Raw genomic sequence first — 57,424 nt, forward strand, 5'->3', positions numbered from 1 at the left:
GTACTTAGCAAACTGTTGCCTAGCTGACAGCAGGTTGTGAGCTGAGTAATCCAAGCAGCGCAGTTTGTAATGGATGGGGAAGATAAAAGTACGCTGGCAGGGAGCATAATTGAGGCGGTAAGGCTTGGGGCTTGGTGCGCAAGGAAGAGTATTTATGACAATCCGCTAGCACGTCATCAATCTGATGGATTGATGACGTGCACTGTTCATTCTGGCGATGTTGACAACGTTAGCTAATAAATAGGCAGGCAATTAACGACGCTTGGGTTTACGCATCGTCTGTACTGGGCGGCGCTTGTTCTTATCGCGGCTCCAGCGGTTCTTTTCATCAGGTGTAAGCTCAGGCACCTTGCGTGCTTCAAGGTTGGCGAGCGTGGCGAGATCATCGACTTCGTCTTGCGAAAGCTCGACCCACTCGCCTGCTTTAGCGCGCTTATCGATAAAGATATTACCGTAGCGAACACGCTTCAGGCGGCTCACGGTAAGCTCTTGAGATTCCCATAAGCGGCGTACTTCCCGGTTACGACCCTCAAGAATGACGACGTGGAACCAGGTGTTGATGCCTTCACCGCCAAATTCCTGCACATCGGTAAAGCGTGCGGGGCCGTCTTCCAGCATAACGCCATCGACCATCGCCACGATGTGCTCGCGCTTCACCTCGCCCATTACGCGAACCGCATATTCGCGTTCAACCTGGGTAGAGGGATGCATTAACCGATTGGCAAGCTCGCCATCCGTTGTGAAAAGCAGCAAGCCACTGGTGTTGATATCAAGCCGGCCGATCGCTATCCAGCGCTCACCCTTCAAGCGAGGCAACCGCTCAAATACCGTACGGCGGCCTTCTGGGTCTTTGCGGGTGCACAACTCACCTTCTGGCTTGTTGTACATAATGACGCGACGCGGTGCTTCGTTCTCGGGTCTCAGCGTGACAGGGCGATCATCAAAACTTACCTTATCGCGGTTTTCAACGCGGTCACCCAGCTTGGCTACCTGACTGTTGACCTTTACTCGGCCATCAGAAATCGCGGTTTCCATTTCACGCCGTGAGCCTAAGCCAGCTCGGGCAAGCACTTTCTGGAGTTTTTCGCTAACCGGGGGAGTGTTGTTACTCTGAGTCATCGTCTGACCTCATCTCATTGGTCTGCGTGCGCGCACTGTCATCACTGAAGCGCTGCGCACGTGCCGCAAGCCGTGCTTCTAAATCAGCAAAACTTAGCGGCTGGTTTAACGCCGTCTCGGCGTGGTCGTCGGCTCTCTCAGCCGTCTTGGGTGGCGCATCCTGCACGCTTTCAGGCGCCTCGTCCAGTTTTTCTTCAGGCTCGGCTGTCTCATCAGCATCAATTTGAGGTAGCGCATTTTGTAGTGTAGGTGAATCAGACTCGTCATTGTCCTCCCAGTTGGCTAATTCATGCATGGGAGGCAGCGCATCGAGAGTTTTCAGGCCGAAATCGTCCAGAAAACTTCGCGTGGTGGCATAGACGGCAGGCCGCCCCGGTACATCCCTGTGTCCAACAACCCGAATCCAGCCGCGCTCCATCAAGGTACGCATGATTGAGCTACTCACACTCACCCCGCGTACTTCTTCTATATCACCACGAGTAACGGGCTGTCGGTAGGCAATCAATGCCAGCGTTTCAAGCAGCGCACGCGAATAGCGCTGGGGACGCTCATCCCATAACCGCGAAACCCAGTGAGACAGGCGCGGCCGGATACGCAGTTGGAACCCAGACGCCGTTTCGACCAGCTCCAACGCGCCTTCTTTGTGTCGATCACCAAGACGCGCTAGTGCGTCACGCAACTCTCGCCTTGCCGGGCATTCGTCATCAAGGAACAGTGTTTCAAGCCGCTCTACTGGCAAAGGCTCGCCAGCCGCGAGCAGTGCGGCTTCAATAATATCGTCTAAGGTGGTATCCCTCATGGCGACTCCTCATCAGGCTCAAAAGCGGGCTCTTCAAAGGAATCGCTGCCGATCTCTCCAGACTCATGACTATCATTCACGGTTTCTTCGAAAGCAGATTCTTCATCCGCCTGCGTGCCGCTGCGTGCACGAACATGAATCGGCGATAAGGGCGCGTTTTGAACAATTTCAATCATTGCTTCTTTTGCCAGTTCTAGAATCGCCATAAAGGTAACCACCACCCCTGCCCGCCCTTCTTCCAAGGCAAACAGCGCTTCAAAAGGGGTGTAATGCTCTTCTGTCAGCTGCTCCATAATTTTAAGCATGCGCTCACGGGTAGACAGCACTTCACGACTGATTTGGTGGGCTTTAACCAGCTCCGCGCGTTTGAGGATATCGGACAGAGCATCCAAAAGTTCATCCAGCTCAACGTCAGGATGAATCATTCGGGTCTCAAGCGGCGGCAGGCCTGCCTGCACGCTAAACCAGTCGCGCCCCATGCGGGGCAGCGTATCCAATGTTTCCGCCGCGGTTTTTAAGCGCTCATACTCCTGCAGCCGTCGAATCAGCTCTGCACGCGGATCTTCTTCGTCGTCACCCTCAGCTTTAGGAGGACGGGGAAGCAACGTGCGGGATTTAATTTCCGCCAGCATAGCGGCCATCAGCAGATACTCACCGGCAAGTTCGATCTCCATGGCTTTCATCAGCTCTACATACTCAATGTACTGGTGCGTAATAGCGGCCACGTTGATAGTTAAGATATCTAAATTTTGCCGACGAATAAGGTAAAGCAAGAGATCCAAAGGCCCTTCGAATGTCTCCAGGAAAACACGCAGGGCCTCTGGGGGAATGTATAAGTCTTCCGGCAGTTGGGTAATAGGCTCGTCAAATAGCCGCCCGAGCGCCTCCACGACGGGTTCTGCCTCGAGGGTAGCCGTATACTCAGGATCAGCGATAGTGTTGTGTATCTCACTCACGCAGTAGACATCTCTTGGTCAGGGGGCGTTGGCAGGCAGTGTAACAAAGTCGGCACTTGACGTTGCGCCTGATGCGCGGTGCGTTAGCCTGCTTCGGTGGCTTTACGATAGCGTCCTTCATAGTCGAAGAGCTTGTCGCGAATCTGAAAATGTCGGCCTACCTTACGTCCGACCACAAAGTCTGGAGGGCGCAAGCGGCGCTGCTCGCTGATAACGTCTTCTGGCTTAATGGGATGCCAGGGCGTACCCGGAGCGCGCAAATGCCGACGCAAAAAAACAGCATAAAAGGCACGCCGTTGGGCGGGGGTTTCCAGGGCAAACCACTCGGAAAGCGTTGTGCCATCTTCATCGTGATAAGTCACTTTTAGGCGTGGTAAACCCCGCCCATTGATGGCTGACTCCAGCTGCATTCCGCTTACCCGTAATACCCGGGCATCTTTTAATCTGAGTGCGTCTTTAAGCTTGTCATCGGCATCCACCAATAGCTGCTCGCAGCCGTGGCAGCGGCGTGCCGCAATATCATTCTCAGCGCCACAGTTATCGCAAACCTTGAAGCGAAAGCGAAAGTCACATTGATGCTGCTTGCCTTTCTCATCCTCCAGCAGCCCCTGGCAGCGGCGACCAAAATGCTCGATAACCAGCTCACCGTCGCGCTTGCCCCAAAACAGATTAGCGTGGCCGCAGGCCGGGCATTCCACCTGCACCGGCTCGTTATCCCCCGCCGGTTTCGGCTCGCCTACTTCCGGCGCGTAAAGATCCCAGGGGTTACCCGCGTAATCCAAAATCAGACAATCCTGTTTACCCGGCGAAAGCCGAAGCCCGCGGCCAGCAATCTGTTGATACAGGCTTACTGATTCCGTCGGCCGGAGCATTGCAATCAAATCCACATGCGGCGCATCAAAGCCGGTGGTCAGCACCGAGACATTGACTAAGTATTTAAGCTCGCGCGCCTTAAAGGCATTAATCAGCTGGGTACGCTCTGCCGACGGCGTAGCCCCGGTAATCAGCGCCGCCTGATCGGCAGGTAAATATCCCATGATTTCTTCAGCGTGAGCGACGGTTGCTGCAAATATCATCACCCCATGCCGCTCAGCGGCACGCTCAACAATCTGGCTGATAATCATGGGCGTGGCGCGATTGCCTGCCACGACTCGATTTAGCTCTGCTTCGCGATAATAGCCATTTTCAGCAGGCGCTAGCATTGAAAAATCATACCCTTCGATCGCCATATCTAGACGTTTGGGTTCGGCAAGATAGCCTTGCTTTACCATCAAGCGCAGCGGCTGTTCGAACACGCAGTCACGAAAAAAGCTCGCGTCACTGCCGCGTACCATGCCGTGGTAATGACGGTGGTAGATAAATCCCTGGCCCAGCCGGTAAGGCGTCGCGGTCAGCCCTAGCACTTTCAGATTAACGTTTTGTGCCCGTAGGTGATCAATCACCTGACGGTAGCTGGCGTCTTTATCAAGCGATACGCGGTGGCACTCGTCAATCACTAGCAGAGTGAAGCCTTCGTCATTGAACGACTCAAGGTTACGCACGACCGATTGCACCGAGCCAAAAACCACCTGGCGCGACGCTTCCTTGCGCTTCAACCCCGCGCTGAAGATATCGGCCTTTAGACCATAGGCCTGATACTTGGCATGATTCTGCTCCACCAGTTCGCGTACATGCGCCAGTACCAATACGCGGCCTCTCGCCAACCGGGCAAGCTCAGCAATGACCAGCGATTTTCCACTTCCCGTGGGCAACACCACCACCGCGGGTTCGCTAGACGCGCGAAAATGCGTAACGACACGTTTAACCGCATCTGTTTGGTATGGGCGTAAAGCAGGTGGCGGCATGCGACTCCAATGGCCAGAAAATTAATTAGCAGGCTACAGAACTATTTGGTTTATTACCCATCAAAGCTGTTAACACACTTATTAATAGCCATCTTTATTGTCACGACGATGGCGTATCCCCTAACGGAGGAATCCTTATGAAAGCGAATGATCATTTCCGTTCTGAATGCCCAGAATGTAGCAGCCGCTTAAAACGCCTTCCCGCTACACGTCGCGATAAAAGTCATGTGTACTGCATGGACTGTGGACATGACTTTGGTCGCTACGCGTTCTTGATTGAGCGTTATCGCCATGAGCTTGAAACGCTTGAGCTACGTCTTAACACGCCTACAAATACTCAAACGGCATCTGGCCAATAGTACGCCAGACACTGCCACTATACATTTCAGGAAATGAAGAGCAGTTGAGAACAGTTTAAGAGTAGCGTTAGCCATAACGGCGGCCCAAGGGCCGCCGTTATGCGTTGTTAATGGCTTACACGTTATCGGGGATTAACCGACCCAGACACGCGCATTGCGGAACATACGTAGCCACGCACCATCTTCAGTCCACTCTGCCGGGCGCCAGGAGTTGGTTACCGCGCGGGTAACACGCTCCGGGTGGGGCATCATGATAGTGACGCGACCATCCGGTGTGGTTAGCCCGGTGATGCCCGAAGGCGAGCCGTTGGGGTTAGCCGGGTAACGCGTGGTCACCTGGCCGTAGTTATCGATATAGCGCAGGGCAATCTGACTGCTGGACTGCATGCTGCGCAGATGCGCCGTATCGCGGAACTCAGCGCGGCCTTCACCGTGGGCAACGGCAATAGGCAATTGAGAGCCTTCCATACCGGCCAGCAGAATCGACGGCGTTTTCTCAACGCGCAGCATAGCTACCCGTGCTTCAAACTGCTCTGACTCGTTACGCATGAAGCTTGGCCAGTTTTCGGCACCGGGGATCAGAGATTTCAGCTGCGACAGCATCTGGCAACCATTACACACGCCCAGCGAGAAACTGTCATCGCGAGTAAAGAAAGCCTCAAACTGATCGCGTGCGCGTTCGTTGAACAGCACCGATTTAGCCCAGCCGCCACCAGCACCCAACACATCGCCGTAAGAGAAGCCGCCACACGCCACCAGCCCTTTAAACTCATCCAGGGAAACGCGACCTTCCAGGATGTCACTCATGTGAACATCCACGGCGTCAAAGCCTGCTTTATCAAACGCCCAGCCCATCTCGACCTGACCGTTAACCCCCTGCTCGCGCAGTACCGCCACAGCGGGTTTAGCCATGTTGATAAACGGCGCGCTGATATCTTCATTGATATCGAACGTCGGCGTAGCGAAAAGGCCAGGATCACGCGTATCGAGCAGATTATCGAACTCGTTTTTAGCGCACTCAGGGTTATCGCGCAGCGCCTGCAGACGGTAGCTGGTTTCCGACCAGGTGCGCTGAGTCAGTTGCCGCGTCGTTTCTAACAGCGGCTCTTCAAACAGCGTTACCCGCACCTGATCATCGTAACGCGGACGAGCAATGACACCGCACGTTTCAATGCCAGCCACGGCAAACTGGGTCAGCACCTCTTCGGTGTGCTTGCGGTTGACCTGGATCACCGCACCGAGCTCTTCGGAAAACAGCGCGTTAAGCGCCTCAACCGGCTCATCAATCATCCAGTCGAGCTTGATCTCAAGACCAGCGTGCGCGGCAAAGGCCATCTCCAGCAGCGTGACAATCAGACCGCCATCGCTACGGTCGTGATACGCCAGCAGCTTGCCGTCACGGTTAAGCCCTTGGATAACCTCAAAGAAGGCTTTGATATCTTCTGGATCATCCACATCCGGGCAGGTATTGCCCACCTGGCCGTATACCTGCGCCAGCGCAGAACCACCCAGGCGGTTCTGGCCGTTGCCCAGGTCGATCAGAATCAGGTCTGATTCATCCTGATCAAGGTTGATCTGCGGCGTCAGCGTACCCAGTGCGTCGGTGACCGGGGCAAACCCGGTAATCACCACCGACAGCGGCGACGTGATGCTCTTGTCTTCGCGCTCTCCCTGATCATTCTCATCCTGCCAGGAGGTACGCATCGACATGGAGTCTTTGCCCACCGGCACCGCGATGCCCAGCGCCGGGCAAAGCTCCATCCCTACGGCGTGAACCGCGTCATAAAGCGCTTGGTTCTCACCGGGGTGATCGGCAGCGCTCATCCAGTTGGCGGAAAGCTTGATATCCCCCAGCTTGGCAATAGGCGCGGCCGCAAGGTTGGTAATCGTCTCGGCCACCGCCAAGCGTGCGCTGGCCGCGGGGTTAATCAAGGCAACCGGCGGGCGCTCACCCATGGCCATCGCTTCACCGGCATGCGTGTCGTAGCTTGCGGTGGTTACCGCTACATCGGCAACCGGCACCTGCCAAGGGCCCACCATCTGGTCACGGGCCACTTGGCCTGTAATCGAGCGGTCGCCAATGGTAATCAAGAAGCTTTTGGATGCCACGGCGGGCAGACGCAAAACGCGGTCCAACGCTTCGCGAAGGTCCAGGTTATCCAGCATGACGCCGGAAAGCTCGGGCGAGTGACGCTCAAAGCTGCGCTGCATTTTCGGCGCTTTACCGAACAGCACGCTCATCGGCAGATCAATCGGCTTGCTTTGGAAATGGCCATCGCGCACTTCCAAATGGTGATCGGCCTGGGCTTCTCCCACGACGGCATAGGGACAGCGCTCGCGCTTGCACAGCGCATCAAACGTATCCAGGTCTTCCGGCGCAACGGCCAGTACGTAACGCTCCTGGGCTTCGTTACACCAGATTTCCAGCGGGCTCATGCCCGGCTCGGCGTTGGGCACGGCGCGTAAATCGAAAAGCCCACCGCGGTTACCGTCTTTGACCAGTTCAGGCAGCGCGTTGGAAAGCCCGCCTGCACCGACGTCGTGAATAAAGCGAATCGGATTTTTATCGCCCAGCGACCAGCAGCGGTCGATGACTTCCTGAGCACGCCGCTCGATTTCGGGGTTTTCACGCTGCACCGAGGCAAAATCCAGATCAGCGCTTGAAGTGCCGGAAGACATGCTAGAAGCCGCCCCACCGCCCAGACCGATCAACATCGCCGGCCCGCCCATCACGATCAGCTTGCCGCCCACCGGGATATCGCCCTTTTGAACGTGCTGAGCGCGAATGTTGCCGTAACCACCGGCCAGCATGATCGGCTTATGGAAACCGCGCCGCTCAATACCGCCTTCGTTAAGCGTATCCTGCTCATAGGTACGGAAGTAGCCGTTGAGGTTAGGGCGACCAAATTCATTATTAAACGCGGCGCCGCCAATCGGGCCTTCAAGCATGATGGCAAGGGCTGACTGCATGCGCTCGGGCTTGCCGTAATCAAACGCTTCCCACGGCTGCACGAACTCAGGAATTCGCAGGTTGGAAACGGTAAAGCCCGAAAGCCCCGCTTTCGGTTTGCCGCCGATACCGGTAGCACCCTCATCACGAATTTCACCACCAGAACCAGTCGCGGCACCCGGGAACGGCGCAATCGCGGTGGGGTGATTATGCGTTTCCACCTTCATCAAGATGTGGATCGGCTCTTGATGGGTGCCATATAGCGCGCGCTCACCCTCAGCACCGGTCAGCGGCGTCGCATAAAAGCGCCCTGCCTGGCTGCCTTTGATAACCGCCGCATTATCGCTGTACGCCGATAAGACGTTGTCAGGGGAGGTTGCAAAGGTGTTCTTGATCATTTTAAACAGCGAGTGGGACTGCGGCTCGCCGTCAATCACCCAGTCGGCGTTGAAAATTTTATGTCGGCAGTGCTCTGAGTTCGCCTGCGCAAACATCATCAGCTCAACGTCAGTGGGGTTCCGCTGAAGTTCGTTGAAGGCATCTACCAAGTAATCAACTTCATCGTCGGCCAGCGCCAGACCCAACTCGCGGTTAGCGGTCACCAGTGCATCACGGCCACTGTTCAGGATATCCACACTGCCCAGCGGCGCCGGCGCGTGATGGGCAAACAATCTTGCCGCATCAGACGCGTCATCAAGCACCGTCTCCGTCATGCGGTCGTGCAATAACGCCGCCAGGACCGCTAGACTCTCGTCACTGGGCGGAGCACTAAATCCTACCCGGTAATCAATTCCACGCTCTATACGCCGAATTTCTGACAGCCCGCAGTTATGCGCGATATCGGTCGCTTTCGATGACCAGGGTGACTGAGTACCTAAACGCGGCACCACCAGAAAACGCTCACTCTGGGTAGGTGCCTCAGTGCTGGTATGCGTACCGTAATCCAACAGCTGTGTCAGACGCTCTTGGGAGGCGTCACTGAGTTCTTCATGGTGATCGATAAAATGAACATAGTGGGCAGACAGTGCCTCCACCTCGGGAACACGTTCACGCAGCACCGTTAACAGCCGTGTATGACGGAAGGCAGAAAGGGCGGGCGCGCCTCGCAGTTCGAGCATATCCTGAAGCCTCTAGAGCAGAGAAAATTCGTGCAGGGAAATAGCAGGCCGCAACGCGGCCCCCTTAAATGACACTAATTAGCCACTATGATACTGGAAAGCGGCGGCCACACGAAATCAACAAGGTGACAGCATGATCCTGGCTGGGTATCGTGGCAGCCTGTTTCATGCCGACAAGACTCCATGCCGACATTGATCTACCAACATTTCATTGCGCGTTTTCGCCTGTATTTTACCTTAAGCATCATCGTCTTACTGATATTGGCACCGACCATACCCAAGGTACCGACAGGTGAACATTTAACGCAGATTCAAGCCAAAGATTTTATTACGGCCCATACGCGCAACACCCCCACGACCTATTATGAAGGCCGTCAGGGGCCAACCGGCTTTGAGTACGAGCTGATGCACCAGTTCGCCGAATATTTAGGCGTGAGCCTCAACCTCAATGCCAAGCATCATGCTGAGAGCGTTTTGTCAGCGGTACGTGATCAAGGCGACCTTGGCGCAGCGGCGCTGCCTCTTCTCCCCAATACATCAGAGGTATATTACACGCGTCCGATTATTCAAATGCAGCCGCTGGTTGTCTACCGACGGGGCTTGCACGGTATACAGGAGCCCGGCGACCTGGTGGGCCTTGAGCTGGGTACGTTGAGCCAAGCGGGTACCAGCGAAGCCCTGCGCGAACTCCAACGTGAGTATGCTGATTTAAGCTGGAAGGAGTCTCACGAGCTGGAAGTGGCTGAGCTGCTCGCTCAGGTTGAAAGCGGCATGCTGGATGCAGCGGTTATTTTTGATCATCAGTTTCGGCTTAATCGCCTCTTTTTCCCTAACGTTGAGCGGGGCTTTTTACTCGGCGATCCGCTTTCCATGGTCTGGGCCGTACCTAGGGGTCGTGGCTTAGGGTTGCTGGAGGCCGCCAATGATTTCCTGCAAAACCTGCAGGAAAACGGCACGCTCAACCATCTGGTGAACCGCTACTTTGGCCATGACGACTACCTGGAGTACGTCGGCACACGTACTTTCCTGGGCCATTTGGATGTGCGCCTACCCCAGTTTACCGACCTATTTAAGCAGGCCGCCGCCACAACCGGATTTGACTGGAAGCTGCTGGCCGCGGTGGGCTATCAGGAGTCTCACTGGGACGCCGATGCGGTTTCCCCCACCGGTGTACGCGGGCTGATGATGCTGACCCACCCAACCGCGAGCGAAATGGGTGTGGATAACCGACGTGACGCGGCGCAAAGCATTGATGGCGGCGCCCGCTACCTGCGGAGTCTAAAAGACCGCTTGCCTGAAAGCATTACCGGTAATGACCGCATGTACATGGCCATGGCGGCCTACAATATTGGCCTTGGCCATCTTTACGATGCGCGCAAACTGACAGAAGTACGCGGAAAAGATCCCAACCTGTGGAACGATGTACGCGAGACGCTGCCGCTCTTACAGCATCAGGAGTGGTATAGCCAAACGCGCCATGGTTACGCACGCGGCGGCGAACCGGTCATTTATGTGCGCAACATTCGCCGCTATTACGAAATGATCGAGTACGTAGAGCGCAGCCGTCAGCAGTTTTTTCAATTAGAGCAGGCAGGCATTGAAGATCCCTCCCAGCTGCCTTTTGAACTGATTCCCCCGCTCACCCCCTAGTCTTCTTAAAGCGCTTTGCGGCTAACGCTGCTGCTGATTAACGCCCTAACATTGACAATGGTTATGCAAATAACCATTGTTGTACAATACGTGATGGCAGCGGCATGCTTGGTGCACGATACTCATATCGCTGTTTTCAGATATAAATTGTGGGCTTAAATGGCATAAAAAAGGAAATTTACGCCGTTTGAATTACGCTTTGCAGACATACAAGTAAAAACGTTCACCGCCCAGGCAGCTCGCCGTCAACAGAACAGGTTGGCTTATATCATCGCCATGCGCGCTCAATAGCTGCCATATATTGTCATAATGGGAAACCAGGGATCGCTTTGATGAACGCCAACGTCGATACATTTTCAAGCTATGAGAACGAAGTGCAGGCTCTGCGCGAAGCGCTTCAAAATCGCCTGGCGCAACTGCTGCCTGAAAGCCATGAACACGACCTGGTTTGTGAGGCGATGCGCGAAGGCACCCTGGCACCCGGCAAACGTATTCGCCCTCTTCTACTCATGCTTGCGGCACAGGACCTAGGCTGCGAGCCAGATAAGCCAGGCCTTCTGGATCTGGCATGTGCCGTGGAAATGATCCACGCCGCCTCGCTGATCCTTGACGACATTCCCTCAATGGATAACGCCCTTTTACGTCGTGGTAGGCCCACTATTCACCGCCAGTTCGGCGAAAATGTCGCGATCCTTGCCGCCGTAGCGCTTCTCAGCCGGGCCTTTGGCGTGGTGGCAACGGCAGACGGCTTATCGGATACCTGCAAGACGCAGGCGGTGGCAGAGCTTTCCACCGCTGCCGGTTTACAGGGGCTGGTTCAGGGCCAGTTTCGCGACTTAAGCGAAGGCAGTAGTGCCCGCAGCGCCGAGGCCATCATCACGACCAACACGCTTAAAACCGGCGTGCTGTTTGATGCCACGCTGCAAATGGCTGCCATTGCCGCAGGCACCTCGCCCGAGATACGTCACTCGCTGCGCTGCTTTGCCCAGGATCTGGGGCAGGCTTTTCAGCTGCTGGATGACCTTTCCGATGGCCTAAGCGGTACCGGCAAGGACATCAATAAAGACAGCGGAAAATCAACTCTGGTGGCCATGCTGGGCACTCAAGCCGTACGTCAACGCCTTCAGGAGCACCTGCACAGCGCCGACGAGCACTTGTCATCTGCTTGCGCGCAGGGGGCGGCGACCCGGCGTTTCATGCACACCTGGTTCGATAAGCAGTTGGCCATGTTTAGCTGACGTAGCATGTTTCACCGTGCAGGATTCAGATTCAAGGGAGCGGCAATGAAGGACACCGAGCTGACACAGCGTAAAAACGACCATCTGGATATTGTGCTCAACCCGGCGCTGGCTAGAAAAACCATCCGCACGGGGTTTGAGCGCTGGCGCTTTGAGCACTGCGCACTACCCGAGCTCGACCTGGACAGCATTGACCTACGTACCGTGCTGTTTGGGCGCACCCTGCAGGCGCCCCTGCTGATTAGCTCAATGACCGGCGGCGCCAGCCGGGCCACCAACATCAATCGCTATTTGGCCCAAGCGGCCCAAACCCTGGGCCTTGCCATGGGCGTTGGCTCCCAGCGCGTGGCGCTTGAGAGCGAAGCCAACTGGGGGTTAACCAGCGAACTGCGCCAGATTGCCCCCGATATTCCTCTGCTCGCCAACCTCGGCGCTGCGCAACTACTTGGCAAGCACGGCGTTGACTATGCCCGCCAGGCAGTCGACATGATCGAGGCCAATGCACTGATTGTGCACATCAACCCGTTACAAGAAGCGCTGCAAACCGGAGGGGACCGTGACTGGCGCGGTATTCTGCTGGCGATAGAACAGGTGTCGAACGCCCTGGCGGTACCGGTGGTGGTGAAAGAAGTCGGTGCGGGACTTTCAGCATCGGTTGGCCGCCAGCTAGCGGGCGCGGGTGTTGCCATGCTGGATGTTGCCGGTGCCGGTGGCACCAGCTGGGCCGCCGTAGAAGGCGAGCGCGCCAGCACGCCGCAAAAACGCGCCGTGGCCATGGCCTTTGCCGACTGGGGCATTCCAACAGCCCAAGCGCTGTGCGATTTACGTAAAACGCTACCCCATATGCCCTTAATCGCGTCAGGAGGTATTAACGACGGCATTGATGCCGCAAAAGCGCTCTGTCTGGGAGCCCAACTGGTAGGCCAGGCGGCAGCGAGCTTAAACAGCGCCAATACCTCAGCCGAGGCGGTCATCGAACACTTTCAAATCCTGATCGAGCAGCTGCGGGTTGCCTGTTTTTGTACGGGTAGCGCGGATTTAGTCGCGTTAAAGCACGCCACACTGCTGCGCATAGAGAACGACGCATGAGCCACTATGCGGTTGTTGCGCCACCGCTATATAGCCACGTCAAAGCCCTGCAGGCGCTTGCTTTACAGTTGATTGAACGCGGCCATCAGGTAACGTTTGTGCAACAGTTTGAAGCGCGTGGCCTGCTTAGCGACTCACGCATCGGATTTTACCCGCTGGGCGAGCAGCGTCTTCCTGCGGGTAGCTTGGCCAAGACCTTAACGCGGGCGGCGCGCCCCTCGGGCCTAGGGCTTGTTCGGTTAATCAGCGATTTGGCCCGCACCACCGATATGCTGTGCAGCGAATTGCCTGCGGCTCTTGAAGCGCTTGGCGTGGATGGACTGATTGTGGATCAAATGGAAGCGGCCGGCGGGTTGGTCGCCGACGCTCTGGGCCTGCCTTATGTATCGGTGGCATGTGCCCTGCCGGTCAACCGCGAGCCGGGGTTGCCGCTACCCGTAATGCCGTTTGCCTATTCAAACAGCGCCCAGGCCAGGCACCGTTATGAGGTCAGCGAAACCATTTATGACTGGCTGATGCGCCCCCAGGCGCGCGTTATTGCCCGACATGCCCAGCGCCTTGGGTTAACGTCCCGACACTCGCTGCACGAATGTTTATCACCGCTGGCCCAAATCAGCCAAACGCCCTTAGCGCTCGACTTCCCCCGCACCGTTCTACCCGCTTGCTTTCATGCGGTAGGCCCCTTGCGTGAACCTAAACCGGATACGGCTAAATTGAGTGCACACGCCGATATGCCCAGGCAGCCGTTTGTGTTTGCCTCGCTAGGCACGCTCCAGGGCCATCGCTACCGGCTATTTTGCAAAATAGCCCAGGCCTGTCAGCAGCTCAACATGCCGCTTTTGATTGCCCACTGCGGCGGGCTAAATGCTGCCCAGGTTAACCAGCTTAAAACCTACCCGGCCACTTTCGTTACCGATTTTGCCGACCAGCGGGCTGTTTTAGAGCAGGCACGGGCCGTTATTACCCATGGCGGCTTGAATACGGTAATTGATGCAGTCGAAAGCGCTACTCCGATGCTTGCCATTCCTATCGCCTTCGACCAGCCAGGCGTTGCCGCGCGCATCGCCCATCACGGGATCGGCCAACGCGTTTCTCGTTTTTCAAGCGCATCGACGGTGGCCAAGCGGTTGGGCCGCCTGCTCAACAACGATGCTTATCAGCAGCGCCTGCACGCCATGCGCGCACCGCTCGCCCAGGCAGGTGGAGCGAAACAGGCCGCGGATATTACCGAGCAGGCTTTACGCGAACAGCGTCCGGTGTTGGCGAGGGTGGCATGATGAATACCCAGTGGGATGTGATCTTAGTAGGCGCAGGCTTGGCCAACGGGTTGATTGCCTGGAGGCTGAAGCAGCGCCAGCCTGCATTAAAGGTGCTGGTACTGGAAGCCGGGGAACGGCCGGGCGGCAACCATACCTGGTCGTTTCATGAAGGCGACTTGAGCGCAGCGCAACACGCCTGGCTCGCCCCCTTGGTAGCCCATTGCTGGCAGGGCTATGAGGTGCGCTTCCCTGAATTTACCCGCCAGCTGCCCAATGCCTATTTAAGTGTGACCTCTGAGCGCTTTGCGAGCGTCATGGAAGAAGCCCTAGGTGAGCATTTAATAACTCATAGCCAAGTGACCAACGTCACGCCCACCAGCGTCGAGCTTCCCGACGGCACCACGCTTAGCGCAGCGGCGGTGATCGATGGTCGGGGTTATCAGCCAAGCCCGTATTTGACCATTGGCGCTCAGGCGTTTATAGGCCAGCAGTGGCAATTGAGCAGCCCCCACGGCTTAACCCAGCCGCGTCTGATGGATGCCACTGTCGACCAGGCGACAGGCTACCGCTTCGTCTATACGCTGCCACTTTCCGTCGATGAGCTTCTAATCGAAGATACGCACTACATCGATCAGGCCACGCTTGATGAACAGCAGGCACGTACCAATATCAAACATTACGCGGCGGCCCAAGGTTGGCAGCTAAAAACGCTTAAGCGCGAGGAGCGCGGCAACCTGCCGATCACCCTTGCGGGCGATTTCGAGGCGTTCTGGCAGGCGGCGCAGCAGCAACCCATGAGCGGGCTACGCGCCGGACTTTTTCACTCAACGACCGGGTATTCATTGCCCCACGCGGTCGAGCTGGCCGATCTGATCGCTGCACAGCAAACCCTTAATGCCAGCACGCTGTTTGAGCTGATAAAACGCTTTGCCGCGCGGCGCTGGCGGCAGCAGCGCTTTTTCCGCATGCTCAACCGCATGCTGTTTCTGGCCGGGCCTGCGGAGAATCGCTGGCGAGTCATGCAGCGCTTTTATGGCTTGAACGACGCGCTTATCGCGCGCTTTTACGCAGGCCATCCGACCCTGGCCGATAAGGCCCGAATCCTGTCAGGCAAGCCGCCAGTCCCGGTGGGCGAAGCCCTTCAGGCCGTGCTTAAACAAACCCCTCGGCTGCGAGCCTTTAATGATGAGTAAAACAATCGTAATAGGGTCAGGCTTCGGCGGCTTGGCCCTGGCCATTCGACTGCAGGCGGCGGGCGTACCCACGCTGATTCTGGAGCAGCGCGACAAGCCCGGCGGGCGCGCCTATGTCTACAAGGATCAGGGCTTTACCTTTGACGCAGGTCCCACGGTAATCACCGACCCAAGCGCTATTGAAGAACTCTTTACCCTGGCGGGCAAACGCCTGGAAGACTACGTCGAACTAATGCCGGTCACGCCCTTTTATCGCCTGTGCTGGGAATCGGGAAAGGTCTTTAATTACGACAACGATCAGGCAAACCTTGAGGCGCAGATAGCCCGCTTTAATCCTCAGGACGTAGAAGGCTACCGGCGATTTTTAGACTACTCCCAGGCAGTGTTTAAAGAAGGGTATCTAAAGCTTGGCAGCGTTCCTTTCCTGTCGTTTCGCGATATGGTGAAGGCTGGCCCACAGCTGGCGCGTCTTCAGGCCTGGCGCAGCGTTTACAGCATGGTTGCCAAGTTTATTGAAGACGATCACTTGCGCCAGGCGTTCTCGTTTCATTCGCTGCTGGTCGGCGGCAACCCGTTTGCCACCTCCTCCATATACACACTGATTCACGCCCTTGAGCGCGAATGGGGCGTATGGTTTCCGCGCGGCGGCACGGGCGCGATGGTTCAAGGCATGGTTCAGCTGTTTAAAGACCTCGGCGGCGAAATCGAGCTTAACGCAGAAGTCACGCAGCTTGAGGCTGAGGGCAATACTCTACAGGCGGTACAGCTTGCCGATGGGCGGCGTATCGAGGCGAGTGCTGTAGCATCGAATGCCGATGTGGTGCACACCTATGAAAAGCTTTTAGGCCACCATCCGGTAGGTGCCAAGCGCAGCACCTCGCTCAAGCGCAAGCGCATGAGCAACTCGCTGTTCGTGCTCTACTTCGGGCTTAACCATCATCACGATCAGCTAGCTCATCACACCGTCTGCTTTGGGCCGCGCTACAAGGAACTGATTGACGATATCTTCAACAGCGACGCACTGGCCGAGGATTTTTCGCTCTACCTTCACGCGCCGTGCGTTACCGACCCCTCTTTGGCGCCGCCTGGCTGCGGAAGCTACTACGTGCTGGCCCCAGTACCGCATTTAGGCACCGCTAATCTGGATTGGGAAGTAGAAGGACCCCGCTTGCGCGAGCGCATTTTCGACTACCTTGAACAGCACTATATGCCGGGGCTGCGCGAGCAGCTGGTGACTCACCGCATGTTCACGCCGTTTGATTTTCGCGATCAGCTGGGCGCCTATCAGGGCTCGGCGTTTTCCGTCGAGCCGATTCTTACCCAAAGCGCCTGGTTCCGCCCGCATAACCGGGATAGCCGGATTGCTAACCTTTACCTGGTGGGAGCCGGCACGCATCCCGGTGCAGGCGTGCCTGGGGTGATCGGCTCGGCCAAAGCAACGGCCGGGTTAATGTTGGAGCAACTGGCCCCATGAATCAGCCGCTGCTTGATCACGCCACCCAGACCATGGCCGTCGGCTCGAAAAGCTTCGATACTGCGGCCAAGTTGTTCGATGCCCGTACACGGCGCAGTGCGTTGATGCTCTACGCCTGGTGCAGGCACTGCGATGACGTTATTGATGATCAGACGCTGGGCTTTAACGCCATGGTCGATAGCCCGAGCAGCGCCCAGCAGCGCCTGGCTACCCTGCAAGAGCAGACCCAGCAGGCTTACGCTGGCGAACCCATGCAAACGCCTGCCTTTGCGGCATTTCAGGAGGTTGCTCTTGAGCACTCGATTCCGCCCAAACGCGCGTTCGAGCATCTTGAAGGGTTCGCCATGGACGTGCGTGAGGAGCGCTACATTACTTTCGACGATACGCTGCGCTACTGTTATCACGTCGCGGGTGTAGTGGGGTTGATGATGGCGCAGGTAATGGGTGTACGCGATGACGCCGTTCTGGATCGCGCCTGCGACCTGGGGCTGGCCTTTCAGTTAACCAATATTGCCCGGGATATTGTGGAGGATGCCCGCGTGGGGCGCTGCTATCTGCCCGAGAGCTGGCTTATAGAAGAGGGACTTTCACCGACGGCGCTTGCCGACCCTGCCTACCGCCCTCAGGTGGCGCGGCTTGCCAATCGACTGGTCGAAGAAGCCGAGCCCTACTACACCTCTGCAACCGCCGGGCTTGCCGGGCTACCGTTGCGCTCGGCCTGGGCAATTGCCACCGCCCACGGGGTATATCGTAAAATTGGCTTGAAAGTGCAGCGCGCCGGAGAAAACGCCTGGGACAAGCGTCAGGGCACAAGTACCTATGAAAAAGTGGCCCTGCTGATCAAGGGCGCTACACAGGCACTTAGTTCTCGCGTGGTGACACCGGCGCCGCGCCCTTCGGGTCTTTGGCAGCGTCCGGACTAGCCGATTTGGCCTGACGGTTTCTTAATACCGCCTGGAGCTTTTCCACCGGCGGCGAGTATAAAAAACCAAACGATACGCACTCTTCCCGGCTTTTAACGACATGATGCAGGCGGTGCGCTGTGTACAGGCGCTTGAGATAGCCGCGCCGAGGGATATAACGAAACGGCCAACGCTTATGTACTAGCCCATCGTGCACGATGAAGTAGATCGCGCCATAAGCCGTCATGCCCGCGCCAATCCACTGCAGGGGCCAGAGGCCTGCCGTGCCCAGCGCAATGAGAACAATGGCCAGCACGGCAAACACCACGGCGTATAAATCGTTGAGCTCAAACCACCCCGTGCGCGGCCGATGGTGCGAGCGATGCCAGCCCCATCCCCAGCCGTGCATGATGTACTTATGCGCCAGCGTGGCGATAAGCTCCATGCTTGCCACCGTGACCAAAACAATTAACACATTCCACGCCATAAGCGCCGCTTCTCCCTGACACTGCCTCTATAGCTACCGGCCACGTTGGCCGCTGCATCGAACAACGCCCAACTCCCGCCACCGCGACTTTAGCGCACAAGCGTTAGACATAAGACAATCTAGCGCCTGGCTGCAAAAAACGCTTTCAATAACTTTTTGGCCGACGGCGCCAAAACTCCCGCCGTCACTTCAACATGATGATTAAACCACGGCTGGGCCAGCAGATTGGCCTTGGATTCCACCATACCGGTACGCGGCTCGGCGGCACCATACACCAAGCGCTTTAGCCGGGCATGCACAATGGCACCAGCACACATCATGCAGGGCTCCAGCGTGACATACAGCGTACATCCATCCAAGCGGTAGTTGCCGCTCTGCTTTCCAGCCTCACGCAACGCACGGATTTCCGCATGGCCACTCGGGTCACAGCTGGCGACCGGCGCGTTGTGCGCCGCGGCAAGCACTTCTCCTTGCGCATCGACCACCACGGCCCCCACCGGTACTTCGCCTGCCTCAGCAGCCAGGTGCGCCTGTTCAAGGGCACGGTGCATGTAAAATTCATCGCTGCGTATCAAGGCAAACTCCGCTAAGGTAGCAAAACAATTGTAGCAACGGCTGAGCCGCCGTATGTGATATCCGCCACTATGGATCACACTAGATAGCACCAAGGATACCTAGAATGACCGACGCGCTGAATACGCTAGTAAATTTACTTGAGCTTGAAGCCCTCGAAGAGACGCTGTTTCGTGGTCAAAGCCAGGATTTAGGCTTTCCTCAGCTGTATGGCGGGCAGGTATTGGGTCAAGCACTCGCGGCGGCTTCGCGCACAGTGCCAGAGGAGCGTCGCCCCCACTCCCAGCACGGTTATTTTCTGCGCCCCGGCGATCCGCACCGCCCGGTCGTGTATCAGGTCGATAACGTGCGCGATGGCGGAAGCTTTACTACCCGTCGCGTAACGGCAATTCAAAAAGGCCGGCCGATTTTCTTCTGTAGCGCCTCTTTTCACAGTGCTGAAGACGGGTTTCATCATCAGCGCGCGATGCCTCAGGTCGAGTCGCCAGAAGCCCTGATTGAGAGCGGCGCCGCCAAGCATGCTCGCTTTCCTGGCCACCCAATTGAGTTTCTGCATATTAAAGGCAACCCGGATAATGGCGCTCCGGCAGGGCAGTGCTTGTGGTTTCGTTTTTCAGGCACGCTGCCGGACGACCCGGCACTGCACCGAAATCTGCTGTCTTATGCTTCGGACTTCAACCTGCTGACCACGAGCCTGCTGCCCCACGGCATTCAGTTCACTGACCCTAAACTACGTATCGCAAGCCTTGACCATACGCTGTGGCTGCACGAAGACACGCGACTGGATGAGTGGTTGCTGTACGTGATTGATTCGCCCTGGGCGGGCGGTTCAAGAGGCTTGGCTCGCGGGCATATCTATAGCCGCGATGGCCGCCTAATTGCCTCTACGGCCCAGGAAGGGCTAACGCGCATGCATGATGAGCCGATTCGTTAACCCGATAAAACTGGGCCTTCGGCAGGTAATAAGCACTCAATAAAAACATGCATAAACGACAACGCCCGCAGCCAGTGCGGGCGTTGTAAGAGCCATCAGCAGATTTTAGCCGCCGTAAACGTCATTAATCGTTTTCAGCGGGTAGTGCGCCGGGTAAGGCTTGCGCGCAACGCCTGAGTCTACCGCCGCCTGGGCGACCGCTGATGAGACGCGCTCAAGCAGACGAACATCGACCGGCGTAGGGATAATGTACTCGCGGCCAAAGCTCATTTCCGTGCGCTCATAAGCGCTAAGCACTTCCTCCGGCACCGGCTCACGGGCCAGATCTTTCAGGGCGTGCACAGCGGCAAGCTTCATGGCTTCGTTAATACGCGTGGCACGGACGTCCAGTGCACCCCGGAAAATAAACGGGAAACCCAGTACGTTGTTCACCTGATTGGGGAAGTCTGAGCGACCGGTGGCCATAATGACGTCCGGGCGCGCTTCGCGGGCAACATCCGGATGAATTTCAGGATCGGGGTTGGTGCAGGCAAAAATAACCGGATCTGCGGCCATCTTTTTAACCTGCTCAGCCGACAGCAGGCCCGGGCCGGAAAGACCGATAAACACATCGGCGCCGTCGATAGCGTCATTTAGCGTACGCATCTCGGTATCCTGGGCAAACTCGGCCTTGTACTCATTGATTCCATCACGCCCGGCATGAATAACGCCACGGCGATCCAGCATGACCAGATTTTCTTTTTTGGCACCACAGGAAACCAGCAAACGCATACAGGCAATGGCAGCGGCACCGGCGCCCATGCAAACGATCTTAACGTTCTCGATGGTCTTACCGGCAATGTCCAGCGCATTCAGCATGCCAGCGGCCGTGACGATAGCGGTACCGTGCTGGTCATCGTGAAATACAGGAATGCTGCAGCGTTCAGACAACGCCTTTTCAATTTCAAAACACTCGGGCGCCTTGATATCTTCAAGGTTAATGCCACCCCAGGTGTCGGCAATGCGGGCGACGGTATCGATAAATGCCTGTGGGCTTTCGGCGTCCACCTCGATATCCACCGAGTTGATGCCCGCAAAGCACTTGAACAGTACGCCCTTGCCTTCCATGACGGGTTTACTTGCCAGCGGACCAAGATTCCCCAGGCCCAGGATGGCGCTTCCATCGGTAATAACCGCGACTAAATTTCCCTTACCCGTATAACGGTAAGCATTTTCTGGGTCGCGGGCGATTTCGCGAACCGGCTCGGCAACGCCTGGGCTATAGGCCATTGCCAAGTCGCGAGCCGTTGCGGTGGGTTTGGTTAATTCTACTGAAAGCTTACCGGGAATCGGTTTTGCATGATAATCCAGCGCTGCCTGCTTATTTGCATCCGTCATAGTCAGGGTCCAATTAGCCTAAAGTAGATATAAGTGCATTCAGAATATAGAAAAATTCAAGTCGCCTCAAGCTAGCGGTCAACTCAAAAAGAAAACGCCAGTTTTAGCGAATATTCCTTCACGTTAAATACTTTTATCAGCCATTTGCTGAATCTTATACAACCCCACGTTAGCCATAACGGTTTACTTATTGCTGTATTGCAGCATTTTTGAAAATTCATTCCATTTTAAGAACCAACAAAAAACCCACGCCGAGGCGTGGGTTTTGTGCAGCGTACAATGTACGTGCAGAGTGGTTGATCCGTTAGGATTAACCGCGCTTGACAGCAGCGCCAAAACGCTTGTTGAAGCGCTCTACACGGCCACCAGTGGTCGCTTGCTTCTGCTTACCAGTGTAGAACGGGTGGCAGTTGGAGCATACGTCCAGCGAGAAATCCTGGCCAGAAGTAGTACCAACCTGGAAGCTAGCACCGCAAGAGCAGTTAGCGGTGACCGTGTTGTAATTCGGGTGGATACCTTGTCTCATCGTGATGACCTCATAAGCTGTATGCCGCCACCTGATCCGTTGCCAGGCACCGCATACGGGTTTGGAATAAACTGCTAACCGGTTACCCGCTTGATCGTTTAGATTCACAGCGGCCGCATATTTTAGCAAAACTTATCGCCGGAGGCCAATTGCCTGACACTGTTTCTTTGCAGGTGCTGAAAGTTGCCCTGCCTTCTCCACTGCGTCGCCTGTTTGATTACTTACCGGCGAGCCACCCTCCTCCCTGTGGCTGGCAGTTGGGGCTTCGTGTGCGCGTGCCGTTTGGCCGCCGCGAAGTGGTAGGCGTGATTGTCGAGCTAGCCGATACCAGTGAGCTACCGCGCAGCCAGCTGCGGGCGGTGAGCGAAGCGCTGGATGACGCGCCGCTTCCCGATGACTGGCTGTGGCTGTGCCGATTTGCTGCACGCTACTACCAGCACAGTTTGGGCGATACGCTGCAACACGCAATGCCCGCCAGGCTGCGCCAGGGCCACCCGATGGCCGGGCGCACGCAAACGCTTTGGCTTGCCAATATGCAAACGCAACCGGCGTTAAGTCGTGCCCCCAAACAGGCCGAGCTTTACGCCCTCCTCAGCCAGCATCCCCACGGCTTGCCCACCCGCGCCGTCAGCGCGCATGGTTTTACTCGCGATCAATTGCTGGCACTGACCAAAAAAGGCCTGGCCACCCAGCAGGAAATTGTTCTGACCGCCCCCGAGCCGCCTAGTGGCAATCTGCTTGCGACACCCGCCCTACCGCTTAATCGCGAACAGGCGGCGGCACTGGCTGCCCTGCATGAAAAGCTGGATGGCTATCACCCGTGCCTGCTTGAAGGGGTAACCGGCAGCGGTAAGACCGAAATTTATCTACAGCTCATTGAGTCAGTGGCGGCTAAAGGCAAGCAGTCGCTGGTACTCGTACCCGAAATCGGCCTGACGCCGCAAACCCTGGCACGCTTTAGAAGCCGCTTTCGGGTACCGGTAGTTGCCCTGCATTCAGGGCTAACCGACCCTGAACGTTTAGATGTTTGGGAGGCCGCAGCAAGCGGCCGTGCCTTGGTTATTATCGGCACGCGTTCGGCGATTTTCACCCCGCTTGCCAACCCGGGGGCGATTATTGTCGATGAAGAGCACGACGGCTCTTATAAGCAGCACGACGGGCTTCGCTACCATGCTCGGGATCTTGCCGTAGCACGCGCACACTATCACGGCATCCCACTGCTTCTGGGCAGCGCCACACCATCGCTTGAAAGCTTGCAGCAGGCGCTTTCAGGCAGCTATCGCCACTTGCGCCTTACTCAGCGCCCCAGCCGCCACCAGCCCGCCAAGCTGGAGCTGATTGACTTACGCCATCAGCGGCGCCAAGGCGGGCTATTACCCAATGCGATCAAAGCGATTAAAAGCACGCTGAGCGCGGGCAAGCAGGTGCTGATTTTTATCAATCGGCGCGGCTTTGCGCCCACGCTTGCCTGTCACGCCTGCGGCTGGATGGCGGAGTGTGGCCAGTGCGATTCGCGCATGACGCTGCACCGCCAACCGCCGCTACTCGCCTGCCATCATTGCGATAGCCGCCGCGCCTTGCCAGACGCCTGCCCCGAGTGCGGCAGCGGCGACCTGCGTGCCCTGGGAAGCGGCACCGAGCGCACTGAAGAGACGCTCCAAGGGCTTTTTCCCAAGGTGGCCGTTCACCGTATTGATCGCGACAGCACGCGTAAAAAAGACAGTTTCGAGCAGATACTCAAAGAGATTCATCGCGGCGAGCCCTGCCTGCTGGTGGGTACCCAAATGCTCGCCAAAGGGCACCATCTGCCTCACGTCACCCTAGTGGTGGTGGTGAATGCCGATGGCGGCCTTTATGCCGCTGATTTTCGAGCGCTGGAGCATAGCGCGCAGCTACTTGAGCAGGTGGCCGGCCGTGCCGGTCGGGCGGCTGACCCGGGCCGGGTGCTGGTGCAGACCTTACATCCCGATGATCCGCATCTAGGCCAGCTGGCCGAACACGGCTACGGAGCACTGGCCAGAAACCTTCTGGAAGAACGACGCCTGGCGCAGCTGCCGCCCTTCACCTTTATGGCGTTGTTAAGGGTGGAAAGCCCTCAGGAGGAAGCGGCTCTCACGCTTGCCCAGCAGGCGGGCCAGGCGCTACGTGAGTGGCTTAAGACCTCAGGCCTTGCCACTAACTGCCTGGGCCCGGTGCCTGCGCCCATGGAGCGTCGCCAAAACCGTTACCATATTCACCTTATGCTGGCAGCTAGCAAGCGTAGCCAACTGCATACAGCGGCCAGTTGGCTGGTGCAATGGATGGAAGCCAATCGCGAGGCCCGCAAGGTCCGCTGGTCGATTGATATTGACCCGCAAACGCTGGCTTAACTTGAGCTTTTCGCTGCAAAAAAGCCGCCCGCAGGCGCGGGCACTTAAGCATGGATAGCATCAACACCTTTGAAACTGCGCGCCAAATGCTGATAATGACCGCTTTGCTGCTGCACCTAGGCCTGGTTGATACATCTACGTTGATGTACTTATGTTGATGCACCTAGTTCAGTGCGCGCCTGCACACGCCGCCACCGACGTTATCCGGATACCCAAATGAAAGACACGATTATTTCTCTGCTCAACGGCGCCGTAGACGCGCTCAAGCTCCAAGGCGTGCTGCCTGATGATCTTCAGCCCACCATCAAAGTCGATCCGACCAAAGATAAGGCCCACGGCGACTACGCCACTAACCTGGCGCTGATGCTGGCCAAACCGGCAGGCAAAAATCCCCGAGAGCTGGCCGAGACACTGATTGCCGCGCTGCCCGAAAGCGACGCTATCCAAAAAACCGAGATCGCCGGGCCTGGATTCATCAACTTTTTTGCCGCCGCCGACGCCGCCGCACAAATTGTCGCTCAGGTACTGGATAGCGGCGACGCGTTTGGCCGCAGCATGGTTGGTCAGGCGGAAAAAGTGCAGGTCGAGTTTGTATCAGCCAACCCGACGGGCCCTTTGCACGTGGGCCATGGCCGCGGTGCCGCCATTGGCGACTGCCTGTGCCGCCTGCTGGAAGCCACGGGCTACGACGTCACGCGTGAATTTTATTACAACGATGCGGGCGCGCAGATTGCCAACCTGGCCCGCTCGGTACAAGCACGTGCCAAAAATCTGGGTCCTGATGATGAAAGCTGGCCGGAAGACGGCTATCGCGGCGAATATATTAGCGATGTCGCCAACGACTACCTGGCAGGTAAAACCGTCACCGCTGATGATCGCGAAGTCACCGCCAAGGCGGATGCTGATGACCTGGACGCCATTCAGGAATTTGCCGTTGCCTGGCTACGCCGTGAGCAGGATCTGGATCTCAAAGCCTTTGGCGTTGAGTTTGACGTCTACTTCCTCGAATCCTCGCTCTATCAGGATGGCAAGGTGAACGAAGCGGTTGAAAAGCTTGTCGCCAACGGCCACACCTACGAAGACGATGGCGCTATGTGGCTGCGCACTACCGACTTTGGTGATGACAAAGACCGCGTGATGCGCAAGCGCGAAGGCGGCTATACCTACTTCCTGCCTGACGTGGCCTACCACCTGGATAAATGGCAGCGCGGTTTCACCACCGTGATTAACGAACAGGGGGCCGATCACCACTCGACCGTTACCCGGGTGCGTGCCGGTCTGCAGGCGTTGGAAGTAGGCATTCCCAAGGGCTGGCCCGATTACGTGCTGCACCAGATGGTCATGGTGACGCGCTCAGGCGTTGAGGTAAAACTCTCCAAACGGGCCGGCAGCTACGTCACGGTACGTGATTTGATCGACGAAGTCGGCCGCGATGCCACGCGTTTTTTCCTGGCTGCACGCCGCGCCGACTCGCAGCTCACTTTCGACATTGACCTGGCGCGCTCGCAGTCCAACGACAACCCGGTGTACTACATCCAATACGCCCATGCCCGGGTATGCAGCATGCTGCGCAAAACTGAGGCGGCAGATCAACCGTTTGATCATACGCAGGCCATGGCCAACCTGGCCCTGCTGGATAGCGACCAGGAGAAGGCCGTGCTTAACCGCTTGGCCCGCTATCCAGAGGTTGTTCAAACCGCCGCCAGAAACCGTGAACCGCAGCAAGTCGCTCAGTACCTGCTGGATCTAGCGGGTGATTTCCACACCTGCTACAACGCGGTTAAAGTCATGGTCGAGGACGATACGTTACGCAACGTTCGCCTGGCGCTGGGCCTGGCAACCCGGCAGGTGCTGCGCAATGGTCTGGATCTGATGGGCGTCAGCGCCCCAGAGGAGATGTAAACCATGGCCAGCCCGCGCAAAAAGCCCTCTCGCCGTGGCGCTACGTCACAGCGCAAGGCCGCCCGCACCTCAGGCAGTTCGGGCGGAGGTTTTCGTCTCCCCGGCTGGCTGTGGGGTCTTGCTGGCATGGCGGCAGGCTTCTTTCTGGCTCAACACCAGCACGGCACAGCACCCTGGCAGGACAAGCCCAGCGACCAGCCCCAGGCAACGGTGCTCTCCAAGCCAGAAAGCCCAGAGCGGGCCGCCGCACGCGAGACGGAAACTCAACCGTCGATGCCGACGTTTGAGTTTTATACGCTGCTGCCGGAAACCGAGGTTATTGCCCCAGGCGTTACACTGCCCTCCAACGTGACCCGGCCTGAAGTCGCCGAACAGCCCGCAGAAAGCACCACGAGCGACACGTCAGCCGCGGGCGACGATCCTATAGCTCAGGTCATTGCCGCCAATACGCGGCCGGATGAGCAGGCAAGTACCGTACAGCAGCAGCCTGCGCCGACCAATACCAGTGCGGCAAAACGCTACGTGCTGCAAGCCGCCTCGTTTCGTGAGTTAAGCGATGCCGAGCAGCTGCGTGGCCGGTTGCGTAACCTGAGTCTGCTTGCCCAAATCAGCGAGGTGCAGGCCGATGGCAATACGTGGCACCGTGTCCAGGTAGGGCCGTATGACGACACGCGCGAATTGAACCGCGCCCAGGATTTAATGACCACGCAAGGCATCGAGCCCCTGCTGATTCAGCTGCAAAACTAACGAAACCCATAGGTGTTATTCCGCGGGCGGTTGATTTTTTATCAGCCGCCCGCATTTTATTGTCCATCGTCTTTGTTAGCGGTCGCTCTATCATCCGTTAAGCGGCCGGTCAGTTATCGGGAGCACGCCTCCCCCAAGGAGTTATCTCCATGACCACTATCGTATCCGTACGTCGCGGTAATCAGGTTGCCCTGGCAGGCGACGGCCAAGTATCGCTTGGCAATACCGTGATGAAAGGCAACGCCAGCAAGGTGCGTCGCCTCTATCGTGGCAAAGTGCTCGCCGGTTTTGCAGGCGGCACGGCCGATGCGTTCACACTGTTTGAGCGTTTTGAAGCTCAGCTTGAGAAGTATCAAGGTCACCTTACCAAGGCAGCCGTTGAGCTGGCAAAGGACTGGCGTACCGACCGCGCCCTGCGTCGGCTGGAAGCGCTGCTTGCCGTTGCCGACCATAGCGCCTCGCTGATCATCACCGGCAATGGCGATGTGGTCGAGCCTGAGCGCGGCATTATCGCGATTGGTTCGGGCGGTAACTTTGCCCAGGCAAGTGCCCGTGCACTTCTCGAAAACACCGAACTTTCAGCGCGGGAAATCACCGAGAAATCGCTGCAAATCGCTGGTGACATCTGTGTATTCACCAACCATCACGTGACGCTCGAAGAGCTAAATATCAACGAACGTTGAGGCTGCCTTAATGACTCAGATGACACCCCGCGAAATCGTCCACGCGCTTGATCAATACATTATCGGCCAGCAGGATGCTAAGCGTGCCGTGGCCATTGCGCTGCGCAACCGCTGGCGCCGCATGCAGCTTGACGACGACTTGCGCCCCGAAGTTACCCCGAAAAACATTTTGATGATCGGCCCCACGGGCGTGGGTAAAACTGAAATTGCCCGCCGTCTGGCCAAGCTTGCCCGCGCGCCGTTTATTAAAGTCGAAGCCACCAAGTTCACTGAAGTGGGCTATGTCGGCCGCGATGTTGAATCGATCATCCGTGATCTGATGGAAGCGGCCATTAAAATGGTTCGTGAACACGCTAAAGAAGAAGTTGGCCACCGCGCGGAAGACGCCGCCGAAGACCGCGTGCTGGATGCGCTGCTGCCGCCACCGCGTGGCCAGGAAGACAAGCCCCGCGAAGATAGCAGCACGCGCCAGTCGTTCCGTAAAAAGCTGCGCGAAGGCCAGCTGAACGACAAAGAGATCGATATCGAAGTGTCGTCTCAGGGCCAGGGCGTCGACATCATGACCCCGCCGGGCATGGAAGAGATGACCAACCAGTTGCAGAGCCTGTTCTCCAGTATGGGCCAGCAGAAGCGCGAACAGCGCCGGGTAACGGTTAAAGAAGCTCTGGTACTACTGCGTGATGAAGAGGCGGGCAAGCTGGTCAACGAAGATGAGATCAAGGCGCGCGCCGTTGAATCCGTCGAGCAGCACGGCATCGTGTTCCTGGATGAGATCGACAAGGTTGCCAAGGGTAGCGGGCAGTCAAGCGGTGGCGAAGTCTCCCGTGAAGGTGTGCAGCGCGACCTGCTGCCACTGATCGAAGGCTCCACCGTGTCGACCAAGTACGGCATGGTGAAAACCGATCATATTCTGTTTATTGCCTCGGGCGCCTTCCACCTGTCGCGCCCCTCCGACTTGATCCCGGAGCTTCAGGGCCGCCTGCCGATCCGCGTTGAGCTTGACGCGCTGACGCCTGGCGACTTTAAGCGCATTCTTACCGAGCCTTCTGCATCGCTCACTCGTCAGTACCAAGCGCTGCTCGCGACCGAAGGCCTGGATATTGAGTTCACCCCTGACGGTATTGCGCGTATTGCTGAGATTTCCTGGCAGGTTAACGAAGGCACCGAAAATATCGGCGCACGCCGCCTGCATACCGTGATGGAGCGCCTGCTTGAAGAGGCTTCGTTTAGAGGTGGCGATATGGATAGCCCGCTGGTGATTGACGCCGACTACGTTAATGCCCAGTTAGGCGAACTCGCCGTTGACGAAGATCTGTCGCGCTATATTCTGTAAAATTAGTTTTTTTAAATTACAGAGAATCTAAGTGCAGCTGAGGCCGCCACTTTGTTTTACGCTAAATACGGCGCTAATCCAGGGTAGGCGGCTTTATTAATACGTGAAGAGGTCAACCGATGAGCGCTCCTGTCCCCAGCAAGGTTCACTACCATAAAAGTGCGCGTGAGCTTGAACTTGGCTACGCCAGTGGCGAAAACTACCGGCTGCCGGTAGAGCTTTTACGGGTCTATTCGCCCTCGGCTGAAGTGCGCGGCCACGGCGGCGATACGGCGGTACTCCAGGTAGGCAAAAAGCACGTCGGGCTACAGAACATTACCCAGGCGGGCCACTACGCCTTAAAGCTTTATTTTGACGATGGCCACAGCAGCGGTCTGTTTAGCTGGGACTATCTATATGAGCTGGCCACGCACCAGCAGGCATACTGGGATAACTATATACAGCGGCTTGAAGAAGCCGGGGCGTCCCGCGAGCCTTCTGGTATTCATTTCAAGCAACTATAACGCTTGGCGCCCGGTCAGGCGCAGACAAATTGGGGTAGACAAGGCTACAATATCGTCATCCTTTTAACACGGCGACCACCTTGGTCGATTGTTACCGCCTCGAACTCGGGAGCTACAGCCCCATGAGCCCCACGGAAAAGCGCACCACCGATTTTGGTTATCAAGAAGTCCCGGTCGACGAGAAAGCATCGCGTGTGGCAGATGTCTTCCACTCTGTCGCCGCCCGTTACGATGTGATGAACGATTTAATGTCGATGGGCATTCACCGCGTCTGGAAGCGTTTCACCATTGAGCGTGCAGGCGTCCGGCCTGGCCATCACGTATTGGATATTGCTGGCGGCACCGGCGATTTAACCCTTAAGTTCTCGCGCATTGTAGGCCCTCGCGGCAAAGTGGTACTCGCGGACATCAATGCTTCCATGTTGAAAGTGGGCCGCGACAAGCTGATGGATAACGGCGTGGGCGGCAATGTCGAGTATGTTCAGGCAAATGCCGAGTGCTTGCCGTTCCCTGATAACAGTTTTGACTGCATTACCATCGCGTTTGGTTTGCGTAACGTCACGGATAAAGACGCTGCGCTGCGCTCCATGGCTCGGGTACTGAAACCAGGCGGCCGCTTGCTGGTGCTGGAATTCTCCAAGCCCAACAACCCGCTGCTCTCCAAAGCCTATGACGAGTACTCCTTCCGCCTGCTGCCCAAAATGGGTGAGCTTGTTGCGGGTGACGGTGAAAGCTACCGTTATCTGGCCGAGTCGATTCGTATGCACCCGGGTCAGGAAACCTTGAAAGCCATGATGGAGGCGGCGGGCCTTGAGCGGGTGGAATACACCAACCTGACGGGCGGTATTGTCGCTTTGCACCGCGGCATTAAGCTATGACATTACCCTACACAATCGCGTCACCAATGATGAGGTCAGCATGCTGGTAACCCCGACCCTGGTGCTGGCCGGATGTGAACGCATGCTGAACGCCCTGCTTGCCCGCGACCCAGCGGCTCCAGCCCGCTTGGCGGCGCTGGCGGGCAGCCGTCTGTTAGTGCGTCTGGAAAAACCCCATCTTCAGTTGGTGCTGCATTACCATTCAGCAGGTATCGACTTGCTGCGTGGCGACGACGTCGAGGAAACCGAGGTGGATGCCGTTGTAGAGCTAACCCCGGAAACATTCTCGGAATGGATCAGCGGCGCGTCGATCGAACGGCTTATGTTTGACGGCAAACTTGCCGTGCGTGGCCGCATTCATCTGCTGGAAGCCACCCGCGAGCTGCTGTTTGACCTGGATATTGATTGGGAAGGCGAGCTTGCCCGCTGGCTGGGCGACATGCCTGCCCACTCTCTGGCCGAGGGCGTACGTCGCCTGTCTCGCTGGGGCCTGCGCGCCAAGGATGAGCTGCTTCAGGATGTGTCGGAGTACGTTTTTGAAGAGGCACGCCTGCTACCCGGACGCCAACAGCGCGACCTGTTACGCGACCATCTTACTGAGCTTGAAGTGGCCACTGATCGCCTCGAAGCCCGCTTTAATCGGCTACACCGCCGCCTGACGCTTGACGCATCGCACGCCTCGCAGGAGCCGCGTTTATGAGTCTGCGTCTGTTCAAAATTCTCATGGTCGTTGCGCGCCAACGTCTCGACACAATGATTCCCATGGAACGGCTGCCGCTTTGGCTACGCACGCTCATGTGGTTTTCACCACTGCGGCTGTTCCCGGTTGGCAAACGTACGCGCGGCGAGCGTTTACGTTTGGCACTGGAAGCACTGGGCCCCATTTTCATTAAATTTGGGCAGATGCTTTCCACACGCCGCGACCTGTTGCCTGAGGATATTGCAGACGAACTCCGTCGCTTGCAGGACCAGGTCCCGCCCTTCCCGGGCGAACTTGCCGCGGCCCGGGTCGAAAAAGAGCTGGAGATGTCGCTGATTGAGGCCTTCGCCGAATTCGAGCAGGCCCCTCTCGCTTCGGCATCGATTGCGCAGGTGCACGCCGCCAAGCTGCATAGCGGCGAAGAGGTCGTAGTTAAGATCATTCGCCCCGGCATTGATCGCATCATGCGCCAGGATATGGCGCTGATGTATCAAGTTGCCAAGCTGTTCGCCAAAGTGCCTGAAGCGCGCAGGCTACGCCCGGTCGAAGTTATCCGCGACTATGAAGCGACGCTGTTCGACGAGCTGGACCTTTATAAGGAAGCGGCCAACACCTCGCAGCTCAAGCGTAACTTTAAAGATTCGCCGCTGCTGTTCGTGCCAACCATCTATTGGCCCTTCACACGCCGCCATGTGATGGTGCAAGAGCGCATCCGTGGTGTTCCCGTTGCTGATCTGGATACCCTGATCAAACGGGGCGTGAATCTGAAAAAGCTTGCCGAACGCGGTGTTGAACTCTTTTTCACCCAGGTGTTTCGCGACAACTTCTTTCATGCCGATATGCACCCGGGTAATATTTTTGTAAATTGCGATAATCCCGAAGATCCGCAATATATTGCGATCGACTGCGGCATCGTGGGCAGTCTGACGCGCGAAGATCAGGATTATCTGGCGCGCAACCTGCTGGCGTTTTTCCATCAGGACTATTACGAAGTGGCGGCGCTGCATATCGAATCGGGCTGGGTAGGCGAAAACACCCGGGCGAATGAGTTCGCCGCCGCTATACGTACCGTGTGCGAGCCGATTCTTGAAAAGCCATTAAAAGATATCTCGTTTGGCCAAGTGCTGCTGGGGCTTTTCCAGACCGCACGGCGCTTTAATATGGAAGTCCAACCGCAGCTAGTACTGCTGCAAAAAACGCTGCTCAATATCGAAGGCCTTGGCCGCCAGCTCTACCCTGAGCTTGATCTGTGGAGCACCGCCAAGCCGTATCTTGAACAGTGGATGAAAGAGCGCGCCGGGATCGGTGGGCTTTGGGAGTCGCTCAAGCGCCAGGCACCAGAGCTTTCTCACCAGTTGCCTGAGCTGCCCGTGCTGGCACACCAGGCGCTTACGCGAATGGAAATCGAGCACCGTCAGCGCCATCAGCAAGTTGACGCAATTCATCATATGCAGAGCCACATGGCTCGTCAGGGAAAACGCCATCATCGCTTGCGTATCGGGCTTTTGCTGGTGGCTATTGCACTAGCCTGGCAGCCGCTTAGCAGTTGGGCAGCCACTCAGGATTGGCCGATTCTTGGCGCCGCCGCGCTTGGCTTACTACTACTATTATGGCAATAGCCCGTTATGCCAATAGCAAGGTTAAGGACGGCCAGTCATCCAACCGGTAATGATGCTGTCCACTGCTTTAAGGAGACTCATGAACACCCCCTCAACGCCTAATCACGCCCCCGTCCTCGACGCCCTCGCTGAGGTGTTGAAGCAGCGACGCAGTGCTTCTCCCGAGAATTCTTACGTTGCGTCCTTGCATCACAAGGGTTTGAACAAGATACTCGAAAAAGTGGGTGAAGAAACTACCGAAACGCTGCTGGCAGCCAAAGACGCCGAGCACGGCAGTGAAGCGCAGCGTCAGGCGCTTGTCGCCGAGACTGCGGATCTTTGGTTTCACAGCCTGGTCATGCTGTCGCACCTGGGGCTTGACCATCAGGATGTTTTAAACGAGTTGGCAAGGCGCTTTGACATTTCCGGTCACGATGAAAAAGCCGCCCGCACGCCATCATAAACAACACGCATTTGAATTAATGAGGATACGCATATGTTAGGTGGCATTAGTATTTGGCAGCTGCTTATTGTTTTAGGCATCATCATCTTAATCTTCGGCACCAAGAAATTGCGTAACGTGGGCACCGACCTGGGCGGCGCCATCAAAGGCTTCAAAAAAGCCGTGCATGAGGAAGATAAAGACGACGAGAAGAAAGATGCCGAGCCTTCCCATGCCAAGGTGGCCCACGAAGAGCCGGGCAACACCTATGACGTTCAGGCCGAAAAAGAGCGTGCGGCACGTAACGAAGAGCGCAAATAAACCATGCTGGATATCGGTTTTCTTGAACTGATGCTTGTCGGTGTCGTTGCCCTGTTAGTGCTTGGTCCTGAGCGCCTCCCTCGGGCGGCGCGCACGACAGGCCTATGGATCGGCAAAATTAAGCGCACGGTATCCGGTATGCAGCGCGAAATCAGCGCGCAGCTTGAAGCGGAAGAGCTTCGCCAAACGCTTAATGAACAGCAAAAAACTATTAACGATAGTTTGAGGAAAGCCAAAAAAGACGTCGAGAGTATTGTCGATAAGCCTTCTTCTGGCGCCTCAAAGCCTATGACGCCATCCCAGCCTGAAACCGAGCGACGCGTCGCACAAGCAAGCTCTCATTTGGATGACGCTCTGCAGGAAGTCAATGAAACAGCACCAGACGCCTCTGCGTCAGATGCTTCTTCAGAGCCCTCAAAGGCGACCACTCAAAAGGACAGCAATCACCCATGAGTACCCCTGGCGACGCTCGGGAGCCCCAAAACGATCAGCACCAAGCCCCTTTGATTGAGCATTTAATCGAGCTTCGCATGCGTCTGGTGCGCGCGGTGGTGGTTATACTGGTGGTCTTTTTAGGCCTCTACGCTTTTGCTAACGATATTTATAGCTTTGTGGCGGAGCCACTTATGGCGTTACTGCCGCCGGGATCGCAGATGATTGCTACCGAAGTGGCGTCACCATTTCTGGCGCCCTTTAAGCTGACCCTGGTAGTCGCAGTTTTTATCGCGATCCCATTTGTACTTCACCAGGCTTGGGCGTTCATAGCGCCTGGACTTTATGATAACGAAAAGGCCCTGGCCATACCGATTCTGGTATCTAGTATCGGGCTTTTTTATGCGGGCGCGGCCTTTGCCTACTACGTGGTGTTTCCACTGCTGTTTGCGTTTTTTACCCAGACAGGGCCGGAAAACGTTACGGTAATGACCGACATTAATCAGTACCTTAACTTTGTACTGAAACTCTTTTTTGCCTTTGGCGTGGCGTTTGAAATTCCCATTGCGACGTTTTTGTTAATTTTATCCGGCGCGGCAAGCGTGCAAAGCCTTTCTCAAAAACGGCCGTATATCTTTTTAGGCTGCTTTGTTATCGGCATGCTGCTGACTCCACCGGATGTGGTGTCACAAAGCCTGCTCGCCCTGCCGATGTACCTGCTTTATGAAGTTGGTCTGCTGTTTGGTCGCCTGGTGCGCAAACGGCGCGACGAGCAACAGGCGGCAGAAGAGCAAGAGCTTTAAGTTTTACGCTGCAGAGACAAGCAAAAGGTCATGTAAAAAGCCTCTGCCATCATCGATGGCAGAGGCTTTTGCTTAGATATCCATAACAGATGCTGGTTAATCCATCATTTCATCAATACGATCCACCAGCTTAAAAATACCCGTTGCAGCTTCGCTAATGCGGGTAGCAAGCATATAGGCAGGCGTGGTGACCACGCGATGTTCAAGGTCTACGACGATATCGTCCACTGCGCAACTGCGGTGCAGGCCGCCCATGGCGCTGATCGCCCCCGATACGCTCGGGTCATGGCCCACGGTTACCGCGATACCGTCGCCCAACAGCCGTGGCACAAGCGCGGGAGCAATACACATCAGGCCAATCGGCTTCGCGTCTTCCCGAAAACCTGCCAGCGCCTCTTTAAAGGCTTCCAGCACCTGCATGTTGTCGCCTTCACTGGCAAAGTCAGATAAGTTTTTTGCGACGCCAAAACCACCCGGTACGATGACAGCATCAAACTCATCGGACTTTAGCTCAGTCAGAGGCTGAATATCACCTCGCGTTAAACGTGCCGATTCCTGGAGCACATTGCGTTTCTCGCCCGTCACTTCCTCCTGGGTAAGATGATTCACCACATGATGCTGCTCTATATCCGGCGCAAAGCAGCGATAACCAATGCCCAACTGATCCAAGCGCAGCAGCGTTAAGGTGGTTTCATAAATTTCAGAACCATCAAAAACACCGCAGCCCGCCAATACCACCGCTACCTGTTTAGTCATGCCTATCTCCTTATTGCAGGCTTACCTATCGCCATCTGGCAAGCAATCGCTAACTTTAGTCAGTCTTAACCAGGGCCACAAGGCGGCTTTCGCCGTAAGACATGCCTGATATACTCAACCCAAGCCTACGGGTATTGATTTACGATCCTTCACGGAGATAACCTTTGAGCACATTGAGCCCCCGTCAATTTCCTGGCACCCGCCTGCGCCGCATGCGTCGCGACGACTTTTCCCGCCGCTTGATGCAGGAATCCACGTTAACGTCCGCTGATTTAATTTTACCGGTGTTTGTTTTAGAAGGTGAAAATCAGCGCGAGGCAGTGGCCTCGATGCCTGGCGTTGAACGCTTGTCGATTGATTTACTGATTGAACAAGCCAAGGAAGCATTCGCTCTGGGCATACCTGCGCTGGCGCTATTTCCCGTCGTGGGCACCGAGCAGAAAAGTGAGTTTGCCGAAGAAGCCTATAATGCCAATGGCTTGGTTCAGCGCAGCGTGCGTGCCCTCAAAGAGGCGCTACCTGAGCTGGGCATTATTACCGATGTCGCCCTTGATCCTTATACCATTCATGGCCAGGACGGCATTTTAGACGAACAAGGCTATGTTCTGAATGATCGTACGGTAGAGACGCTGCTCAAACAGGCGCTTTCTCATGCCGAAGCCGGGGCTGACGTAGTGGCGCCTTCAGACATGATGGATGGCCGCATTGGCGCTATTCGCCAAGTGCTGGAGCAGGAGCTTCTGCATAATGTTCGCATTATGGCCTATAGCGCCAAGTACGCCTCCAAATACTATGGCCCTTTCCGCGACGCGGTCGGCTCGGCTGCCAATCTGGGTAAGGCTGACAAGCGCACCTATCAGATGGACCCGGCCAATAGTGACGAGGCGTTACACGAAGTGGCCATGGATATCAGCGAAGGTGCCGACATGGTGATGGTCAAACCCGGCATGCCTTATCTGGATATAGTGCAACGGGTTAAAACCGAGCTTAAAGTGCCCACCTTTGCCTATCAGGTAAGCGGCGAATACGCCATGCACCGCGCTGCGTTTGATAACGGCTGGCTGGAAGCCGAGCCGGTTATATTAGAATCGCTCATGTGCTTTAAGCGTGCCGGAGCGGACGGCATTTTGACCTACTTTGCGCTTGAAGCAGCTCGCCTGTTGCAGAACCAGCGTTAGAGATCCATGCTTAAGATGACAGATATATGACATCTATCTGTCATCTTTCTCCCGCATACTGCTTTAAATGATAGGTATCGCGCTATGCTAGCTTGAAGCCATTAATGCAGGGGAGCCATTATGGACGATCACGTTTCACCATCCACGACGCTATTACTCAACGAGTTACCGAACGTCGAAAGTGATGGTTCGCCGCTACGCGTTAATCGTACCCCCAACGGCGTGCATGCCAGAGAAGCCCTGAGTGAAACTGATTTAGACGACCCCCAGCTCTACTTTAATCGTGAATTGTCCCACCTTCAGTTTAATATCCGCGTCTTGGAACAAGCATTAGACGATGCGCACCCACTGCTTAATCGGCTGATGTTCCTGCTTATCTTCTCTTCCAACATGGATGAGTTTTTTGAAATTCGCGTGGCTGGCTTAAAACATCAAATGGCGCTGGGTGACGATACGACGGCGGCTGATGGGCGCCTGCCCAAAGCGGTGCTTGCGGAAATTTCAGAAATTGCCCATAAGCAAATCGCCCGCCAGTATCAGATTCTTAACGACACCCTGCTACCCGCACTTGAAAACCAGGGTCTGCGCTTTCGTCGTCGTGACCAGTGGACCGACGAACAAAAGCACTGGGTGCATGAGATGTTTAATAACGAGATCATGCCGGTCATCAGCCCGATTGGCCTTGACCCTTCGCACCCCTTCCCCCGGCTGGTGAACAAAAGCCTTAACTTTATTGTTGAGCTGGAAGGCAAAGACGCCTTTGGTCGGGCAGGCGGTATGGCCATTCTCCCGGCACCGCGCTCGCTCCCCAGGCTAATGGCGCTACCCAAGGAGCTGTGTGCCGAAGGTTTCTCTGAGTATATTTTCCTGTCATCCATGATTCACGCCCACGCTGAGGAGCTGTTCCCGGGCATGCGCGTACGCGGCTGCTATCAGTTTAGGCTGACCCGCAACGCCGACATGACTGTTGATCCGGAAGAGGTATCTGACTTGGCATCTGCGCTGCGCGGTGAGCTCTTGGCACGCCGCTATGGGCGAGGCGTGCGTTTGGAAGTCGCCGATAACTGCCCCGATGACCTTATCAACTTTTTACTGCGCCAGTTCGAGCTAGACCAAGACGATTTATACCGCGTTCAAGGGCCGGTGAACCTCACCCGCATGATGTCGGTGCTTGGGGATGTCGATCGTCCTGAGCTTGTTTATCGCCCCTATACGGCAAGCGTTCCCAAGACGCTGAAAGCGGGCAGCCTGTTTGAGGCAATCGCTAAAAACGATGTTTTGCTGCATCATCCGTTCCAGTCGTTCTCCCCGATTGAGGAGCTGCTGCGTGAGGCGGCCCGCGACCCCGATGTTCTGGCCATCAAACAGACGCTTTACCGCACCGGTGCTGAATCGTCTATCGTAAGTGCGCTTGTCGATGCGGCCAGTCAAGGCAAGGAAGTTACCGTAGTGATCGAGCTGCGCGCGCGCTTTGACGAAGCCGACAACCTGCAGCTGGCATCACGCCTGCAAGAAGCCGGGGCTATCGTGATTTACGGCATCATGGCGTATAAAACCCACGCCAAAATGCTGCATATCGTGCGTCGCGAAAAGGGTGAACTGCGCCACTACGCGCACCTGGGCACGGGCAACTATCACTCTAAAACCGCCAAACTTTATACTGATTACAGCCTACTGACCGCCAATAAAGCGCTGTGTGCCGACGTGCATAAAGTCTTTCAGCAGCTCTCGGGAATGGGCCGGGCGCGCAAAATTGATACGCTCTTGCATGCTCCCTTTACCCTACATGAGCGCTTGGTCGAAATGATTGACCGCGAAGCCCAGCTGGCGCTTAAGGGCAAACGTGGACATATCATTATCAAGTGCAACTCACTGACCGAGCCTAAGCTGATCAAGGCGCTTTATCGTGCCTCCCAGGCAGGTGTTGAGTGCGATTTAATCATTCGCGGCATGTGCTGCTTAAAGCCTAATTTGCCAGGCATTTCTGAAAATATCCGCGTTCGCTCGATTATTGGCCGTTTTTTAGAGCACACCCGGGTATTTTACTTCCATAACGAAGGAAAGTCGGAAATCTGGTGTTCAAGCGCTGACTTTATGTCGCGCAATATGTTTCACCGGGTTGAAACCTGCTTCCCGCTGCTGGATAAAAAGCTCGCCACCCGAGTGCGTAAAGACTTGGAAACCTACCTGGTCGATAACTGCCAGAGCTGGCTACTGCAAAGCGATGGCAGCTACCGTTTACAAGATCCTGGCAATGGCGATGCCATTAGCGCCCAGGAAACGCTGCTTTATGCCTACGCATCAAAAAGCTAGCTATTAAGGCTAAATATTAAAGCTAGGCAGCAAAGCTAGCCGCTAAAACTTGTCGTTAAAACTTGTCGTTAACCCTTTTAGGCGCCGCTGCTGATCAAGTAGCGGGGCTTTTTCTCTACGTTACTTTTTCTCTGAGTTACCTTGATAAATTCAAGATGCTAACCCGTGCGTGCCTACCTCCTCTCCTTCAGGCATCCTTCAAGTAAGTATTCAACGCGTTAACGGTCGGCTGGTCACCGATACGCACATAGCCGAGAATATGAGAAACTGTCATGATGAAACCTTTTAACGTGAATAATTTCACGCAGCCTGACCAAGGCCCAACGATGAATCCAACCGACGTTTTAATAAACAACGTAAAAGTTGACCACCATGATTGAGCTGCGCCATTTACGTACCTTACTCGCCCTACGTGAAACGGGCTCATTGGTTGAGGCGGCTGAACGCGTCCATCTTACTCAGTCAGCCCTTTCGCATCAGTTAAAAGACCTGGAAGGCCGGGTTAATAGCCCCCTATTTGTGCGCAAAACGCGTCCCGTCGAGTTTACCCGTGCGGGTTTACGGCTACTAACCCTAGCCGACCAGATACTACCCGAAGTGCGTAAAGCCGAGCGTGATGTAGCGCGACTGGCGGGAACCGAGCAGGGTCGGCTGCATATGGCAATCGAATGCCATAGCTGCTTTCAGTGGCTGATGCCGACCGTAGATTACTTTCGCGACCACTGGCCGGAAATCGAAATTGATATTCCCAGCGGCCACCACTTTGACCCGCTGCCGGCTCTGGCCCGCGAGCAGCTGGATTTAGTCATAACTGCCGACCCGCAGCCGCTAGATGGCGTTCACTATGCGCCCTTGTTTCGATACGAAGGGTTACTTGCAGTGGCACGCCAGCACGACTACGCCGACCGAGCCTTTATTGAGCCACAGGCACTGGCCAACCAAACGCTGATTACCTATCCCGTTGAGCAGGCCCGCCTGGATGTATTTAGCCAGTTTCTAGACCCGGCCAATGTGCGTCCTCAGGAGATCCGCACGGCTGAGCTAACCATTATGATGATGCAGCTGGTAGCTAGTGGGCGTGGCGTATGTGCACTGCCTAACTGGGCGCTGACGGAATATCTGGAGCGGGATTACGTCAAGGCCGTCAAGCTAGGGGAGCAAGGTATCTGGAGTACGTTGTACGCCGCCGTTCGCGAAGAGACGCTTGAGGCTCCCTGGATGCAAGATTTTCTGCGTACCGCCCGGGAAACATCGTTTGCCGTGCTTTCAGGCATTAAGCCAGCGACTCACGACGAGGAACCAGCAACGTAAAGCGAGCGCCGCCGAGCGTGGGGCTAGTGTCGACGGTAACGCTGCCCCCATGGCCTGCCATAATTTTCTGCACGATGGAAAGCCCCAAACCGTAGCCCCCCAGGCTTCGCGCACGGCTATCGTCCAAACGAGTAAACGGTTTAAATATATCAGTGCGAGCCTCTGCGGGTATTCCAGGGCCATCATCCTCGACATCAATACGCACTAGCTGTGCTTCGCTCCAGAGCCGAATGGTGATGTGTTTTTTTCCATAGCGACAGGCGTTGCTCACCAGGTTCTGCAGTGCCCGCTGTAAATAGCGCGGCTCGGCCAAAAGCTCAATATCCGCACCGTCGGTCAATTCAATGGTTAGCCCTTCATGTAGCGGCGCCAACGTATCGATCACTCGCTCGGCCATGGCGCGGCAGTCTACCAGCGCCATCTCAAGCTCAGCGCCATTCACCGTTTCGCCCCCTAAACGCGCATAGGTAAGAATTTCATCAACGAGCTCATCAAGCTCTGCAATATCGGCATCAATACCCTGTAACTGACGTCTAATCGCGGGCTGGTCGGTCATATCCTCCACCATCTGCACGGCAAACCGAATACGTGCCACCGGTGTGCGTAATTCGTGGGAAACGGCGCGGATCATCTCTTGCTGGCCACGCAGCAGAGTTTGCACCTGGCTTGCCATACCGTTAAAGGCCATGCCCAAGCGGCCCAAGGAATCGTCACTTTCCACTTTCACACGGGTCTCAAGCCTGCCGCTGGCAATGCGGGTAGCGGCAAGCTCCAGGCGCGCCATTCTCGTCTCGATACGACGCATAATCAGATAGATAATGAGGCACAACACGGCCATGGCACCGAGTAACAGCGGTAGCTGTAAATTCATCGGTAGCGTATCGCCGCGCGTAATAGGCCCAGCCAACAGCCATGAGCTTGAATTAGGCAATTGATAAAGCAGACTAATGGAGAGCTTTTCAGAGGATAACAGGGTCAGTACGTTACCCAATGCCAGCTGGCCTTGCTGCTTAGGGGTTAAATTATCTGGCAAGGTCTGCAGCAGAGACAGCGGCCAACTGCCGGAGCGTAGTGCTGCCAGGGCAGCTTCATGCTCTTCATACGGCAATGTTGCTAGCCATTCGCCTAACAGCAACATGCTGCCTTGCCACTGGCGCTCGCTCCAAACGGGCAAGGACGCTTCCAGCAGCCATTCATCACCAGTGCCTGGCACGCGTTGACGCAGACGCCATGGGTCATCGGTCACCAATACGCTACCGCGCTTAATACGCTTACTGGCAAAGTAGCCAAGCTTCACTTCGTCAATACGCCGCAGAGTAAGCTGCATACCGAGGTGCTCGGTAAAACGGCTCAGCAGCAAGCTGCGCTCATCCTCGCTAACCTCGCCAAGCTGGTGGGTCATTAACGACATGGGCAGTGCCACAAGCTGTTCGCGATAATCTTCTCGGCGCACTTGTTCAATAAATGAACGACCGCCCAGTGCGATTAGCAATACGACACATAGCGCCAGGCCCAGCAGTATATAAAATTTAAAAAACGAGCTATGGCTAAACAACTGGCGCATAAAACGTGCCCTTTATATTAGCTATCCTTCACAAAAAGATAGCCTTTGCTGCGTACCGTTTTTATGCGGTGTGGCTGGTTAGGGTCATCGCCCACTTTAGGCCGGATACGCGATACACGCACATCAATAGAACGGTCCTGCCCATCGTATTTAATACCGCGTAAATCGTTAAAGATCTCTTCGCGGGTTAATACCCGGCCTGCATTACGCGCTAACAGCCATAGAAGATCAAATTCAGCGCTGGTCAGGTCAATACGCTCACCGCCCAGCCACGCTTCACGCGTCGCATTGTCAATCTCCAGGTTATCAAAGCGTAGGCGCATTTCACCATTGGGCGCGGGGCCATCGGCGCGGCGCAGCAACGCGCGCATGCGGGCAAGCAGTACACGAGGCTGAACGGGCTTGGGCACATAGTCGTCAGCCCCCATTTCTAAGCCAAGTATCTGGTCAAGATCATCGGTGCGCGCCGTCAGCATCATGATGGGACCTGCAAAATTAGGCCGTACCCGACGACAGATTGACAGGCCATCTTCACCCGGCAGCATCAGATCCAAAATAACCAAATCCGGCTGAAGGGTAAGAATGCGGTCCATTCCCTTCGCCCCATCGGCCTCTAGAGTAACCTGAAAGCCATTAGCTTCCAGATAATCCCGAGTGAGTTCTGCCAAACGCTTGTCATCTTCAATGATCAGAATATGATCCTGATCAGGATATTCAGGCATTACGGTTTCTTGTGACCCAAGCGCCTGAAATTGCTCTTCTAAGTGGTTTACCATCTTATCCATCACTCCGCTTAGGCAGTTTATAATCCATTCGCTTACCCGCTATCGCATTGGCGACCGTCATCTACTTATAGAATACCTTAAAACCCAGGAAGCACCCGCCCTTAACGTTACATGCTATTAGTTATGCTCAGTCGCTCTTTGCCTCGCTTGATTCTTCCAACACGGAGGACTAATGTAACAAAACAAACTGTCGACAGCCTGACAGGAGGAGTGAGCAATGACCGACGACAAAGCGAAAAGCGTTATCAAGCGTGTTTATGTCCCAACCCAGGTGCGTGACTTGCCCAACGGGGAAAAACTAAAAATCCCCGGTCACTATAAAGCACCCCCAAGTCGGGAAAAATAGCGTTCAAAATTGCATTTTAATAAAAAAGGCAGGCGCAAGGCCTGCCTTTTTTAATGTAAATTACCGTGTAACAAAGCTTAATGCCGCTAACCTTTGGGCCCAAACAATAGCCATACAATCAAGCCTACCAGAGGAAAGACCAGCAGCCCCAAAATCCACAGCAGTTTTGCCAATCCACTTGCGGAACTTTTGGCGACTTTGACAATGGCCCAAACCAAAATAATGAGCCAAATTAACCCTAATAATCCACCGACTTCGATACCCATAGCAACTCCTTAGCCTGTTGGCGTCCATGAGCTTTTAGCTAAGCACATCAACGCCATATACACAAGCATCGGTTACGAATCGGGCAGACTCAAGACCATCTCACCGCTACGTATTTCAATATTCAAAAGGTGCAAAAAGCTCATCCCCAACAGCACCGTATCGTGTTCCATCCCCGGGCTAATAGAACCCGGCACATTGCTGATCTTGATCCCACCCAGCATGACTTCATCCAACTGTGTAAGATTCCCCTGTACTCGACCATTGGCGGTATTGAACCAAGCCGTGCGCCCCCGGTTAAGTCCTAACTGCGCCGCCAATTCATCTGAAACGGCTACATAGGTTGCGCCAGTATCGAGTAAAAAGGTCACCGGCTCACCGTTAATCTCGCCAGGCGCTTCAAAATGCCCGGAGCGGTTACGCTTTAAGGTAACGGGGCCACCCTCAGACAAGGTCTGCGCAATATGCGCATTAGGGTTGAGTATTTGCTCCATCCCCCCATCAAGCCACCACGTCCCCAACCCGATTAACAGTACCCAGAAAAGCAGCATCATCACGATGCCGCCACGCTGTCTTGTTTGCATGAGCAGCCCCCTCGCTTTCGTTTCGACGTTTAAGCGTTTTCCCAAGCGATAGCGGCGTCACGCCCTCGGCGCTCGTTAACCTTCGCACAAATCAGCATCGCTATAACAAACAGGCCAACACATAAAAGAATAGACGCCTGCAGGCCAATAATAGTTTGCAGCACCCCCAGCATCACGATCCCCAAAACGCCCGCTAATTTATTAGCCAGCCCCCAGAAACCAAAAAACTCGGCCGATTTTTCAAGTGGTGAAAACACGCCCACCAAGGCCCGGCTCGCCGATTGGCTGGAACCCAGGCTAAGACCCGCCAAACAGCCCACGGCCAGAAACACGTGCTGGGCTTGCCACTGCCAGCCAAAGCGCGCATTTAACCAGGCGGTAATTTCAGGCGTTGCCCAAATAGCAATAATCGCCACCACCCACAGCCCCAGCGTCATTTGATAAGTATGCTTGGCGCCTAAACGATCTTGAAGCCAGCCAAATCCTAATGCCCCTGCGGCTGCCGTTACCTGAACGATGATAAACATGATATTACGTATATTTTCATCCCAACCGATTACCTGGGCACCATAAATAAACGCAAAAGCAATAATGATGTATACCCCCGCCATAGAGAACAGCAGCGAGATCAAAAACACCGTTAAGTCTTTAAAATAGCGCAATTCTCGCATGGTGGAGCGGACGCGTTGGTGTGCAATGCGCCAATACGCAACGCCCGAAGGCTGCGGTGTACCGCGCTCTTTTAGCCATAAAAACGTGGGGATAGCGGTAATCAGAAAAAAGCCTGCGGCAAAGGGTCCGACCCAGCGTATACGCTCAAAGTTATCTGCCGTTGCCTCACCTAACACCACCAAGGTAAAACCTGCCGCAAACAGCCCGCCAATATACCCAAGCGACCAGCCAAACCCTGAAATTTTACCCAGCTTTTCAGGTGGGCCAAGCTCGGGTAAAAAAGCGGCAATAAAGGATTCACCCATGGAGTAAGCGTAGTTGGAGAGCACTATCAGGATAAGTCCCATCACCACATAGCCCGGCTCCACAAAGTAGAGCATTGCAGTAGTGGCTACCGTAGCCAAATAGCTAAACAGTAAAAAGCGCTTTTTTTCAGCCCGGTAATCCATCACCGCCCCACATAGCGGGGCTGTTACCACTACCATCAGATAGCTGATCGCAAGCGCCAGACTCCATAGAAAATTGGCCAGCCGAAACCCATCGCCCCGGTCACCTACGATCACGGTGGTAAACAGCTCGCCAAACACGACCGTAATAATCAGCAGGGTGTACGCCTGGTTCGCAAAATCAAACATCGCCCAACCGAAAATTTCGCGGCGTGAGGCATAAGAAGCATCGCCCTTAACAGGCTTATTTAGCACCATGAGGAGTTCTCTTAAGAGGTCAAAAAGAGACGACGAAAGCAAACGCCCGGCGTATATAGCCGGGCGCTTTCTTCAGCGTTACAACAGGTTGGCCTACAAAAGCCAATGTGCCAACACGGCAGATAAACCGATCACCAACGCCGTTACCACAGCGACCGTTACTACCCGATCCAGCCAGCGGTCTAACCAACGGTCAACCGAGACCTTCTTGGACTGGCGCCGCGTAGCACCGTGCCGTCCTTGCCGAGCCATCAGCATCCTCGCTCCATGTGTCTGCTCCTGAAGGCCTAATTACGTTCATCTAACTATTAATGCGTCGATTAATAACGTTAGGAGCACGGCGTAGCCGCTCCTCTTCACCCATCTGCTCAGCCTCAAAGGCATCAGCACCTACGGGCGTTTCGCCGTGACGACGATAAAGCTGCGTCAGCATGGCCTTACGATCAGCACGCAGCTCACGCACCAGCACAATAACCATCATATACAGAATAAAGGTAAACGGTAGTGCCGAAAGTACCGCCGCCGATTGAAGCCCTGAAAGGCCGCCTGCCACAATCAGTGTTAAGCAAATTGCGGCGATCAATACACCCCAGATAATGCGCTTATAAAGCGGAGGATTAATCGAGCCATTATCGGTCATTTGCGCCACGATATAAGAGGCCGAGTCCGCCGATGTCACCAGAAAAATGAAGATAAGCATCATGGCAACCACAGACAGCACGCCGGAAAATGGCATCAGGTCAAACATCGCAAATAGCGCTACCGTAATATTGTCCTGAGTAGCAGCCGCCAACCCAATATTATCTCCATTAAGCTCCATGTTAAGCGCCGCGCCACCAAACACTCCAATCCACAGGCAGGCCAGCAGCGGCGGCACTAACAGTACGCCGAACACATACTCTTTAATGGTGCGTCCACGTGATACACGAGCAATGAATGTGCCGACAAACGGTGACCAGGCAATTACCCAGGCCCAATAGAAAATCGTCCAGCTACTCGCCCACTCATTTTCACTGTAGGGCGAAATACGCAGGCTCATACCGATGAAATTCTGCAGATAATCGCCAATGCCTAAAGTGATGGTTTCCAGGATGGCAATCGTAGGGCCGGTCACCAGCACATAGAGCATCAATCCAATACATAGCGCCATGTTTAGATTTGAAAGGCGCTTAATGCCTTTATCAAGCCCTGACCAGGTCGATGCCATATACGCACAGAACATCACAAATAAAATAATAAATTGCCAAAACCCGTTTTCAGGCAGGCCAAAGACGGCATTCAAACCGCCATTCATTTGTAATACCCCAAGACCTAGCGAGGTTGCCACCCCCATGACGGTGGCGACCACGGCGAAGACATCCAGCCACGCGGCATAAGGGCGTAACCGAGGCTTTTTTGCCGTTACTGATGAAAGCACCGACGATACAAGCCCCGCCTGGCCTTTACGAAACTGAAAGTAAGCGATGATTAAGCCAACGACTGAAAACGCGGCCCACTGGTGAATGCCCCAGTTAAAATAGCTGTATTGAATCGCGTAGCGTGCTGCCGCTTGCGTTTCAGCGGTCACATCGCCGTAAGGCGGCTCTATATAGTGCGTCATGGGCTCAGCCATGCCATAAAACACTAGTCCCACGCCAAATCCAGCGGCCAGCAACATGCTGATCCATGAAAAGAAACTATAGTTTGGCGTGCTATCTTGAGGGCCTAAGCGAACTTTTCCATATTTGCTGAACGCCAAGCCAAATAAAAATACTACAAAGCCAAAAACCGAGAACAGATAAAACCAGCCAAACAGTCGAGTGATCGTACTTAATGCCGCTTCAGCAACACTTGCGAAACCTTCTGGAAAAGTGGCCCCTACCACTACCAAGCCGAAAATGATCACTGTCGATGCAATAAACACCGACTTTCCTCCATGATTTGCCATACCCTCTCCCTTTGAAGCCTTATATCTTAAATTGAACACATACTTGTATAACCCTATCGGCTTAACAACACTTATGTACAGCTTTCGTTTATTTAAGATGCCAATGCTTAATAGCGTTTGGCTATGCAGTTGGCTTAAACCGTGTAGGGCGTAAACCATACCTGCCTAGACATACATGAGAGCGGCCCTGCGCATCCGCTGCACCAAAACGGTGACAGCGTACTCGCACGCTACCATTTTAGTGCTAAGCGCTGCGCTGTGCTTGAGCATCCTCAAGGCGATATTCGACAACCCCCAACCAGCCTAATCCGCGATAGGTTTCATACCCTGGCGTTTCAGAAAAGCTGATCAAACGGCCCTCATCCTGATAGTAACCGCGTACTTCATTGTTGCGCTGTAACGGATAGTGGTTGCCCACTGTATCTTGCTGAGTATCCGCGATAATCCGATAATTTGAATCTAAGAGCATGATGCGGCTCAATGCACGCTCTTCTTGCGTCAAGCCCACGCCCTCGACCACTGCTTTTGCCTGGGGCGCCCAGTCGAAGAAAATTCCTAAGACGCCGGTCACAGCGCCGTTACTTTGGCCTCCCTTCCTTATGGCCGTGGCATACGTGGCGACCGATGCACCATCCAGTAAAGAGTTTCGTTCTACATCACTCACTACAAAAGCGTCACCGTCAGTAGTTTTTATAGCTCGCTTGAACCAAGCGGTATCTGCCACATTCTTGCCTTTAACGCCCGGATAATGATCAGGTCGGCCATTAGTGATGATATTCCCCTCTGCATCGGCGACCCATAAGTCAAGATAGACCGTGTACGAGCGCAAAATAGTGGCCAGACGCACGCTTGCGTAGTCACAGCACACTGTCGTGGGCGTCTCAACGGCTTCAACCACCGCGCTGTCCGTTGCCCACCAGCGCACGTCACATGAACGCTCAAATAAATTACGATCAATAATCTCGACGGCATTCAGCGCGATATCGGTGAATCGCTGTCCACGAAACTCATTCACCATAGTAGTGCCTGCGGTTTCGATACTTTCAGTGTGTTGTTCCACCTGCTGCCGAAAATCGCGGGCAATTTCATTAATGCCCCCGGATACGCGCCCCATTTCCTGCGCCACTACTGAAAATGCGGCACCACTGCTTCCCGCCCGTGCCGCCTCAATACGCGCATTCAAGGCTAGTATTTCGGTTTGCTGCATGATTTTTTCGATCATGCCGATCTTTTCCCGCGTAATGGTGGCGATATCGTAAGCAATTTTTAAGACGTTGTTATCTTGCATGAGCGTTCCTTTTGTTAGGCGTTTCAAGGGCAACCCAACTTCCCCAATAGTTACAAAGCAAGATATGCGCCAGCTCTCAGTGAACTTGCCTGGTTAACGACGTTCCAATAACTGTGTTCCAATAGGGACAAACGACGATGGAGGCTCTTATGCCACAGATGAATCGCGACCAACGCAATACCGCCTGGCAGGCTGCCCACCAGTGGCGCGCCCGCGCTGCACAGTCACAACCGACCGGGCTGATGGGCAGCTTGAAGCTACTTTTAACGTGGCTGGCATTTGGTGTATTGATGGTGGTTGGCGTAGTGTTCGGCCTGTTTTTCCTTTTGATTGGCTGGGCCATGATGCCGTTTGTACGCCACAAAATGAAAAAGCGCATGGAGCAGATGCGTGCAGATCAAGCGCAGGATATTGGCGGGGGTTATGCCGAACCTCAATCACGCCAAGGCCCGCAGGATGCCTTAGAAGGTAGTTTTGAAGTAAAAGAGCAAGCACCCCGCGATTAAGGCTGCGTATTTTTAGTGTTTTAGCCTGCTATTTTTACATTACCTGTCTGTTACTTACATGACTGATGCGCCGCTTTTAAAGCGGCGCATACACCCATGTAAACGCAGCCGCTAAAATGAGCGGCATTACGATCAGGCTACCCAAGTTACCAATCAACACCAGCGAGGCGACTTTCTGCGGCGCAAGCTTAAACTGCTCGGCGACCAGGTAATTCAATACCGCCGGCGGTAACGCAGAAAAAACCAGCAGTACCGCAGTTTGTAGAGGATCCAGGGGCAATAACCACATTAATGGCAGGGCAATGATCAATCCTGAAAGCGGGCACAGTACCGCCCCCAGCAGCCCCGTTCGCCAATCGCTAAAGTCAACTTCAAGTAGCCGCACGCCCAGGGCAAACAGCATTAAAGGAATGCTTACCCCGCCCAGCATATGCATGGCTTCCAGTAGCCACCCCGGCAGCGGCACGCCGCTCATATTGATTAAAAGCCCAGCCAGACTAGCCGCCACAATCGGCATACGCAGAATATGCCACATCGAGGTGCGCGGATTTATCATGTAAAGGCCTACCGAAAAGTGCAGCACCATTTCCACGATAAAGATCACCACCGCCGCAGGTAAAGCCGCCTCACCAAAGGCCAGTACCAGTAACGGCACCCCCATATTGCCCGTGTTATTGAACATCATGGGTGGCAAAAAGGTTTTTATATCCAACTTTAGCCAAGCCGCCAACGGCCAAAGTATCAGCCCCGACCCCAATACAACGGCGGCAGCGGCGAAAGCAAGCCATGCGTAATCGGCAAGCGGCGCCTGGCGGTCTGCCAACACCGCAAACACTAACAGTGGAACGAACAGCTCCATATTCAGAGTATTCAGGCTGCGAATATCGGGTGTCCGAAAGCGCCCGTAAGCTGCCCCACAGCCTGAAATCAAAAACACCGGTAGCAGTGTCGCTAGAATATGCGCTGTCATGCGCGCCACCTTAATCCACGCCTGTGCATTGCCCTGCCTCATTGTTTTTATTGATCATGCTGTTATTACGTACTCTGTATTGATCACGCCGTTATTGATCTCGTTACTGGCTATGCGTAATGCTAAGGCTCCAGAAAGCGCTGCCATAACGCGTTGACTGCCGTGCGATGCTCTTTAAAATCGTCGGCCTTGCCAATCGCTTTTTCACCGGTAAGGGCCGCGCGGTGGGTACGGCTGCGATAGGCCAGATAGGCGTCTTTTAACTGCTCGGCTTCCTGTAAGGGTAAGTGTTCACTTTCAGCCAACGTTTCTAAAATGCGAATATTATCGCTGTAGGTCAGCAGCGCAGGCGTTTGGTTAGCAAGTGCTAACACCGTGTATTGGCAAAGAAACTCAATATCGACCATGCCGCCCGCGTCGTGCTTGAGATTAAAACCGCTGCTTTGGGCTTTACTGCTAAGGTGGTCGCGCATCTTATGGCGCATCTTGACAACATCGTCGCGTAAGGCGTGGATTTCACGTTTACGGCTCAATATATCGCCGCGCACCTGATCAAATCGCTTGGCGAGCAAACTGCTACCGGCAACTACCCGTGCGCGCACCAATGCCTGATGCTCCCAGGTCCAGGCATTCTGCTGCTGATAATCGGCGAAGGCATCAAGCGAAGTCACCAATAACCCCGCATTGCCCGAGGGGCGTAAACGCATATCCACTTCATACAGGCTACCCGCTGGCGTTACGGCGGTTAGCAGATGAATAATTCGCTGGCCCAGCCGGGTGAAAAACAGCGGCGTTTCAATGGGGCGTGGGCCGTCTGTGGAACCTTTACCATCGCTGTCATGGAGAAAAACCAGATCCAGATCAGAGCCATACCCAAGCTCAATCCCACCTAGTTTACCGTACCCGATCACTAAAAAAGCCGGCTCGTTGAGGTCTAATCCCTCCGGTACGCCGTGTTTACGAGTCACGTGCTTCCAGGCCATCACCAACACGGCGTCCAGGATTACTTCTGCGATATAGGTTAAGTAATCGCTTACTTTCATTAGATGACGCGTGCCGGCAACATCTGAGGCGGCAACATGCAGCATTTGGGCATGTTTAAACACACGTAGTGCCTCTAACTGCGCCTCCTCATCGTCTTCGGGCAGCCGATTGAGCGTTTGGCGCAGCTCATCGGCTAAGCGCGTTTTATCGGCGGGGGTATACAGGGTTTCAGGGGTTAAAAGTTCATCGAGCAGAATAGGATAGCGAGCCAGCTGTGTGGCAATCCAGGGGCTTGCCGCGCACAGGTGCATCAAATGCTCAAGCGCGTGGGGGTTTTCACGCAGCAGTGCCAGATAAGCGGTACGTCGCAGTACTGATTCAATCAGTGGCTGCACGCGAGAAAGCGCGGTATCCGGCGTATCGTTTTCAGCCACGGCCGCCAGCAGAAGCGGCATAAGCGCATCAAGGCGCTCAAAACCGATCCGCTGCATACTTTGCACCTGACGCGATTGGTATAAACTCTGCAGACGCTTAAGCACCTTCTCCGGCTCGATAAACCCCGCACTGCTTAAATAGGCAACGGCCTCATCCTGCTCCAGCTCATTGCGCCAGATTAACCGCCATTGCGCTGGTGTCTGGTGGCTATCGTCGTTGGCGTCCTGAGCATTTTCTTCGGGGTCGGCGATCACCGCATCAAAATGCTGGCGCACGCGCTCACGTACCTTATCAATCTGCTCGATCAGTTGCGCCCAGCTGGCATAGCCCATAGCAAAGGCGACACGGGCCTGATCAGACTCATCGGTAGGCAGCATTTGCGTCTGACGATCTTCAAGGGCCTGGATTACATGCTCGATATCACGCAGAAAAGCGTAGTCAGGCAGCAGCTCATCGACTACCGCCTGAGGCAGCAGGCCCAGTTCCGGCAGGCGCGTTAAGGCCGTGTGTAATGAGGTCACCTGTAGTTCGGTATCACGACCGCCACGAATCAGCTGGAATGCCTGAACCACGAACTCCACTTCGCGAATACCGCCAGGGCCGAGCTTGATATTGCTCTGCATGCCCTTGCGCTTCACTTCGCGGTTAATCATGGCTTTTAACTCACGTAGCGACTCGATAGCGCCAAAATCAAGGTAGCGCCGATACACAAACGGGCGCAGGCTTGCCAATAGCCCAAAGCCTGCGTCTATATCGCCGGCTACCGGGCGGGCCTTGAGCATGGCGTAGCGTTCCCACTCGCGCCCCTGATCCTGGTAATAGCTTGAAAGCATGGCAAAGCTGCCCACCAATGGGCCACCATCGCCGAGCGGGCGTAAGCGCATATCCACCCGAAATACGAAGCCATCGGCCGTCATCGCGTCCAGGGCGGCAATCAGCTTTTGCCCCAGCTTGGTGAAATACTCCTGATGCTCTAGCGGATTACGCCCGCCCTGCGTGTCGCCTTTTTCCGGAAACGCAAAAATCAGGTCGATATCGGACGAGAGATTCAGCTCGCCCGCGCCCAGTTTGCCCATACCCAGCACGACTAAGCGTTGGGGCGCGCCATCGGCACGCGCAGCGGGCAATCCCCAACGAGGGGCGTAAAACGCTTCAAGCCAGCCTAGTGCCGCCTCCAGACAAATTTCGGCGAGCTGGGAAACCGCCTGTGCGGTGTCCCACATGGTGTAACCATCAGGACGGTTCAAGTCCCGCCACACGATTCCCAACATGCGGGCGCGCCTAAAACGGCGCAATGCGCGCTGCAGCGCCGTTTCATCTTCAGCGCTTTCCAGGGTACTTTGCAGCCACTGCTGCTGGTCATCGCGGGTAGGGGCGGCCTCAAGTTCGCCGGTCGCGTCGAGCTCACCTAGCCACTGGGGGTAGCGCGTAAGCGTATCCAGCGCAAAGGTGGATACGCTCAGCACTTTTGCCAGCGCCTCACGACGCGACGGAGATAGCTCCTCCCAACGCGCTGAGGGCCGTGGCTGCTTGGTCATGGAGGCAACATTGTCAGCTTGACTAAGCGCATCATTAAGCCGTTGGCCCGCCCTTTGTGCCACGTGCTGAAGTGTTTCAGGCAGGTTTTCCAAAGGTAAAAACTTATCGTTTAGTTGCATAACCACCTCACTGCCAAGCGCTGAAACGCTAGCCGAAGAATTTTTGCCAGCCCAAGAGTCCCCAGGTAAACCCGGCGATGATCAGCGACAGCATCACGGCTGCCGAACCGATATCCTTTGCGCGTCCGGAAAGCTCATGATGCTCCGTACCGATGCGATCGACGACGTTTTCGATCGCACTATTCAAAAGCTCGACAATCAGTACTAAAAACAGGCTGCCGACCAACAAAAGCCAGCTGATCGAATCATTACTGATCCACCAGGCAAACGGTAGCATCACCGCAGCAATGCCGACCTCCTGGCGAAAGGCGGCTTCGTTTCGAAATGCGGCTTTTAAACCTTTCCACGAGTAACGCGTTGAGTGCACCAAATGGGTTAAACCGGTATGCCCTGGTTTCATGCAGGTTGCCTCACCTTTTAAGCGTAGCGGAAATTAATTAGCCAAAATCATCGTATCTAAATCGACTGATAACGGATCAAGCACTTCAGACCAGCTTATATAAGGTGTATTACTGTTACCGTTCACAAATACGCTAAACACGCCCCACCGCCCCGACGCCGTACGAAAGTAGCCTGCCGCGGCGCGTACCGCAAAGGGCTGGTTCAACGTACCGGTTTTCAGCATCACGTTATTTTGAAACGTGGAGGAGCCGCGGCGAATAAACCGCATCACGCCGTTCGCGGGCGATTGAAACGCAGCCACAAAGCTTGGAAATAGCGAACTTTGCCGATACATATCCTCCAGCATGACGTTAACCCCGTGAGCCGAGGTACGGTTTTCGGTGGTCAACCCGCTGCCGCTATACAGCGTTAACGGCCCGTGCCCCGGCAGTTGCTGGGCATAGGCTTCAATGGCTGAACCTGCCTGACGCAGCTGGGCCTGAGGAGTTTCCACCAGGTTTAAAGCCAGCACATCGGCCATGTAGTTATTGGAATAGTTCATGGTGCGCAGCAGAAGCTCTTGTAACGGCTGACTATCCACGGCGGCTAGGCGTGCCGCGCTGCTCAAAGGCTGTGTTGACGTAACACGCCATGGGTCTCTTACGTGGATACCCGCCTGATTGAGCATGCCTAAAAGTATCTGCGCGGTCTCTTCAGCGGCATCGCCCGCGCCCCGATAAACATCCTGGGCCCTCGCATTGGTCGAAATCTGCCCGGTCAAACGCATTACATCGCCACGCTCATCGGTCACGCGCACGGCGCTGATTTCAGTCCCGCTATTGGCAGGGCGGGTAATCACCTGGTTATCGATATCAATAAGCGGCAGTTGGCTATCGCAAAGCGCCGTGCGTGCCGGCTCCCCTGGAATAGAAGAAGGCGCTACGTTGACGCACCAGCTACCAAAATTAACCCCTGCCGAGGTTAGCGGCGCGCTGTAAGCATTGGTTACCCGGGAAAGCGCATTGCAGCGGTCATTGGTAATGCAGTTAACCGGGCCAAAGCGCCACTGGCTTACTACCAGCGCACCGTCGACTTCATTGACCCCCGCCATTTGTAAACGCTGCACTAATCGCCATAGGTTTTCCGTAGTCAGCCCAGGATCACCACCACCGTCAAACACCAGGTCACCACGCAGAATGCCGTTATCGATGATGCCGCTGCTGACCAGTTGGCTGGTAAAGCGATGCTGCGGGCCAAAGCGGTTTAACAACGCTGCAGCCATATAAGCTTTAGTGACCGACGCCGGGGACATTTGGCGCTCAGGATTAATGCTGCCCAAAAGGGCGGGCATATTGGTATCCAGCAGACGCGCCTCGGCACTAATTGAAAAGCCTTTTTCCTGTAACTGGCTCAACCGGCTAAAATCGGCCAATGCCGAAGTGCTGACCGCGAAAGTGGCGGCGGCCACGCTGGCGATTAATGAACAACGCCATTGGCGCGCTGCTGCTTTAAAGAAGTACGTCACTTTTACCTGCCTCAATGTACATTCATTTTGGAAAACACGTGCAGCATGATTACTTCCGCTCCAGCTCGACCTGCAACCGCCAGAGCGTTTGCCCGCTTTGATCGTACTTGGCTTCAAACGGGGTTAAGTATTCACCGTCAGGCGTCCATATGCCCACCTCGGCCTGTCGTCCGGTAACTTGCGCGACCGCCAAAGCGAACTCCTCGACATAAAGCTGCCAGTTAGAGCGCAGCTCAAGGCACCCGCCCAGCGCCAACAGTGTGGGTAAAACCGGATGCCCATGCCAGCGCATCTTTAGGTGTGCTGCCTTGGGGTATGGGTTGGGATACAGCAAATAGTGGCGTTCAGGTGCCCAGTGCGCCTGCTTCGCCAACCTCCACAAATCAACCAGATCCGCGCGTACCAACAGCGCGTTATCCGGCAGTGCGCCGTGATCACGCCCCAGGCGATCTTCACTGCGATCGATTCCTATTACTGCGCAGTCAGGGAACTGCAAGGCAAGCTTTCTTGTCGAAACCCCAACGCCACAGCCTGAATCAAGGATGAGTGGAGCATTACAAGCCTGGTACCAGTGATTAGCCTGCTCAAATGCCTGCTGAGTATGATCAGCAATAGGCTTGCGCAACGGATGAGCCAACGCCCGGTCCACCTGGCGTGCTAAATCATGATGAGGGCCTGGCTGATTAGTGGTAACGGATCGAGAAGTGTACTGCATGCCATCCTCGGCTTGAAAAGAGGCGATTCTATCAGTCTCCGGCGCTTGCAGCATGACGGCGTTAGTCACCCGGTGCTATGATCACGCCCGAGATATTTATTAAGCTCAGTGACAGCGTAAGATTTGCCCTGTTGTTGACAATAATTGTTATTTAAAACCACCGCACCACGAGGAACCCGGCTTGTCACACTTACCGGTGATTGTCGGCATGGGCGGCATCAATCCCGCCGGCAGAAGCTCGGGCCATCAGGCCTTCCGCCGCACCGTGCTTGATGCCCTTCCCGCTGACCAGCAGCGCCAGACGCTTGAGGGCCTTGCAGCCCTGATGCAGCTTGTCGAGCACTCTGAAAAAGGGTGGCACGACCGTGTAGGACAGCCCATAGACTCGCCTGCCCAGTCGCTGCGCGAACAGGTGTTGAACCACACGCTGATTCGCCGTAACGAGGACCCCAAATTCCTCGCGCCTGGGCTGCCCGCAAATCGTCAAGCCAGTCTTCAGCTAGCCGAGCCGTTGCGCTTTACACTGCGCCGCCGCCAGTTGCCGGAAAACCTACCGGAAACCTGGCAGGTCCGGGATCTGAGTGCCCGTGAAGTAGAAGTCATCGTGCCGGCAGGCGTGCTTGAAACGCTGCTACCTGACGCCCAGACGCCCAAAGTGCACGCTGCAGCTCAGTTGCCTAGCGGCTTTGACCCCGCCAGTCTTTATCGTAGCGTGCACCACCCACGCGGGCTGTCGATGGCCATTTTTGGCGCCAGCGACTGCCTAGGGGCCAGCGGTTTCTCCTGGGAAACGCTGCGCCAAACACTGAATCCAGACCATATTGCCGTTTATGCAGGCAACTCCATCGGTCAATTGGACGATGCTGGCTGGGGCGGCTTGATGAAGAGTCTGGTGAGCGGTCAGCGTGCCACCTCCAAGCAAATGCCGCTAGGTTACGGGCAGATGCCCGCCGACTTTTTGAATGCCTATGTATTGGGTAGCGTTGGCGGCACCGGCGCCGTACTAGGTGCCTGCGCAAGCTTTCTATACAACCTGCGTTTGGGTATCGAAGATATTCGTGCAGGACGGCGTAAAGTGGTGATGGTGGGCACGGCCGACGCTCCGATTACGCCTGAAATCATTGAAGGCTTCCGCGCCATGGGCGCCTTGGCTGACGATGCGAGTTTAAAAGCTCTGGATGCGCTTGAACTGCTGACCGACGCCGACTATCAGCGCGCCAGTCGACCCTTTGCGCGCAACTGCGGCTTTACCATGGGTGAAGCTAGCCAGTTTGTGCTGCTGATGGATGATGCGCTGGCGCTTGAAGTAGGCGCAGACATTCTCGGAGCAGTACCGGAAGTATTCGTGAATGCCGATGGCTTCAAGCGCTCTATTTCAGCGCCGGGCATCGGCAACTACATCACGCTGGGCAAGGCCGCAGCACTGGTGCGCAATATGCTGGGCGAAAAAGCGCTGCAAGAGCGCAGTTTCATGCACGCACATGGAACGAGCACCCCTAAAAATCGTACGACTGAATCCCATGTGCTGCATGAAATCGCCCGCGCCAATGGTATTAGCGAGTGGCCGGTAGTAGCGATTAAGTCATTTATCGGCCACTCTCAGGGGTCAGCGGGGGGTGATCAACTGGTGAGCGCGCTGGGCAGCTTCGCCCACGGGTTACTGCCCGGTATTCCCACTCTGGACGAGGTGGCCGACGACGTGTATGCCGAGCGGCTACGCTTCTCCCAAACGCCCATAGCCTTTAAAGCGGATGCCGCCTTTATTAACGCCAAAGGCTTTGGCGGTAATAACGCAACCGGCGTTGTGCTTTCCCCCGGCGTTACCGAGCGCTTGCTGCTTCAGCGTCATGGCGCCGCCGCGATTAGTGCCTGGAAGGGGCGCCGCGAGACCGTGCGCGCCCAAGCGGCCGCGTATCTTGCCCAGGCGGATGCCGGCCATTACGCGCCACGTTATCAATTTGGCGAAGCGGTGCTCGAAGGCCCCGAACTGGATATTCACG

51 protein-coding genes (1 of these 51 cut by a window edge) are annotated in these 57,424 nt (G+C 55.5%); 28 read left to right on the forward strand and 23 right to left on the reverse strand.

All coding sequences use genetic code 11. The features are described from left to right. Positions 1-252: 252 nt before the first annotated feature. The 4 genes from rluB to ACT3XD_RS13710 form a co-directional block, all read right to left on the reverse strand. On the reverse strand, positions 253-1,119 hold the full coding sequence (gene rluB, locus ACT3XD_RS13695; protein ID WP_192538538.1) for a 23S rRNA pseudouridine(2605) synthase RluB: 867 nt from the start codon (positions 1,117-1,119) through the stop codon (positions 253-255). Then, positions 1,106-1,918, reverse strand: a complete 813-nt coding sequence (gene scpB, locus ACT3XD_RS13700) for an SMC-Scp complex subunit ScpB (RefSeq protein ID WP_192538537.1) — start codon at positions 1,916-1,918, stop codon at positions 1,106-1,108. The genes rluB and scpB overlap by 14 nt, the downstream gene beginning before the upstream one ends. Beyond that, on the reverse strand, positions 1,915-2,853 hold the full coding sequence (locus ACT3XD_RS13705; RefSeq protein WP_318782765.1) for a segregation and condensation protein A: 939 nt from the start codon (positions 2,851-2,853) through the stop codon (positions 1,915-1,917). The genes scpB and ACT3XD_RS13705 overlap by 4 nt, the downstream gene beginning before the upstream one ends. Positions 2,854-2,957: 104 nt before the next feature. Then, positions 2,958-4,718: a DEAD/DEAH box helicase gene (locus ACT3XD_RS13710; protein WP_192538535.1), complete on the reverse strand. Its 1,761-nt coding sequence runs from the start codon at positions 4,716-4,718 to the stop codon at positions 2,958-2,960. Between the two features lie 137 nt (positions 4,719-4,855). Between ACT3XD_RS13710 and ACT3XD_RS13715 the strand changes: the two genes are divergently transcribed. Further along, positions 4,856-5,077 carry a hypothetical protein gene (locus ACT3XD_RS13715; protein ID WP_192538534.1) on the forward strand — a complete coding sequence of 74 codons (222 nt, stop codon included), beginning with the start codon at positions 4,856-4,858 and terminating at the stop codon, positions 5,075-5,077. Positions 5,078-5,209: 132 nt separating this feature from the next. Here ACT3XD_RS13715 and purL read toward each other — a convergent pair whose 3' ends face one another. Then, the gene (purL, locus tag ACT3XD_RS13720) at positions 5,210-9,145 is read right to left on the reverse strand and encodes a phosphoribosylformylglycinamidine synthase (protein ID WP_192538533.1); all 3,936 of its coding nucleotides are present in this window, start codon (positions 9,143-9,145) and stop codon (positions 5,210-5,212) included. Between the two features lie 183 nt (positions 9,146-9,328). On the opposite strand from purL, the gene mltF reads away from it, so the two are divergent. From mltF to crtB, 7 genes are all read left to right on the forward strand, one after another. Further along, entirely contained in the window at positions 9,329-10,795 is a 1,467-nt protein-coding gene (gene mltF, locus ACT3XD_RS13725; protein WP_192538532.1) for a membrane-bound lytic murein transglycosylase MltF, read from the forward strand. 332 nt (positions 10,796-11,127) lie between these two features. After that, positions 11,128-12,033, forward strand: a complete 906-nt coding sequence (locus tag ACT3XD_RS13730) for a polyprenyl synthetase family protein (RefSeq protein WP_192538531.1) — start codon at positions 11,128-11,130, stop codon at positions 12,031-12,033. 45 nt (positions 12,034-12,078) lie between these two features. Next, on the forward strand, positions 12,079-13,122 hold the full coding sequence (fni, locus tag ACT3XD_RS13735) for a type 2 isopentenyl-diphosphate Delta-isomerase (protein ID WP_192538530.1): 1,044 nt from the start codon (positions 12,079-12,081) through the stop codon (positions 13,120-13,122). Then, positions 13,119-14,399 carry a glycosyltransferase gene (locus ACT3XD_RS13740; RefSeq protein WP_192538529.1) on the forward strand — a complete coding sequence of 427 codons (1,281 nt, stop codon included), beginning with the start codon at positions 13,119-13,121 and terminating at the stop codon, positions 14,397-14,399. Before fni ends, ACT3XD_RS13740 begins: the two co-directional genes overlap by 4 nt. Then, the gene (gene crtY / locus ACT3XD_RS13745; RefSeq protein WP_225736200.1) at positions 14,396-15,574 is read left to right on the forward strand and encodes a lycopene beta-cyclase CrtY; all 1,179 of its coding nucleotides are present in this window, start codon (positions 14,396-14,398) and stop codon (positions 15,572-15,574) included. Before ACT3XD_RS13740 ends, crtY begins: the two co-directional genes overlap by 4 nt. Further along, complete coding sequence (locus tag ACT3XD_RS13750; RefSeq protein ID WP_225736199.1) at positions 15,564-17,048, forward strand: phytoene desaturase; 1,485 nt, start codon at positions 15,564-15,566, stop codon at positions 17,046-17,048. The genes crtY and ACT3XD_RS13750 overlap by 11 nt, the downstream gene beginning before the upstream one ends. After that, positions 17,045-17,971, forward strand: coding sequence for a 15-cis-phytoene synthase CrtB (gene crtB / locus ACT3XD_RS13755; protein WP_192538528.1), 927 nt, complete (start codon positions 17,045-17,047; stop codon positions 17,969-17,971). Before ACT3XD_RS13750 ends, crtB begins: the two co-directional genes overlap by 4 nt. Here the strand turns inward: crtB and ACT3XD_RS13760 are convergent. Both ACT3XD_RS13760 and tadA read right to left on the reverse strand, forming a co-directional pair. Beyond that, positions 17,910-18,437, reverse strand: a complete 528-nt coding sequence (locus ACT3XD_RS13760) for a sterol desaturase family protein (protein ID WP_192538527.1) — start codon at positions 18,435-18,437, stop codon at positions 17,910-17,912. The genes crtB and ACT3XD_RS13760 overlap by 62 nt on opposite strands. A 119-nt stretch (positions 18,438-18,556) precedes the next feature. Further along, complete coding sequence (gene tadA, locus ACT3XD_RS13765) at positions 18,557-19,009, reverse strand: tRNA adenosine(34) deaminase TadA (protein ID WP_318782764.1); 453 nt, start codon at positions 19,007-19,009, stop codon at positions 18,557-18,559. Positions 19,010-19,116: 107 nt separating this feature from the next. Between tadA and ACT3XD_RS13770 the strand changes: the two genes are divergently transcribed. Next, complete coding sequence (locus ACT3XD_RS13770; protein ID WP_192538525.1) at positions 19,117-19,944, forward strand: acyl-CoA thioesterase; 828 nt, start codon at positions 19,117-19,119, stop codon at positions 19,942-19,944. Positions 19,945-20,049: 105 nt separating this feature from the next. Here ACT3XD_RS13770 and ACT3XD_RS13775 read toward each other — a convergent pair whose 3' ends face one another. Next, a complete protein-coding gene (locus tag ACT3XD_RS13775) occupies positions 20,050-21,321 on the reverse strand; it encodes a malic enzyme-like NAD(P)-binding protein (RefSeq protein ID WP_192538524.1) in 1,272 nt (423 codons plus the stop codon). A gap of 310 nt (positions 21,322-21,631) precedes the next feature. Then, the gene (rpmE, locus tag ACT3XD_RS13780; protein WP_081621251.1) at positions 21,632-21,847 is read right to left on the reverse strand and encodes a 50S ribosomal protein L31; all 216 of its coding nucleotides are present in this window, start codon (positions 21,845-21,847) and stop codon (positions 21,632-21,634) included. Positions 21,848-21,996: 149 nt separating this feature from the next. Here rpmE and ACT3XD_RS13785 point away from each other — a divergent pair, with 149 nt between their 5' ends. The 13 genes from ACT3XD_RS13785 (at position 21,997) to tatC (ending at position 34,558) form a co-directional block, all read left to right on the forward strand. After that, the gene (locus tag ACT3XD_RS13785) at positions 21,997-24,216 is read left to right on the forward strand and encodes a primosomal protein N' (protein WP_192538523.1); all 2,220 of its coding nucleotides are present in this window, start codon (positions 21,997-21,999) and stop codon (positions 24,214-24,216) included. A gap of 216 nt (positions 24,217-24,432) precedes the next feature. Then, positions 24,433-26,118 (forward strand): arginine--tRNA ligase, encoded by a 1,686-nt coding sequence (argS, locus tag ACT3XD_RS13790; protein ID WP_192538522.1) that lies wholly within the window; start codon positions 24,433-24,435, stop codon positions 26,116-26,118. A 3-nt stretch (positions 26,119-26,121) separates the two neighbouring features. Further along, complete coding sequence (locus ACT3XD_RS13795) at positions 26,122-26,865, forward strand: SPOR domain-containing protein (RefSeq protein ID WP_192538521.1); 744 nt, start codon at positions 26,122-26,124, stop codon at positions 26,863-26,865. Positions 26,866-27,014: 149 nt separating this feature from the next. Then, entirely contained in the window at positions 27,015-27,548 is a 534-nt protein-coding gene (gene hslV, locus ACT3XD_RS13800; protein WP_018918810.1) for an ATP-dependent protease subunit HslV, read from the forward strand. A gap of 10 nt (positions 27,549-27,558) precedes the next feature. Then, positions 27,559-28,881: an ATP-dependent protease ATPase subunit HslU gene (gene hslU / locus ACT3XD_RS13805; RefSeq protein ID WP_192538520.1), complete on the forward strand. Its 1,323-nt coding sequence runs from the start codon at positions 27,559-27,561 to the stop codon at positions 28,879-28,881. A gap of 119 nt (positions 28,882-29,000) precedes the next feature. Beyond that, complete coding sequence (locus ACT3XD_RS13810) at positions 29,001-29,384, forward strand: gamma-butyrobetaine hydroxylase-like domain-containing protein (RefSeq protein WP_192538519.1); 384 nt, start codon at positions 29,001-29,003, stop codon at positions 29,382-29,384. 122 nt (positions 29,385-29,506) lie between these two features. Further along, the gene (gene ubiE, locus ACT3XD_RS13815) at positions 29,507-30,262 is read left to right on the forward strand and encodes a bifunctional demethylmenaquinone methyltransferase/2-methoxy-6-polyprenyl-1,4-benzoquinol methylase UbiE (protein ID WP_018918813.1); all 756 of its coding nucleotides are present in this window, start codon (positions 29,507-29,509) and stop codon (positions 30,260-30,262) included. A 40-nt stretch (positions 30,263-30,302) separates the two neighbouring features. Beyond that, positions 30,303-30,962, forward strand: coding sequence for a ubiquinone biosynthesis accessory factor UbiJ (locus ACT3XD_RS13820; protein WP_192538518.1), 660 nt, complete (start codon positions 30,303-30,305; stop codon positions 30,960-30,962). Further along, positions 30,959-32,581 carry a ubiquinone biosynthesis regulatory protein kinase UbiB gene (gene ubiB / locus ACT3XD_RS13825; protein WP_192538517.1) on the forward strand — a complete coding sequence of 541 codons (1,623 nt, stop codon included), beginning with the start codon at positions 30,959-30,961 and terminating at the stop codon, positions 32,579-32,581. The genes ACT3XD_RS13820 and ubiB overlap by 4 nt, the downstream gene beginning before the upstream one ends. Positions 32,582-32,660: 79 nt before the next feature. After that, a complete protein-coding gene (locus tag ACT3XD_RS13830; RefSeq protein WP_192538516.1) occupies positions 32,661-33,023 on the forward strand; it encodes a phosphoribosyl-ATP diphosphatase in 363 nt (120 codons plus the stop codon). A gap of 33 nt (positions 33,024-33,056) precedes the next feature. Then, positions 33,057-33,323, forward strand: coding sequence for a Sec-independent protein translocase subunit TatA (tatA, locus tag ACT3XD_RS13835; RefSeq protein WP_192538515.1), 267 nt, complete (start codon positions 33,057-33,059; stop codon positions 33,321-33,323). Between the two features lie 3 nt (positions 33,324-33,326). Further along, entirely contained in the window at positions 33,327-33,776 is a 450-nt protein-coding gene (gene tatB, locus ACT3XD_RS13840) for a Sec-independent protein translocase protein TatB (RefSeq protein WP_192538514.1), read from the forward strand. Next, positions 33,773-34,558 (forward strand): twin-arginine translocase subunit TatC, encoded by a 786-nt coding sequence (tatC, locus tag ACT3XD_RS13845; protein WP_192538513.1) that lies wholly within the window; start codon positions 33,773-33,775, stop codon positions 34,556-34,558. The genes tatB and tatC overlap by 4 nt, the downstream gene beginning before the upstream one ends. 96 nt (positions 34,559-34,654) lie before the next feature. Here tatC and elbB read toward each other — a convergent pair whose 3' ends face one another. Next, positions 34,655-35,314, reverse strand: a complete 660-nt coding sequence (gene elbB / locus ACT3XD_RS13850; protein WP_192538512.1) for an isoprenoid biosynthesis glyoxalase ElbB — start codon at positions 35,312-35,314, stop codon at positions 34,655-34,657. 164 nt (positions 35,315-35,478) lie between these two features. Here elbB and hemB point away from each other — a divergent pair, with 164 nt between their 5' ends. The 3 genes from hemB (at position 35,479) to ACT3XD_RS13865 (ending at position 40,116) form a co-directional block, all read left to right on the forward strand. Then, entirely contained in the window at positions 35,479-36,492 is a 1,014-nt protein-coding gene (gene hemB / locus ACT3XD_RS13855) for a porphobilinogen synthase (RefSeq protein ID WP_192538511.1), read from the forward strand. Positions 36,493-36,612: 120 nt separating this feature from the next. Next, complete coding sequence (gene ppk1, locus ACT3XD_RS13860; protein ID WP_192538510.1) at positions 36,613-38,805, forward strand: polyphosphate kinase 1; 2,193 nt, start codon at positions 36,613-36,615, stop codon at positions 38,803-38,805. Between the two features lie 372 nt (positions 38,806-39,177). Next, positions 39,178-40,116 carry a LysR family transcriptional regulator gene (locus ACT3XD_RS13865; RefSeq protein WP_192538509.1) on the forward strand — a complete coding sequence of 313 codons (939 nt, stop codon included), beginning with the start codon at positions 39,178-39,180 and terminating at the stop codon, positions 40,114-40,116. On the opposite strand, the gene ACT3XD_RS13870 is transcribed toward ACT3XD_RS13865, so the two are convergent. Together ACT3XD_RS13870 and ACT3XD_RS13875 are read right to left on the reverse strand one after the other, a co-directional pair. Next, positions 40,079-41,680, reverse strand: coding sequence for an ATP-binding protein (locus ACT3XD_RS13870; RefSeq protein ID WP_192538508.1), 1,602 nt, complete (start codon positions 41,678-41,680; stop codon positions 40,079-40,081). The genes ACT3XD_RS13865 and ACT3XD_RS13870 overlap by 38 nt on opposite strands. A 17-nt stretch (positions 41,681-41,697) precedes the next feature. Beyond that, entirely contained in the window at positions 41,698-42,456 is a 759-nt protein-coding gene (locus ACT3XD_RS13875; protein ID WP_318782763.1) for a winged helix-turn-helix domain-containing protein, read from the reverse strand. 226 nt (positions 42,457-42,682) lie between these two features. On the opposite strand from ACT3XD_RS13875, the gene ACT3XD_RS13880 reads away from it, so the two are divergent. Beyond that, positions 42,683-42,811 (forward strand): hypothetical protein, encoded by a 129-nt coding sequence (locus tag ACT3XD_RS13880; protein WP_018918827.1) that lies wholly within the window; start codon positions 42,683-42,685, stop codon positions 42,809-42,811. 86 nt (positions 42,812-42,897) lie between these two features. Here ACT3XD_RS13880 and ACT3XD_RS13885 read toward each other — a convergent pair whose 3' ends face one another. The 6 genes from ACT3XD_RS13885 to ACT3XD_RS13910 form a co-directional block, all read right to left on the reverse strand. Then, on the reverse strand, positions 42,898-43,077 hold the full coding sequence (locus ACT3XD_RS13885) for a PLDc N-terminal domain-containing protein (protein WP_192538507.1): 180 nt from the start codon (positions 43,075-43,077) through the stop codon (positions 42,898-42,900). Between the two features lie 72 nt (positions 43,078-43,149). After that, entirely contained in the window at positions 43,150-43,659 is a 510-nt protein-coding gene (locus tag ACT3XD_RS13890; protein WP_192538506.1) for a retropepsin-like aspartic protease family protein, read from the reverse strand. A gap of 29 nt (positions 43,660-43,688) precedes the next feature. Further along, a complete protein-coding gene (locus ACT3XD_RS13895) occupies positions 43,689-45,035 on the reverse strand; it encodes an MFS transporter (protein WP_192538505.1) in 1,347 nt (448 codons plus the stop codon). 93 nt (positions 45,036-45,128) lie between these two features. Beyond that, on the reverse strand, positions 45,129-45,293 hold the full coding sequence (locus ACT3XD_RS13900) for a hypothetical protein (RefSeq protein WP_192538545.1): 165 nt from the start codon (positions 45,291-45,293) through the stop codon (positions 45,129-45,131). A 43-nt stretch (positions 45,294-45,336) separates the two neighbouring features. Further along, positions 45,337-46,962: a BCCT family transporter gene (locus tag ACT3XD_RS13905; protein WP_192538504.1), complete on the reverse strand. Its 1,626-nt coding sequence runs from the start codon at positions 46,960-46,962 to the stop codon at positions 45,337-45,339. A 244-nt stretch (positions 46,963-47,206) separates the two neighbouring features. Beyond that, positions 47,207-48,250, reverse strand: coding sequence for a PDC sensor domain-containing protein (locus ACT3XD_RS13910; protein WP_192538503.1), 1,044 nt, complete (start codon positions 48,248-48,250; stop codon positions 47,207-47,209). A gap of 149 nt (positions 48,251-48,399) precedes the next feature. Between ACT3XD_RS13910 and ACT3XD_RS13915 the strand changes: the two genes are divergently transcribed. After that, complete coding sequence (locus ACT3XD_RS13915) at positions 48,400-48,756, forward strand: hypothetical protein (protein WP_192538502.1); 357 nt, start codon at positions 48,400-48,402, stop codon at positions 48,754-48,756. Between the two features lie 76 nt (positions 48,757-48,832). Here ACT3XD_RS13915 and ACT3XD_RS13920 read toward each other — a convergent pair whose 3' ends face one another. From ACT3XD_RS13920 to trmB, 5 genes are all read right to left on the reverse strand, one after another. Further along, positions 48,833-49,726 (reverse strand): AEC family transporter, encoded by an 894-nt coding sequence (locus tag ACT3XD_RS13920; RefSeq protein WP_192538501.1) that lies wholly within the window; start codon positions 49,724-49,726, stop codon positions 48,833-48,835. 122 nt (positions 49,727-49,848) lie between these two features. Then, on the reverse strand, positions 49,849-52,803 hold the full coding sequence (gene glnE / locus ACT3XD_RS13925; protein ID WP_192538500.1) for a bifunctional [glutamate--ammonia ligase]-adenylyl-L-tyrosine phosphorylase/[glutamate--ammonia-ligase] adenylyltransferase: 2,955 nt from the start codon (positions 52,801-52,803) through the stop codon (positions 49,849-49,851). Positions 52,804-52,831: 28 nt separating this feature from the next. Continuing rightward, positions 52,832-53,203, reverse strand: a complete 372-nt coding sequence (locus ACT3XD_RS13930; protein WP_192538499.1) for a diacylglycerol kinase — start codon at positions 53,201-53,203, stop codon at positions 52,832-52,834. Between the two features lie 33 nt (positions 53,204-53,236). Then, entirely contained in the window at positions 53,237-54,709 is a 1,473-nt protein-coding gene (gene dacB, locus ACT3XD_RS13935) for a D-alanyl-D-alanine carboxypeptidase/D-alanyl-D-alanine endopeptidase (protein ID WP_192538498.1), read from the reverse strand. A 49-nt stretch (positions 54,710-54,758) separates the two neighbouring features. After that, a complete protein-coding gene (gene trmB, locus ACT3XD_RS13940; protein ID WP_192538541.1) occupies positions 54,759-55,424 on the reverse strand; it encodes a tRNA (guanine(46)-N(7))-methyltransferase TrmB in 666 nt (221 codons plus the stop codon). 208 nt (positions 55,425-55,632) lie between these two features. On the opposite strand from trmB, the gene ACT3XD_RS13945 reads away from it, so the two are divergent. Beyond that, positions 55,633-57,424 carry the 5' portion of a beta-ketoacyl synthase gene (locus tag ACT3XD_RS13945; protein WP_192538540.1) on the forward strand. It continues 92 nt past the right edge of the window, so 1,792 of the gene's 1,884 nt are visible here — the first part of the coding sequence; it begins with the start codon at positions 55,633-55,635; its stop codon lies beyond the right edge, outside the window.

It is taken from the genome of Halomonas sp. AOP7-B1-5 (genome assembly GCF_052353045.1).
Taxonomy (GTDB): domain Bacteria; phylum Pseudomonadota; class Gammaproteobacteria; order Pseudomonadales; family Halomonadaceae; genus Vreelandella; species Vreelandella colorata.

Excerpts from the sequence above, each read along its gene's own strand:
- ACT3XD_RS13810 (WP_192538519.1), top strand. The coding sequence starts at position 29,001 with ATGAGCGCTCCTGTCCCCAGCAAGGTTCACTACCATAAAAGTGCGCGT.
- rpmE (WP_081621251.1), bottom strand. The coding sequence starts at position 21,847 with ATGAGACAAGGTATCCACCCGAATTACAACACGGTCACCGCTAACTGC.
- ACT3XD_RS13895 (WP_192538505.1), bottom strand. The coding sequence starts at position 45,035 with ATGGTGCTAAATAAGCCTGTTAAGGGCGATGCTTCTTATGCCTCACGC.
- ACT3XD_RS13870 (WP_192538508.1), bottom strand. The coding sequence starts at position 41,680 with ATGCGCCAGTTGTTTAGCCATAGCTCGTTTTTTAAATTTTATATACTG.
- elbB (WP_192538512.1), bottom strand. The coding sequence starts at position 35,314 with ATGACTAAACAGGTAGCGGTGGTATTGGCGGGCTGCGGTGTTTTTGAT.
- tatA (WP_192538515.1), top strand. The coding sequence starts at position 33,057 with ATGTTAGGTGGCATTAGTATTTGGCAGCTGCTTATTGTTTTAGGCATC.
- crtB (WP_192538528.1), top strand. The coding sequence starts at position 17,045 with ATGAATCAGCCGCTGCTTGATCACGCCACCCAGACCATGGCCGTCGGC.
- ACT3XD_RS13920 (WP_192538501.1), bottom strand. The coding sequence starts at position 49,726 with ATGACAGCGCATATTCTAGCGACACTGCTACCGGTGTTTTTGATTTCA.
- tatC (WP_192538513.1), top strand. The coding sequence starts at position 33,773 with ATGAGTACCCCTGGCGACGCTCGGGAGCCCCAAAACGATCAGCACCAA.
- ubiE (WP_018918813.1), top strand. The coding sequence starts at position 29,507 with ATGAGCCCCACGGAAAAGCGCACCACCGATTTTGGTTATCAAGAAGTC.
- ACT3XD_RS13770 (WP_192538525.1), top strand. The coding sequence starts at position 19,117 with ATGACCGACGCGCTGAATACGCTAGTAAATTTACTTGAGCTTGAAGCC.
- ubiB (WP_192538517.1), top strand. The coding sequence starts at position 30,959 with ATGAGTCTGCGTCTGTTCAAAATTCTCATGGTCGTTGCGCGCCAACGT.
- fni (WP_192538530.1), top strand. The coding sequence starts at position 12,079 with ATGAAGGACACCGAGCTGACACAGCGTAAAAACGACCATCTGGATATT.
- ACT3XD_RS13820 (WP_192538518.1), top strand. The coding sequence starts at position 30,303 with ATGCTGGTAACCCCGACCCTGGTGCTGGCCGGATGTGAACGCATGCTG.
- ACT3XD_RS13890 (WP_192538506.1), bottom strand. The coding sequence starts at position 43,659 with ATGCAAACAAGACAGCGTGGCGGCATCGTGATGATGCTGCTTTTCTGG.
- tatB (WP_192538514.1), top strand. The coding sequence starts at position 33,327 with ATGCTGGATATCGGTTTTCTTGAACTGATGCTTGTCGGTGTCGTTGCC.
- ACT3XD_RS13750 (WP_225736199.1), top strand. The coding sequence starts at position 15,564 with ATGATGAGTAAAACAATCGTAATAGGGTCAGGCTTCGGCGGCTTGGCC.
- ACT3XD_RS13795 (WP_192538521.1), top strand. The coding sequence starts at position 26,122 with ATGGCCAGCCCGCGCAAAAAGCCCTCTCGCCGTGGCGCTACGTCACAG.
- ACT3XD_RS13900 (WP_192538545.1), bottom strand. The coding sequence starts at position 45,293 with ATGCTGATGGCTCGGCAAGGACGGCACGGTGCTACGCGGCGCCAGTCC.
- ACT3XD_RS13775 (WP_192538524.1), bottom strand. The coding sequence starts at position 21,321 with ATGACGGATGCAAATAAGCAGGCAGCGCTGGATTATCATGCAAAACCG.
- ACT3XD_RS13875 (WP_318782763.1), bottom strand. The coding sequence starts at position 42,456 with ATGGTAAACCACTTAGAAGAGCAATTTCAGGCGCTTGGGTCACAAGAA.
- ACT3XD_RS13905 (WP_192538504.1), bottom strand. The coding sequence starts at position 46,962 with ATGGCAAATCATGGAGGAAAGTCGGTGTTTATTGCATCGACAGTGATC.
- ACT3XD_RS13715 (WP_192538534.1), top strand. The coding sequence starts at position 4,856 with ATGAAAGCGAATGATCATTTCCGTTCTGAATGCCCAGAATGTAGCAGC.
- ACT3XD_RS13760 (WP_192538527.1), bottom strand. The coding sequence starts at position 18,437 with ATGGCGTGGAATGTGTTAATTGTTTTGGTCACGGTGGCAAGCATGGAG.
- ACT3XD_RS13865 (WP_192538509.1), top strand. The coding sequence starts at position 39,178 with ATGATTGAGCTGCGCCATTTACGTACCTTACTCGCCCTACGTGAAACG.
- ACT3XD_RS13885 (WP_192538507.1), bottom strand. The coding sequence starts at position 43,077 with ATGGGTATCGAAGTCGGTGGATTATTAGGGTTAATTTGGCTCATTATT.
- ACT3XD_RS13915 (WP_192538502.1), top strand. The coding sequence starts at position 48,400 with ATGCCACAGATGAATCGCGACCAACGCAATACCGCCTGGCAGGCTGCC.
- mltF (WP_192538532.1), top strand. The coding sequence starts at position 9,329 with ATGCCGACATTGATCTACCAACATTTCATTGCGCGTTTTCGCCTGTAT.
- scpB (WP_192538537.1), bottom strand. The coding sequence starts at position 1,918 with ATGAGGGATACCACCTTAGACGATATTATTGAAGCCGCACTGCTCGCG.
- hslV (WP_018918810.1), top strand. The coding sequence starts at position 27,015 with ATGACCACTATCGTATCCGTACGTCGCGGTAATCAGGTTGCCCTGGCA.
- ACT3XD_RS13710 (WP_192538535.1), bottom strand. The coding sequence starts at position 4,718 with ATGCCGCCACCTGCTTTACGCCCATACCAAACAGATGCGGTTAAACGT.
- crtY (WP_225736200.1), top strand. The coding sequence starts at position 14,396 with ATGATGAATACCCAGTGGGATGTGATCTTAGTAGGCGCAGGCTTGGCC.
- hslU (WP_192538520.1), top strand. The coding sequence starts at position 27,559 with ATGACTCAGATGACACCCCGCGAAATCGTCCACGCGCTTGATCAATAC.
- ACT3XD_RS13740 (WP_192538529.1), top strand. The coding sequence starts at position 13,119 with ATGAGCCACTATGCGGTTGTTGCGCCACCGCTATATAGCCACGTCAAA.
- ACT3XD_RS13880 (WP_018918827.1), top strand. The coding sequence starts at position 42,683 with ATGACCGACGACAAAGCGAAAAGCGTTATCAAGCGTGTTTATGTCCCA.
- ppk1 (WP_192538510.1), top strand. The coding sequence starts at position 36,613 with ATGGACGATCACGTTTCACCATCCACGACGCTATTACTCAACGAGTTA.
- glnE (WP_192538500.1), bottom strand. The coding sequence starts at position 52,803 with ATGCAACTAAACGATAAGTTTTTACCTTTGGAAAACCTGCCTGAAACA.
- ACT3XD_RS13910 (WP_192538503.1), bottom strand. The coding sequence starts at position 48,250 with ATGCAAGATAACAACGTCTTAAAAATTGCTTACGATATCGCCACCATT.
- ACT3XD_RS13930 (WP_192538499.1), bottom strand. The coding sequence starts at position 53,203 with ATGAAACCAGGGCATACCGGTTTAACCCATTTGGTGCACTCAACGCGT.
- ACT3XD_RS13830 (WP_192538516.1), top strand. The coding sequence starts at position 32,661 with ATGAACACCCCCTCAACGCCTAATCACGCCCCCGTCCTCGACGCCCTC.
- trmB (WP_192538541.1), bottom strand. The coding sequence starts at position 55,424 with ATGCAGTACACTTCTCGATCCGTTACCACTAATCAGCCAGGCCCTCAT.
- rluB (WP_192538538.1), bottom strand. The coding sequence starts at position 1,119 with ATGACTCAGAGTAACAACACTCCCCCGGTTAGCGAAAAACTCCAGAAA.
- ACT3XD_RS13730 (WP_192538531.1), top strand. The coding sequence starts at position 11,128 with ATGAACGCCAACGTCGATACATTTTCAAGCTATGAGAACGAAGTGCAG.
- argS (WP_192538522.1), top strand. The coding sequence starts at position 24,433 with ATGAAAGACACGATTATTTCTCTGCTCAACGGCGCCGTAGACGCGCTC.
- purL (WP_192538533.1), bottom strand. The coding sequence starts at position 9,145 with ATGCTCGAACTGCGAGGCGCGCCCGCCCTTTCTGCCTTCCGTCATACA.